Genomic DNA, 57,671 nt, shown 5'->3' with positions numbered 1-57,671 from the left:
GAGATACTCAACAAAGAACTAGATGAGGCGGTAATGACTGCTTTTGATATCGCTTGCGGTGATGCCAGAACCTTTCAAGGTAAAGAGCGCGATATCATGTTTTTGTCATTGGTAGTGGCACCTGGAGCTGCCCATGCACAAACGAGAGATACTTTCGCTCAGCGTATGAATGTCGCGGCCTCAAGAGCGCGCGATAGAATGTATTTAGTACGTAGTATTGAGCTAGATGAGCTTAGCCAAGCTGACCATTATCGCGCTGAACTCATCAAACATTTTCAAGCGCCATTTATGCAAAATGAAGAGCAAGTAGCTGACTTGCGTGATAAATGTGAGTCACCCTTTGAAACGGAAGTCTTTGATCTTCTGGTGGAGAGAGGCTATCGAGTGGTTCCACAGGTTAAAGCAGGTGCATACCGAATCGATATGGTTGTCGAAGGTGAAAACGACAACAGCCTAGCCATTGAATGTGATGGCGATAGATATCATGGGCCTGACAAATGGGACAGCGATATGCAACGTCAGCGTATTTTGGAGCGTGCTGGCTGGAAATTCTGGCGCTGCTTTGCCTCTACTTTTGTCACTCGTAAAAAAGAAGTCATCCAAGATTTATTAGCAGAGTTGGAACGTTTAGAGATTTATCCAATCACTACCGACACGGCATATAGCAGCTCGTATGTTGAATCTAGAATCGTCACGACTGTTGATGCACCACAGATCGATATTGAAACGGAGACTGATGCTTAAATATATAAGAGTCAGTCAATACCAGTGCGGTGGTAATATACTCACAATATCACCACCACACTGGATCATCATTTTCCAGACTAGGATGTTTAGCTATATCTACAGTCACTTCATCAGCAGACAGCTCAGCGATAAACCGCGATGGCTTGTCAAAATACCCTGAATAACTGGCAAAGTAATCAGGTGCCGTTAGATACAGTCTGCTCTTGGCGCGACTACAAGCAACGTAGAATAATTTTCGTTCTTCTTCTAGCTCCTCAAAATCATCCAAAGAGCGATAGTGCGGCGTGATACCATCGACCAATGAGTTAACAAACACCACTGGCCACTCCAGCCCTTTGGCACTGTGAATGGTCGAAATAGTCACTTTATCTGTGTCATTATCCTCTGGTTTATCCATGGCTGCGACCGAATCATTAGGCGGATCGAGTGCCAAATTTTCTAAGAAGTTATCAAGGCTACTGTGTTCTATTGCCAAATTTTTGAGCACACGAAAGTCCTCGTTGCGCTCTCGCCAATTTTCCTCAATTGTTTTTAAGACAGGAATATAGAACTCTAAAATATGCTCAATGACCCTCTCGACGGATTCAGCCTGATTTGCCTTAGTCAGCGTATTATATAAAGGCTCAAGCTGTGCGCTTTTTTTAGCAAACTTTGGCGTGAGTAGTGGCTCAAAGGAGTTGTTATCGGCATTAATCGCTTGGGTCAAACGCGTCGCGGTGACTGTCCCCACGCCTTGAAACAAGGTCAAAATACGGTGCCAAGCAATCGTATCATTCGGGTTGTAGAGGACTTTAACAAAGGCCAAAACGTCTTTGATATGTCGCCTTTCAATAAATTTGATACCGCCCACCACAATGAATGGAATATGACGCTCCATAAACTCTAATTGGACATAGTTAGATTGAAAGGATGTGCGACACAGTACCGCAAAATCATCGTAGTCATGATTCGATTTTAGCTCAATGATTTTATCGGCGATATATTTTGCTTCTTTTGTCTCATTGCTTAGGCGACTAAACACTGGCTTATGTCCACTTATCGATACGCCAGAGTACAATTTTTTTTGATAGCCTAGTGTGATTTGCGCTGACAGAGCATTGATATAATCCAAAACAGCAGGCGTACTGCGATAGTTTTGCTCGAGCTTAATCAGCTTGGCATCGGGATAGGTCTCACCGAATAACAGAATATTTTCGTAATTGGCACCGCGAAAAGCATAAATACTCTGGTTGTCATCACCAACGACCATCAGCGATACCGACTCAGGTTTACTAATCAAATCTATCAGCTGCTTTTGCGGAATATTGGTGTCTTGATACTCATCAACCATAATGTAGCGATATTGGTTTTGTAATATTTGGCGAAAGGTATCATTCGTCTTCAAATGACGCACGACCTGACTGATAATATCGTCAAAGTCGTAGAGATGATTGGCACGCTTATACTCATGAAAATCGACTGCCAATTGCTCGATAATCGGAATGTGCACAGCGATATCAGGATAACTGCTTTCGATTAAATCGCGGATATGAATGCGTCTATTCCGAGAGCTAGAAATGATATTTTGCAGTGTCTTCTTACGCGGAAAGGCTTGGCTTTTGGTTTGAGCAGGATACTTCTTTTCTTTATGAATTAAGTCGATGGCATCTTCGCTATCGCCCGTGTCTAAAATCGTAAATCGCGGATTAATGCCCAATAAACCTGAATATTGACGCAGCAGCATATTGCAGAATGAGTGAAAAGTACCACTGGTGATATCGTTGAGCCGCTTATCGGTTGGCAGTTTATCCTTGGCCCAATCTTCATTAGACTGTTTATCAAATAAGGTGTTTGCAAGTAAGGTTTTGGCGCGGCTTTTTATTTCATTGGCGGCTTTACGCGTAAAGGTCAGTAGCAAGATGCTTTTGGGCGTGACCCCGCTCTCTAACAAATAACTGGTCCGGTACGTAAGCGTTTTAGTCTTGCCGGAGCCCGCACCTGCAATCACTAGCACTTTGCCTTCGATAGTTGTGGCTGCTAATAATTGGTCAGGATTTAGTTCACGGGCGTAGTCTACTTTGAATCCTAATTCACCATTCAGCCTTTCATTTAACAGCTCAATATTTGCAGCATTATTAGCATCGATTAAATTTGCCTCTAGCTTTTTAATCGCCTGCTCAAGTCGTGCCAGCTTGGGCTTGATTTCCATGAAATTCTGGGGATAATTGTAGTGGCGCGTGTCAAAAATCGTGTTGGTCATTATAGGATTTTGCCTTTCATTTTATTTTAGCGGCCTATATCGATATGGCGTATTTATACATAGTGGTTTGCAGATTTGACTGAGAGCGCTTGGTGCTCATAATGAGGATTGCTCGTACAGTGTACCGAGTCACAGATGCTTACCTTTTATACGCCGACAAGCCAAAATATCGTTTTATAGCACAGCTTACCATAATCGATAAAACAGCAAAATTACCAGTCATGACCAAACGCAAAATCTCAGTATACAATACAACAACCTCACCCCTATTCCGGTAAATTTGCTACAATATGCCCAATTTTGATTTATCATTTAACCAATCTTTATACCAACTGATTTTATTACTATATTGAGAGAATGTTATGGGTTTTAATTGCGGCATCGTCGGCCTACCAAACGTGGGTAAATCCACCTTGTTTAATGCGTTGACCAAAGCGGGAATCGCCGCTGAAAACTTTCCATTTTGTACCAAAGATCCCAACACAGGTATCGTACCAGTACCTGACCCACGCCTAAAGAAACTGGCTGATATCGTTAAGCCTGAGCGCGTATTGCCAACGACGATGGAGTTTGTGGATATCGCAGGTCTAGTCGCTGGCGCGTCAAAAGGCGAAGGCATGGGCAACCAGTTCCTAGCCAATATCCGTGAGACTGATGCGATTGCGCACGTCGTACGCTGTTTTGATGATGACAACGTCGTCCACGTTGATGGTCGCGTCAGCCCGATTGATGATATCGAAACCATCAATACCGAATTGGCATTGGCAGATTTAGAGGCCGTTGAGCGTGCCATTCACAACCAAACCAAGAAGGCTAAAGGTGGCGACAAAGACGCGCAAGCATTACTTGATATCTTCAAAAAAGTTGAGCCTTTATTAGCCGAAGGTAAAGCGGCACGCGCAGCGAACCTAGATGCTGATGAGAAAAAACTTATCAGAAGTTATGGTTTAATCACCCTAAAACCAACCATGTATATCGCCAACGTCAGTGAAGATGGCTTTGAAAACAACCCTTACCTTGATGCGGTACGCAACTATGCGACTGGCGAAGATTCTATCGTTATCGCTCTATGCAACCAAATCGAATCTGAAATCGCTCAGCTTGATGAAGACGACAAAAAAGACTTCCTAGCTGAGATGGATATGGAAGAAGCTGGTCTTGATCAAGTGATTCGCGGTGGTTATGACTTGCTAGATATGCAGACTTACTTTACTGCTGGTGTTAAAGAAGTGCGTGCTTGGACGGTTGCAGTGGGCGCAACGGCTCCGCAAGCTGCTGGCGTGATTCATACCGATTTTGAGCGCGGCTTCATTCGTGCTGAGGTCATTGCGTATGACGACTTTATCGAATACAACGGTGAAAAAGGCGCAGCTGCCGCTGGCAAATCACGCTTAGAAGGCAAAACCTATATCGTACAAGATGGCGATATCATGCACTTTAGATTTAACGTGTAACGTTAAGCGGTGCATCCTGACTGATAGTTAATAAGCCGATGTTGGAAATTCTCCATCATCGGCTTTATTTTATCTTAACATTGTTATATTATAACATATCTTTATTTTACTATTTGAGGACTTATACTGTGACTGACTATTTCTCTTTTTCTAGATTTGCCAGTGTTGCGCTTGTAGGAAGTATCATGACAGGCTCTCTATTGGGCTGTCAGCCTAATGCAGAAAGTGATACGGTAGTATCTGAAGAAATAACACCCGTAGACGATCACGCTGAACATGCTCATGAAGAGCACGAAGGGCACGATGCTATGGAACAAGGTCATGAAGGACATAGTCATGAAAGTCATAGCCACGAGGAAAGCGCGCATGCAGGACACGATCATGCAGAACATGCCAGCAACAGCACACCATTCTCTTGTGAGCCTACGGCTACTATCGGCGTGTCCTACCATGATGATACTACACCACAGACAGTGCACCTACTGATCGATGGTATCGAATACGATTTGACCGCTACCTCTGATAGCGACGCCAGTACTGAAAAAACCATCTATACTAGTGATATCGGATTAGATAACACCCATGGCATTATATGGCAAGTAAATAGTGACAAGGCAACGTTGCGAAATAAAACATTGGGCAGCAATGTAGCTATCGAAGAGGAAGAAGTGCTTTTTAACTGCCAGAAATCTTAGTAGCTGTACCAAGGGCGCTATTTTGCTATGCTAGAGGCTTCCTTGGTTTCGGATGTTTCAATATGCTAACTACTCCAACCTCTTTGCCGTCTCCTACCACACAATGGTCTCATCTCCTCAACTCGCAGCGTCTTGGTGCTGCCAAAAAGTTTAACACCAATACGAGTACTCGCTCTCAGTTTCACAAAGACTACGACAGACTGGTATTTTCTCACTCCTTTCGGCAGTTGAATCAAAAAACCCAAGTCCATCCATTAACCAATCAGCTCGGTATCCATACACGTCTGACTCATTCGCTTGAGGTCTCCTCTATTGGACGCTCTCTAGCAATGATGGCAGCAGAAAAGCTCCATGATAAATTGGCCAGCGGTCTACCAGCAGGCGTATCGCCAGCCGATGTCGGTGTCATTGTACAAGCAGCGTGCCTCGCTCACGATATTGGCAACCCGCCTTTTGGTCATGCGGGAGAGTATGCCATTCGAGATTGGTTTAGGCAGCCTGACCCTCAAGCGATATTACAAAAGTTAAGTAGCAACGAGCGCTTGGACTTGCTGGCCTACGAAGGTAATGCACAAGGGTTTCGACTGTTGGCGCGTAATGAGCACCATCCCGATAAAGGTGGTATGCGTCTCACTTGTGCGACCTTAGGCGCTTTTATGAAGTATCCGTGGCTTGCCTCTCACAGCAACGATGACAATGATAAATACCATCAAAATGTACAAAAATTTGGCTGTTTTTATAGCGAGTCAGCACAATTAGAAGAGTTGGCAGCCTGTTTGCATTTACCGCGCTCAACACAGCACGATGGTTTTGCACGTCATCCGCTGGCTTATTTACTAGAAGCGGCAGATGATATTTGCTATGCCTTGATCGATTTAGAAGATGGTATCAATCTCAATATGCTGACCTATAGTGAGGTTGCCGCCATATTTTATGAGCTGATTGGTAAGCGCCCTAACAGTATCAATCTGCCCGTACACATGTCTGTCAGGCAGAGCTTAGCGTCATTGCGAGCCCGTGCGATGATGCGCTTGGTCAATACCGTGACCGATGCTTTTGTCGCCAACAGTGATGCATTGCTGGCTGGTACACTACAAGGCAGTTTATTTACCCATTGTGATGCAAATGTGCAAAATGGCATCTTGCAGGCCAAGCAATTGGCACGCGAAAAAATATTCAATCACCCAAGTAAAGTACGTATGGAATTGATGGCCAATCAATGCTTGCACCGATTATTAGACGCCTTTATACCACTGGCTTGGGCAAACGCAAAAGCTACCCCCACCTCCTTTGAGCAGCAGCGCCTACTAATGTTGTTACAGCCACATCTGGATGAGCATCGGCGGGTATTATCAGATAATGTCTATCATAATATCTTAAATATATTGGACTTTATCACTGGGATGAATGATCATGAGGCGTATCGATTGGCACAAGAGTTACAAGGCCATTGGGGTACAATGGTTTAAAAGACCCGTGCAGGTCTAGTAAATTAACACAAGTTGCGTATTTCAGTCGTATTTTTACGCTGAAATGAGTATGATAAACCCTTATTGGACAATTTTGAAATATTATGAGCAGTCGCGAACAAAAGAAACTTCAAACTCGGCACGCCTTTTTTAATGCCGTGCTTGATTTATGTATGACAGGGCAGTCTTTTAGCTCTATCAGCCTCCGGCAAGTAACGCGTGAGGTTGGCGTGGTGCCGACCGCATTTTATCGGCATTTCGATGACATGGAATCGCTTGGTCGAGCATTGGTGGTAGAAGAGCTAGGCGGTACGCTGGCGATCCTAAGCGATAGCTTGCAAATTGGGCGTAAACGTAGCTTTGATCGCCAAATTGCTAAGAGCATTCAGCTGTTCTTGTATATGGTTAGTGATCAGCCTTATTACTGGCAATTTTTAGTCAGTGAGCGCTACGGTGGCTCAGAAGCTGTACGCAAAGCTATTAATGAACTTGTCAAAAAACATGCTCAAAGCTTGGCTGATGATTTAGCGCTACAGCCTGCTTTTACTCATATCAATGCCTATGACCGTCGCCTACTGGCTGAAGCTGGGGTAAATATGTTCTTTTCTTGGATTATCGATTGGTTGGAGCTGACTTATACTGAAGACCATGATGATGAAATCGATCTGAACGAGATTGAAGAAAATAAACAGCTGATGCTCCATAATTGCACTCGCCAAGCACAGATGTTGTTTTATGGTGCTTATAACTGGAAATCTACGGAAGAGACGCACTTAGGAGATTAGGTGGCGTCAGATATACTACCTCGGCACTGATTGAGACTCTTTTTAGGTGACTCAACGTTAGAAACTGGGTCTAAATGCCCATAAACGCTGTGTCACCACTTTAATTTCTTTGGCTTTTTTATTATTGCCATTCTCATTATTATTGTTAGGCGTGCTGTTATTCGCATTACTCCCTACTGCCGCGCCAGTATCAGTCGCAATTTTACTAATCAATACGGTTGCAAACCGTTGTCTTTGTTGACCAAGACTTGCACTATCCGTTGCGGTAATAAGCGCCATAAAGGCTTGGCTATCGACTGCGAGCAGTGGTTTTAATGCCTTTCGCTGATCATCATTTAAGCTGCTCAACATCGGCAATTTCCACACATCATCGATAGAGGCTAACGCCTGCTTTGCCCGCATATCGACCAATCCCTGCATCTGTTGGCTGGTTGCGCCATCTATCAGTGCAGCCAGCAAAACTGGACTGGCCGTATTGACATTAATAGGCACATAATATGGAACCGCCGTAATATAAGGACGTAGTGCCGCTAATACTTCAGCATTTACCCCTCGAATCTCTTGCAATTGATCGACACTGACCAATGCTTGATTGGGCAAAGTCTTACTCGCTGAGCCACTTGATTGCTGAGAATAAACCACACTCTCATCACCACCATCTTGATAAACGTCGCTATCCGTATCTTGATAATCAAGAACAGCAATAGCAATATCAGGTTCCAGATTTAATTGTGTCAACAGTCTTTGAAATATGGCTAAGGCGGCACTATCAACCGCGCCATTCTGATATAAGTTATTAATATTAAAACGACTGGCTTCATCGCGCAATTCGATACTGATGCTATGATTGGCTAAAGAATAAGGCGGCAATGGCTGCGCCCAAATGTCTTGCTCGCTATCTGTGTCATTCAGCTTATCGTCAGCACGAATCATCGTGATGGCTAATTGCTGACCAGCATTGATATCTTGTGACAGCTGATTTTGATCAAACAATAAGCCGCTGCGCCTAATAGCAATCTTTTGACTGGCAAGCATCGCTCCCGCTACCACGGTAATACTGACCACCAATAGTAAGATAGTGAGCAGCGCTACTCCGCGCTGAGAGTGCGCTATCATTGACTTAAGCCGCCTTTATTATTGACCCAGTGGTACATTTTAAATATTACTTCCTGCATTGTTATTTACATTGCTATTCGGGTCGTCATTATTAGTCTTATCACTACTATCGTTATTGCTACCATTGCCATTATTAGCAGCATTGTTATTGCTTTTGTTGGTATTGTTAATTGGCATTGGTTGAGGAGCAAGCGCCCACTGCCAAGTGATGGGCATATCCTGATAAGTAAAATTGACAGCAATGCCTTTGGGCAATAAAACCACTGCTGGCTTGGCGCTTACAGCATTGGTCGTCTGCCCAGAGGTTTGATTTGTACTGCTATTGCCGTTATTACTGCTGTCTTTATTGGGAAATTTGGTGCTCAGTTCAGGTAAATATGCTTGCCAACGCCCTGCGGTGACGCCTTCGAGTAATACACTGTCTAGGCTGATGCTATCGCGCCCACCATCGATGCTGGTATATTGACGGCGAATTAAACGCTCATCGGCAAAAATGTATTCGATATGTTGGACACTCATGCTACTTTGATAACGTGGATCAGGGTCGGCAAAACGAACAAAGCTGACATGCTCACCATCCAAGCTCACAAAAGGCTCAGGCACTGTTTCATTGGCTTGGGCGCTATTGTTTGTGCTATCACTGGCGTTTGTACTGTTATTTGTCACACTGATATTTTGAGTATTTGGTATTTGATAAGGGATAATTTGACCCATGTCTTGCTGTAGCTGCAAATAGGCATATTGCAAAACAGCTAAGTTATCAGCATGAAATTGTGCACGTTCGCGAGCGCGGTTGACGCTATCAAACACTTGCCAGCCAGCCACCGCCAGCATCGCAAATATTGCCATGGCAACCATCAATTCAAGTAGCGTAAATCCACGCTGCGACTTCACGGATTGCCTCCAGACTGCCCTGCAATATCAGCACCCAAACTGCTTAAGTCCAAACTGCCAACGTCTTGCTCCACATTGCTCAATATTACGTTGATATCAGTCACGGCGGTACGCGTCTGTCCATCTATAATGGGTGCGACAGCGATATTCACCTCTTTTAAAGCGGGCGTAATGGCATCACTAACCGTCATCACTACTTGCCAATCACGCCCTTGAGCATGGATTGTTTGTGTGCGATTGGCCGTCAGCCATGTCTCTTGGATACGCAAATCAGCGGCCGCATTCTGTGCGACAAAATGTGCCAATGTACGTGTGCGTAAGACATCCACTGAGCTGAGATAAGCACTACTGGCACGGCTAGCAGCCACAGCAACAACTGCTAAAATCGCTAACGCCACCATTACCTCAATCAGAGTAAAGCCGCTTTCATGCTTTGATAGCATTGGCTTTTTGTTTATATCAGCAGATATAATGCCATCCTTATCTATCATCAGCTACAGTCCTTGTCCGATCGTCATACTACCATCAGGCATAATGGTAATGACCTCGCCCACCAGACGCGAATTATGCAGCACCTCAATGGTGACAGGCGTTGCTTGCCCTGTACCAAACCATAATATCTGTGGGACTGCTTGATCGGCAAACCAAGGCTGCAATGTTTGCCCCTGTTCAGGCATTGATAGATTGCCAGCCTCCAAGCTTTGCACCCTTAAACTAACCCCAGCAGGTAACTCTGGCAAACTGACTTCTGGCTCAATCTCCCAGCTAGGCACTGGCTGTTGCTTTCCCATCGCCCCCGACCTACTTGTCAGGTCAGCAGACAATTCCATCGAATTTTTAGGCGTGCTGTCCATGCTATTTGACGGGGTATCATTGGTCTGATAGGCAATATAAGGATTTGATAAAGTCACAATCACAGGAGCTACTTGACCTTGTTTATCTGCTTGTAAACTTAAACCCATCGGCTGCATACGCTCAGCAGACAACAACCGTACATAGCTCAGTGAATCCGTTAAATGCTCATAAAACGCACGGTTTTTACGCGATTCACTACTGCCCACCGACAAGCTCATCATGCCGGCAAAGATAGATAGAATAACGACCACCACTACAATTTCGACAAGGGTGAAACCCTGTTGTGCCTGAGCAAGGCTTGAGGATTTATAAGGGGAAACGTAAGCGTTGTGTACTGGAAAGGATTTATGCTGATAAACCAGAGGTAAGAGATATCTATCCGTGTTTTTATACTGCAAATATTGATGACTTAAGTGTGAATAGCAAGTGACCGCTGAGCTGGACGGAATCTTGGCAGTGACCGGCATATTGCACCTATAAACCTATGAGTAGGTTGTGGCATGAAGAATAAAACTATAATTGGGCGCTAAAGCTGGTAAGCATATATCTATTTTTAGCATGGATGCACCGTGCTGCGATAATGAATATAGCAACACGAATTTAAAAAACTTGCGTTAAAAGACCATAAGTTGAATAAAGATATTAATAACTGGTATTACGGTGCTCTTCTGACTCAGTATCGATTTGCTCGACCAACTCCTGCATATCTTCATCCATCACCTCATCGTCAGCCGCAGGATAATGGCTCGGCAACTCAAGCATTTGCTGAACGAAGGCATAACGTAGGGTATCACGGCGACCCAAATACCGCTGGTAAAAGCTTGAATTTAATAGTCCAGCACCGCCCTGACCCATCGCCCAAATCGAGGACAAATAGTCGCGCGTGCTCAAACTACTGTGCTGCTCTTGTAAATACGCGCTGATAATGTCAATCAAGCGTTTCATACGCTGACGGCGAATATCATATAGCTCACCAAACAAGCGATTGAGACCCGTCACTGATGCCGCCAAACGCTCTTCGATTTGATTGAGCAACATGGCTTTTTGTGGGTTAAACAACTGCTGAAAGATCATACGAGCAACGCCTGCTGATGGACAATCATCAATACGATTAATCTCGAACAGTTGTTCTTCATAGCGGATAATAATACGCAAATAGAGTTCATCTTTACTGGAGAAATGCTTATACAGTGTACCTTTAGCCAGATCCAGCTGGTCTGCCAAACTGTCTAAAGTAATATCACCATCGCCCGACTCAAGTAGCAATTGCTCTGCCATCGCTAAGATATTCTCTTCTCGTGCCTTGAACTGATGCTGACGACTCATAATCTCTCCTAAAACCTGACAAGATTAAGCATATGACCATCGTGTGGATGAATGCATCGGCGACAAGCGTATAACGTCATACAAAGTCTGCTCGAAAACCACCAAAGGAAATATGCTTATGTTTGCTAAATAGTCATTGATAATCATAGGCTTACGCTCCACATCATAAGTACAAATAACGTAAAGCAACAGGACTGTATCATAAATGACTGAGTGGTCATAGCATAACCATTTTAGTGATACTGTGCCAGTAAATTCTCAAAGTTTTTTGCAGTTAATACCCCAACATCATCGCTACTACAGCCATACATCTCTGCCAGACAACTGGCGACATACGGTACGTAGGCAGGCTCATTCGGTCTACCACGCTTGGGCACCGGTGCTAGATAAGGACTGTCAGTTTCGATAAGCAGTCTGTCTCTAGGCATGTTTTTTGCTGCATCTTGAATCATTTGAGCATTTTTAAAACTAACAATGCCCGAAAATGAGATATAAAACCCTAAGTCAAGTGCACGCTTGGCCGTCTCCCAATCTTCGGTAAAACAATGAATAATACCGTGTTCAGCGCCTTCTGATTTTAGGATATCAATCGTATCTTCTTTGGCATCACGCATATGAATGACGAGTGGTTTCTTCAGGCTTTGACTGGCATGAATATGGCGAGCAAGACTGGCTTGCTGCTCTTTTTTGTTTTCCGTTGACCAGTAATAATCTAATCCTGTCTCCCCAATCGCCCATACATGGTCAGCATCAGCCGTTTCGATCAAACGCTCAACTGTCGCTGATTGCAAGACACTAATATCTTCACAAGGATGAATACCGACGCTCATGCCAAGATTTAGCGCCTCATCACCGTAGGTGCTGACAATATGAGCAATCTCATCATATTCAGCAAAATCACACATAATTGCCATTGCCCGAGTGACATTAGCAGTTTTCATCGCGTCAATCGCGCCAGATAATTGACCATCATACTTGGTTAAATCTAAGCGATTAAGATGGCAATGGCTATCAGTAAACATAAATAATCTCGTTATTAAAAAATAAATAAAATTTGTTAGAACAATAACTTACAACATAAAATTAGTAGTCGTAAGAGCATTAATTGCTCTGATAAGTGCGCTTTTCAAGTCATGATTAGCAAACTTATTTTTAGTACAAAGGCAGCTTTTAATGAAGCGGCACCACTCGCATTACTTCTTCTATGGTCGTCAGCCCTTCACTAATACGCTTTGCACCCGATAAGCGCAATGGCTGCACACCTTCGCGGTACGCTTGCTGCTTAAGCACATCTAAATTGGCATCGGCGGCGACCAGTTTTTTTAGCTCATTTGACAACGGCATGATCTCGTACAGACCAACGCGACCTTGATAGCCCGTATGGCGACAATGCTCACAGCCTTGCGCCGTATAAATTTGCGCTGGAGCGGGCGCACGCCAAGGCTGAACCAGTTCCTGCCACTGAACAGCAATTTCACTGTCTGGGACTACGTCTAGGGCTTTTTTGCAATGCGGACATAACGTGCGTAGCAAACGCTGCGCCATGACGCCTAATATCGTCGCTGAGGTTAAAAACGGCTGAATGCCCAAATCATGCAAGCGAGTAAGTGAGCTTGGTGCATCATTGGTATGCAACGTCGAGAGTACCAAATGTCCAGTGAGTGATGCTTGTACTGCCATATTGGCGGTTTCGGCATCGCGAATCTCACCAACCATAATGATATCTGGGTCTTGGCGCATCAAAGAGCGAATACCATCGGCAAAGTGCAAATCAACCCCTGGATTGACCTGCATTTGGTTGAAAGCAGGCTCAATCATCTCGATGGGATCTTCAATCGTACAGACGTTAACTTGCTCGGTGGCGAGCTGCTTAAGCGTACTGTACAACGTCGTAGTCTTACCTGAACCAGTCGGACCCGTAACCAAGATAATGCCATTTGGATGCGCGGTCAGCTCATGCCAAGTATCGAGCTGCTTACCTGACAAACCAAGCTGAGCAAACGAGCGCACCAGCACTTCAGGATCAAATACCCGCATCACCAGCTTTTCGCCAAAGGCAGTCGGCATCGTCGATAGGCGCAGCTCAGTTTCCAGACCCTTTGGCGTACGGGTTTTCAACCTGCCATCTTGTGGTTTGCGTTTTTCTGCCACATTCAGTCGTCCTAATATTTTAATCCGCGCCGTCACCGCGACAATGATTGCCAAAGGCATCTCATAGACGGTATGCAACACGCCATCAATACGAAAACGGACTTTACCCGTCTCACGGCGAGGCTCTAAATGGATATCACTGGCTCGCTGCTCAAAAGCATATTGCAACAACCAATCGACAACTCTGACAATATGTTGATCGTTGGCATCGGGGTTGGTATTGTCGCCCAGTTGCAGTAATGCCTCAACATTGGTGACATCAGCCGCCGCCCGCTTATGTACACTATTTGCTCCTGCAATCGCTTGGGTGACTTGGTAAAACTCTTGACGGTAGCGATTGATTTGCTCAGGATTGATATAAACCGTACGATAGCTTTTAGACTTGATTAATTTTTCGATACTTGTCTGCCACTCAGTACAAAACGGCTGGTCTGTACCGATGACGACTTCATCATTCGTCACTTCAATGGGCAAAATATGCTGTGAGCGGGCATATTCAAAGGACATCAGTTGGGTCACGGCTGGGACATCGACTTTTAATGGATCAATACGGACAAGTGCCATGCCTGCTTTGGCAGCCAACCATTGATTCAACCATACCAAAGTCAATTTATGCTCAACATTTTTATCCAGTGCATGACCGTTTGGCAGACCAAATTCACTGATGGTCAGGAGTGGATGCTGCGCTTTATCACGGCGGCTCGTCATCACTAAATTGTAACCACGCTGATCAATCACCTTATCTGCCAATAGTTCATCTAAGCACCAACGTAAATCAATCACGATTGAGTATTTCTGAGCAGACATATTTTTTTCTTCTTTTATTATTGAGGAGTGATTTATGGATAATTCATGCGGCAGTAATGGCGTCACTGGACATTATAAGCTCACTTTGACAACAGCCATTATCTGCAATTGCCCTGATTCTATCAACTGGAAGCTCACATCGACAGACTTATAACGCATGACAAACGGCGTATTTATCTCCGCGCGACGATAAGCTGGACGCGGGTCTTGTGCAATTAACGCTTTAATAGTCTCGATATCGGAAATAAGCAATTGCTCTTGCATTTGTTGAATAAGCGTCGCTACACTATTATTTTTTGCATGAATAGCTTTCTTATTATTTTTATTCTCAGTCTCAGTCCCATTGTCATTGTCATTGTCATTTTTATCGCATCGTCCAGCATCAACCAACGTCATAAATTGCTCGTAAGCAGACTCCGTGATAATTATCTCTAATAAATCTGGCGCAGTTGGCGCAAACCCGCTTTTTGCATTGCTGAGCGCATCGCTATAAGCGACATAGGGCTTAATATCGATAATCGGCGTACCATCTATCATATCTGCACCGCTAATAATAAGTAACACGCGCCCTTCTACAACCTCGATACTTTCAAGCTTGACGACAGATAACCCAAGCGCTGAAGGTCGATACATACTGCGACTGGCAAACACCCCTATTTTTTGATTGCCACCGAGCCTTGGTGGGCGGACTTGCGCACGAAAGCCAGTGCCGCTTTTGCCAATGTGAGTGTCTTTATTGGTATAGTTATGATGAAACTGCCAACTGATCCAGATATGGCTGAACGCGTCTAAACCGGCAAATGCTGCTGGCGAGTCATAAGGCGCTATCATCTCAATGATACTGGTGAGCGCAACCAAATTCGGCTGGCGTGGCGCACCAAATTTCTGTGACAACGGGGCACGATGGTAGCCAATCATTGGCGCATGGTGGTAACCCGCCAAAGAGATATTATCATCGGACATCATGTTTCTCCAAAAAACCGTTCAATAGTAAGCATCTGCTTTTATGAGAGCGTTTAGCGCATATTATCCAGTGATACAAAATTACTCACTAACGATATTCCATTTTATCATGCCGCATCGTCGCTGCCAGACGGATTTTTATTTTAAATTTTGGTATTATGAGCCATAAATTCGATGAGAGCCTTTATTTTTCAACCCTTATAAGCCATCTACAGCAACAGCCATTGCCGTGGTTTTACAGGAGACAGATTAAATCATATCTATCCTTAGACTTTATCAGTCCCTCTCCTGATTTTAAATGCTTAATAAGGTGTTAGAATATCGCCCCATGACGTTGGTTAAAACATCGGCTATGCTACTTACTTTGCGTGACAGAGGTTTTAAACGATTAGCTGTTCCAATAGTGATTGAAAATTTACTACTCTTCTATACCTTTTTTCATTGAAAATTTTAATTTAACACTCATTTAAACTTAATAAAACCGATAGCAACTTATTAACGAGGACTTTATGTCAAAACTTCGCACCGAAACGGTCACAGAGGTTCATCACTGGAATGACGCTTTATTTAGCATCAAGACAACTCGCGACGATGGCCTGCGCTTTCGTAATGGCGAATTTGCGATGATCGGAATCGTTGTCGATGGCAGACCGCTATTGCGCGCTTATTCGATTGCTAGCCCGAACTACGAAGATCACTTGGAATTCTTTTCTATCAAGGTTCAAGATGGCCCATTAACCTCGCGCTTGCAGCATATCAAAGTCGGTGACGAGCTGTTGGTCAGCAAAAAACCAACGGGCACTTTGGTACTAGATGATTTACTGCCTGGCAAAAACCTTTATATGCTCTCTACAGGCACTGGACTGGCGCCATTTTTATCGTTGGCACGTGATCCTGAAGTCTATGAACGCTTTGAAAAAATCATCTTGGTACATGGTGTGCGCCATATCGATGATTTGGCGTATCGTGATATGTTTGAAAACGAATTACCTAACGACGAGATCTTTGGTGAATGGTACCGTGAAAAATTCATCTACTACCCAACAGTGACTCGTGAGGATTTCAAAAATCAAGGTCGCGTGACTGACTTAATGACCTCAGGAAAACTCTTTGAAGACATTGGCTTACCACCGATGAATAAAGAAGACGACCGTGTCATGATCTGCGGTAGCATGCCATTTAATGCTGAAGTTTCAGCGATTTTGGACGATTTTGGTTTGACCGTTTCACCACGTATGGGTGTCCAAGCAGATTACGCCGTTGAACGTGCTTTTGTAGGCTAAACCATTTTTTTTGATTTAATTGAAAATTATATCAAATAATTCTTGACGGATAAAAATAGGCTGCTATAATATGCAGCCTATACAGAGTTAACCCTGTAGCCCAATTCGATAATCTCTATCTAATAGACCTTATCTTCTAACATGCCAGTGTGATGGAATTGGTAGACATGACGGATTCAAAATCCGTTGCCTAATAAGCGTGTCGGTTCGAGTCCGACCACTGGTACCAATATTAATAACAAATCAGCCTCCTCATTAGGAGGTTTTTTTGTGCCGGTAATATTATTGCTATACTTACTTCTCTATTTCAGATTGCAGCACCGCAATTATCTTAATGGGCACGGCAAACTCCCACGGCATGCCAGCATTGCAATAAAAATGTCCGTCACGAAATGACACGATATAAGCCGTAAAATCATTACCACAATGATCCATCATTGCTTGCTCATCACTATCATCACAAACCGCACACCATACTTTTTTATCGCCGCGTGCTAGCATCGCCCTTGTTAAATTGCTCCCTTTTAGTTCATTATTCATCATCAGCTCCTTAGTCATTCTAAACTCTCTAACATCAAGCTCTTAAAGAGTTAATTTTACCAAAACTCCATTTTCGATCTTGGCATGAGCGATAAGCAATGTCTTTTTTAAATGGTCATAGAGGCGCACAAGGCATTACTTATTGTTTTACAGTCATCCATTAGCGCGGATACTATATTGTAAAACACCAGAATCAAAACTGTAACATCTAAATATGAGATTTATGACAAACGGTGAGGTGGATACGACAGATGGTGCAAGAGTACAAATGAGTTTGATTTACAGTAGACCTAGATCATTCAAGAGCAAAAATATGTTTGCTAAATACGATTTTTTTGAATTAACATCACTGTTTATCATTAACTAACTCTATGATATATAAGATTTATGACATATAAAATTATTCATATATCATTGCTAGCATCCTGCTAACCTAGCAAAGCTGTCTATCGATAAATCCAAATTTTGATACTCAATCAAAGCGCTTGAATCAGGTAAAATAGTGAGTATGACAACTTCTATAAATGCTAGCCCTCGTAAAATCATTCATATAGACATGGATGCTTTTTATGCCAGTGTGGAGCAGCGTGACTTTCCTGAACTGCGCGGTAAGCCATTGGTGGTTGGTGGCGATCCAAGTGGTCGCGGTGTGGTCGCGGCAGCCAGCTATGAGGTACGTAAATTTGGTGTACGCTCTGCCATGTCTTGTTATGAGGCGCGTAAACGTTGCCCAGAAGTCATTTTTGTAAGGCCACGTTTTGAGGTTTATCGCGCAGTTAGTAGCGATATTCGTCAGATTATGTACCGCTTAACGCCACACGTTGAACCATTGTCTTTAGATGAGGCGTATCTCGATGTTACAGGGCTCCAAGTCCATAAAGGCTCAGCGACCTTGATGGCGAACTGGCTAAGGGCACAAATACTAGCGCATACTGGATTAACGGCCTCAGCAGGTGTGTCGTTTAACAAGATGCTGGCTAAAATTGCTTCTGATATCAATAAGCCCAATGGTACGGCCATTATCACGCCGGCGGACGCTGATGTTTTTATCAGTACGCTACCTATCGAGCGCTTTCATGGTATTGGTAAAGCCACTGCCAAGCGCTTACATGCAATGGGTATAAGTACTGGCGCGGATCTCAAGCGAATGCAAGCGGCTGTATTGGTGCAAGAGTTCGGCAAGCGTGGGCAGTTTTATCACGATATTGCCCATGGGCGTGATGAGCGTGCTGTCAAATCTGAGCGCGCGCATAAATCTGTGGGTTCTGAGACCACATTCAAAGACAATCTAAGTAATAACCATGAATTACGTATACAAATTTACGAACAAAATGCTGATGCCTTTCATCAACTGCAACAAAAACAGCTGGTCGCCTATACCATTACTCTAAAAGTTAAATACGCAGACTTCACTCAAATCACCCGCTCACACACGCTATCGACTGCCTTTAACAGTGCTGATTCTGCCCATTATTGGTTGGACAAACTGTTTTTAGACATTCCTCGTGAGCTACCTATCCGCTTAGTCGGTGTTACTTTCTCTTCATTAGCACCTGCCGCCCAATTGTTGCCGCAGTTAAATTTGTTTGAATAACATACTGACGCTCATCGCTTTTATTAATTATTTATTCTAACAATTAATGCTTAGGCTATTTAATATACAAACCCTTTTGTGCGCATAAGTCCTTACTAAACTGCCCTTTCATGACATGGTTTCTGCTACAATTACGCCAAAATTTACATTCATTTAAAGATTAATTATGAACGATTTTCACACTATAGACTCTACTACTGCCGCCTCAATTGATGCCGAAAAAAACAACAATGATTTGAATTATTTGAGCGTTGATGATTATGATTATGAGCTGCCAGACAGCCTGATTGCACGCTATCCTCTCTCACAGCGTTCTGCCTCAAAACTTTTGTATTTGCCCGCCAATAATCAAAAAGACTCTACGCTTGTAGAAGATCGCTTATTCACTGAGTTACCTGAGTTATTAAATGAAGGTGATTTGATTGTATTTAATGATACAAAAGTGATGAAAGCACGCCTCTTCGGACAAAAGGATACTGGCGGTAAGCTTGAAGTATTGATTGAACGTTTGGTTGATATCTCAGATTTAGAGACAGCGACTTTATATGTAGAGGCTGAAAAATCTGTAGAAGCTGCAAATGACAAACCCGTGAATCAAGAACATATTGCACTTTGCCATGTTAAAGCCAGTAAAGCGCTCAAACTTGGACAACACTTGCAGCTTGCTGACGGTCATATGAAGGCGGTGATGATTGGTCGTCAAGACAACTTATTTATTTTAGCGTTTGATGCGCCGATCTTGCCGCATTTAGAGCTTTATGGCGAACTACCTATTCCCCCCTACTTTGAACGCCATGCGGATGAGACAGACAATACTCGTTATCAAACGGTTTTTCATGATCCAACCAAGCTTGCGAGTGTGGCTGCACCGACTGCAAGCTTACACTTTGATGAATCGGTACTGAGCAAACTTGCGGCAAAAGGTATTCGTACGGCTTTTGTGACTTTACACGTTGGCGCTGGTACATTTGCGCCAGTAAAAACGGACAACCTGCTCAATCACACCATGCATAGTGAGTATGCACATTTACCACAAGCAACCGCTGAGCTCATCAATCAAACCCATGCGAATGGTAAACAAGTCATCGCTATTGGCACCACGGTCACACGCGTGCTCGAAACGGCGTATCAAAAAACAGCCGTTAACGGGCAGCCTCTCTCCAGCTGGTCTGGTGATACCGATATATTCATTTACCCAGGGTTTAAGTTTGGTGTAATAGATCGACTGTTGACCAATTTCCATTTACCCAAATCAACGTTGTTAATGCTGGTGTCGGCATTTTCGGATAAAGATGCCATTGAGCATGCTTATCAACATGCGATTAAAGAACACTATCGCTTCTTTAGTTATGGTGATGCAATGCTGCTCGATAGAAAGCGAGATTAAACAATACTCAAACATTTTTTGTATTGTCCACAACAGTTGTGAAATAAACTGGTAAACTAAATGGTATTTTGTTATAACAGCACAGATAACTTATATCTTAAAGGTCTGCACATGTCTTGTCATTTATCTCATCGGTTGACTACGGTACATCGCGCGGTCTCGATGGCACTACTTTGTTCCGTAGGCTATGCGGCTCTCGTATCGAGTGCACAAGCTGCAACGATTGGTAAGACTGTTGTCACCTCTGCCCAACATGAGCCGCTAGCTGCGAGCATTGTGGTCAGTGATATTCGAGCCGCTGACTTTTCAGCAAGTTTGGCAAACTCTACTATTTATCAGCAAATGGGCTTGGCCCAAACTGATTCGATGACCGTACGTTTTAAACCTACCTCAGCGACCAGCGGTGAAGTATTTATTACTACTTCACAACCTGTATCCACACCTTTTGCTGATGTGGTTTTAAACATAAATGATAAGGGTCAACGCAACGTCATTCCCAAGACATTGTTGATGCCGCTCAATAGCCGTCTGCCCATTGACACGCCTAAAAATATCGTTACTGGCGCAAAAAAACCGAATCTACCCAGTGTGTCCTCTAATACGGCTAAACCGTTGACCGTTAGAGAAGGTGCACCGCCGCCATTAACATTATCGCCCATGCTAGCGACTACTCACTCGTCAACGAGCGAGTTGGTGGCGTCTAAATTGCCAGCACCTAATATCCAAGCACCTACAAAGACTCCTACCTCGCAAGGCAACAATCTTGCTTATGCGCCTAGCCGGCTAGATAATGGTCGTTTAAACAACGTTAACAATACTCTTAACGCTAACGACAATGATCGTAATCCAACCAGTCGATTAGACAATGGTCGCTTGAGTGCAAATGGCAACGTTACCACAATAGGTAACAGCAATATCAACCTCAATTCTGCTAAGAATGTAGCGAATGATACAGCCCTAGTCAATAACAAGACCATGCCAATAGATAATAGTCTATCAGCGACAGCTGTCACTGATAAACAGCTCGCTATTTTGAATATCCAAGTCACTCGCCAGATACAGCCGAGTAGCAAATCAGAAGCTGGCATGATGGCCGCTTCTCCTATTATGCCAACGCCGAGTGAAAACAAAGCGAGTACACCAAATGCCAGTCTTGATACCAGCAATACAGCTGTCGCCACTGTCCCATCTAGTGTCACCAACAACGCCTCTATCAGTACGGCAGCCAGCACTACTACTGCGTCCCAATATCAAGTACAGCGCAACGACAGTCTATGGGTTATTGCACAGCAAATTGCGCAAGAAAATGACTTAGACATTCAAACAGTAATGAAGCAGATTCAGACACAAAACCCTGATGCCTTTATTAATAAAGACGCGGGTCAACTCAAAGCGGATGCCAAGCTTAGCTTACCCAGTTACGATGTTGTACCATCACAACAAAAACTAGAAGCGGCTATTAAAGCGCAAAGACAATATAGCCGCAGAGCAAACTCACCTGTGGTAAAAAAGGCTGCAAAAGCACCCTCTAAAAAACCGTCTGAAACAAATCAAGTCGCTAAACAGCGTAAAAAACCCATGATTACTAAAACACAAACGCTGCCAAAAGCACAATTTTCAGTGCTCGCACCTGGTCGTAATGGCAACGCAGATGGCACCCAAGCAACATCAGCAGCGGCAACAGGTAATGGTCTCAGCACAGATATATTAGCTACGCTCAAGGCCTCAAGACAAAGTACGGCAGCTCAAGCTCAGCAACTGTCAAAAACCAGCAATGCACTTGATAGCTATACAAGAAAAATTCAATTACAAAACCAAAAACTGGCTGAGCTCCAAGCTCGTCTCAAAAAACTACGCAATCAATAATTGCCTAACTGATCAACGCAGTGTGCTGTGATCATAGGCGTGGGAGTAACTATGGACAATATGCTATATATCATCGCCGGATTGGTACTTATTCTAATAGTAGCCGGTTTACTATTGTACAAAAAGAAAGCGCAAAAGCCCTCAGCGCAGCCGGGAATGAGTACCACTACGCCAGCTCCGATGCCAAAAACGGATCACAAAACTCCTGCCCAAAGCCACAAAGATGATGACAATAAATTTGATCATATTACGATTGCCCAGCGCTTCATGGATCAGCAGCGTTATGACAAAGCCATTGAAACCCTCAGTCGCGGCCTAAGCGAAAAACCGAATGATGGTCAATTGTCTGTTAAATTACTCAGTATATACGCGACTATTAATCAGCCAGAGAACTTTAACAAAGTTTATGATGCCATCAAGACGCAAAGCGAACCAAAAAGTCTTGCGCTAGCTGATGAGTTAAAAACTTTATTTTCAGAAGAGCAGAATCAAGTCGCAGCAAAAGAGGCACCCGTAGAAGATAATAGCCATTTTGAAAGCATAGATTTTGACTTACCGATTAATCAAATCGATAGTAAGAACGCGCTATCTGATCAGCCAGTAACCTCTGAAGACAACCGTAGTACGCTGATAGATGACAGCATGTCTAATTCGGCAGTAACAAACACATCTTATGAGTCCAGTCTTACTAGCGACAATGTAGAAGATAACTTTGATCTTACGCTGAGTGATTTAGAGAGTAATATTAGCGCATCTGAGGCGACTGATACGGCGCCAGTCACTTCATCATTAGAGATGACAGATGATGAAAGCCTGAACACTGCCAATATCGACAGAACTGATAATGATGTCGCGGTGTCCGCAGAAGATAATGATCTTAGTGATCTTAGTGATTTTGACTTCAGCTTTGATTCATCTGAAGAAACTGATGCGCAGGCAACGGATTCTGTCATTCCAGACCGCCCTGATAGTATCAACGATGAAATGACGCTAGAAGATGACGCGTTCATTTTAGACTTTGATGATCTAGCAACTGATGTCGATAAAGGTGTTGACGAAACTGCTGAAGCATTGTCTATCAACACTGTCCAGAATGACGAAGAAAATGATTTCACTTTGTCTTTAGACAGTCTCGATGCGCCAAACAACATAGAAACATTAACAGAAAGCGAAGCGCCTGTACTTGAAGAGAATAGTGATACTGATAACTTCATTATTGAAGAAGATCGTTTCGAAACTGAGAGCTTTGAGACTGAAAGCTTTGAAAATATTAATCTCGAAGCACAAGCGCTTGATAATAATGATTCAGAATATACTCTTGCTGAAGAATCTAGTGTAACACCGACAGCCCCGTTGCTATTCGATGATAACTCTTTATTAGACAATGAATTCGATACTCACTCTTCAACAGCACTCAGCCCAGTTGCTCCAATTGAGGACGAGTCTACCCTTACCGCCGAAGATGCTGCTGAAACAGCAGAAGACTTTTCCTCGCGCTTTGCAGCCGACTTTGACTTTGTCAAATCATTAGATAGCACCCAAGTTACGCTAGATTTGGCAGGCCAATATTTACAATTGGGTGAATACGACAGTGCCAAACGCTTATTGAATGAGGTATTAATTCAGGGCACTAGTGAGCAACAGAACCAAGCAAAAGTATTACTAGATCGTACTGCGTAAAAGCCCCATCGTTCTTTGGTCAGCAAGTATTCTATAACACTAAGAATACTTGCTGATTTTTTTTGCATTTAACCTTTATACTATTTATTATTACTGAGCGCTATTAGCATCCAACCTTAAACTCTCTTTTTTATCACATACTTCTTTATTACGGCTCATACTATGCCATTTTCTGCTATGACAAATACATTATCCAATCCTGTCAAAATCATTTATGCTGGCGGTACTTTTGGTAGCTATGGACGACCCTTAGCACCGTTATCAGCAGAAGCATTCTTACCGACTTTACAAAAGCTATTGACTGACCAAGATAACGCTAACCACTTGCCTCAAATCTCATGGCTGGATAACACCTTAATTAAAGACAGTAGCCAACTTACCCCTAACGACTTTGTACATTTTTATCAGCTTTTGCTAGCAGCCTATGCACAAGGCGACAGGCGTTTTGTGCTCATCACTGGTACAGATACTTTGAGTTATTTGGGTGCGTTTTTAGCAGAAGCGTTTGCTGGCAGTGATATTTGTATAGTCGTCACTGGTAGTATGCGCCCACTGTTAGACAGCGAGGTGATACATTCCTATGATATCGATGACCATAGCGACGCATGGGATAACCTCAGCGATTCACTAAAACTGGCTGCTGCTGGTGAGTCGGGTGTGAAGATTGCTTTTGGCGGTGAGTCTTGGCCTGCGCAAACGGTACAAAAAATTCATAGCCATGATTTGATGGCATTTGCGGGTCACTCCAGAGCCTCCTATCCTGCCAATAGTTATATCAAAAAATTACCGGATACCCGCCGCCAGCATTGGCTCGATGATCAGCAAGCAATGATTAACCATATCGAATCTCGAGCTGAGCAAGCACGCATTCATGCTTTATATTGCTTGCCAAACGACACTGAGGTAATGACTAGCCAGCTACAGGCGTTATTATCACAGCCGCCATGTGGCATTATTCTATTAGGATTTGGCGCAGGTAATGTTCCTTATTCACAAGCGCTAGCAGAGGCACTAGAGCTTGCTTATAAAAATGGCCACATGGTGATATGCGCTAGCCAGTCTCCATTTGGCGGTGTCAGTGACAGCTATGCGGCTGGTAGTTGGCAATATGAGTATCATGTGATTGCTGGCGGACGCTTAACGATTCCTGCTATCTATGCACGATTATTATGGCTATTGCTGCGTTATGACAATCCCACTCGGCGCAGACAGCGTTGGTTGAACAATGTCAATCAGGCGGGCACCACTATTAAGAAACGTTAGACTATCGTTAAATATATTTACTTTATAAGCGCCAATACGAAAATATTCAATACCAATCATGTCCGAGATTAACATGTCCGAGATTAACAGCAGCAACGCTGAAACGCCCACAACCTATACATTAGCCATTGCAATTGAGTTCTTGGGCACGCGCTATCATGGCTGGCAGCGACAACGAGAAGTATTAGGCGTACAAGAAGCGTTAGAAACCGCTATCGGTAAAGTCGCAAATGAGGCGGTAGAAGTCGTCGCGGCTGGTCGTACCGATGCAAGCGTCCATGCCAGTAATATGATTGCCCACTTTACGACACGTGCCTATCGTCCTACTCATAACTGGCTGCGCGGAGTAAACAGTCTATTGCCTGATGATATCGCCCTGCGCTGGATTCAACCAATGCCTGACGACTTTCATGCGCGTTTTGGTGCCATTGCCCGTCGCTATCGCTACATCACGCTGAATCAAGCACAGCGCCCTGCTATTTTGAATCACCAAGTCACTCACATCTATGAACCGCTCGATTTAGCAGCGATGCAACTGGCGGCGGCTGAGATCGTCGGTACTCACGATTTTAGTAGCTACCGCGCCGCTGCTTGCCAGTCTAATCAACCGGTACGCTCAGTCAGTCACGCAAGACTCTTTGCCCATGGTCAGTTTATCGTTTTTGATATTCAAGCAGATGGATTTTTGCATCATATGGTTCGTAACTTAATGGGCACCTTGTATGCCATCGGTCGCCACGAGTTGCAGCCGGAAGCCTTTTTAGATATTTTAGCCAAAAAAGATCGTACTATCGCACCGCCTACTGCCTCTGGTGATGGTCTATATTTTATCAATGCTTACTATCCTGAGCATTTTCAACAACGACTGCCAAATGCTCCTTTAACCCCCATTTGGCTAAATTTACCTGACTAAATAAATAGGAGTTGGCATACATAACGATTACAGGCTGTCAAGTAAAAACCTAGTGCTGTATTGCTTTAATCCGCTAACTTACGTATAATATGGGCTTATTTTTAATTGATTGATACCAACTATGGCAAAAGACGATATTATTGAATTTGAAGGCGAAGTCATTGACACCCTTCCGAATACCCTGTTTAGAGTTCGTTTAGAAAACGGACACGAAATCATTGCTCACATCTCAGGTAAGATGCGTAAGCATTATATCCGTATCTTGACAGGTGATAAAGTTAAGGTCGAAATGACACCTTATGACCTATCAAAAGGTCGTATTACTTATCGTGGCAAAAACTAATTTCTTATAAACTAAAATGGTTATAAAAGCATTTATATAAATACAGCTGGTTGCTAAATGGCTTCTTTTCGCTGATAGCTGATATAGACGCTTGGGTGGTTTAACTGATAATAATAATGAAAATGCTAACCTGCTCATTATTGCCTATCAATATTTTAGTGATTCAGTCTTAGTTATTTGTTTTTATCATAAAAAATACCGCTAAATTTCAGCGGTATTTTTTTGTCTAAATTTTATGAGTTGACTTACTTTCAAATTTTTAAATCATGATTAATAAGTAGCATGATTAAGAAATAGTGAGGCATTATTTAAACTCGACAGTCGCACCGTTTTGGATCACCCCTAGCAAAGCAAGTGCATCCCAATTTGTCAGGCGTATACAACCCGCTGAAGCTTGACGGCTGATACGATCAGGATCTGGTGAGCCATGAATACCATAAGAAGGCTTACTAAGCCCGATCCATACCGAGCCCACTGGATTATTAGGGCCAGGTGGAAGAATAGACTTGCTACCGTCTTTAGCAGTATAAGTATAATTAGGCTCATGTACCTTCACCTCTACCGTATGCGTCCCTGTTGGTGACGGTGTTGCCGTACTACCTACTGTGGTCGGATAGCTGGCAACTAAGTTGTCTTTATCATCATAGGCATATAGCGTTTCAGTGGCTTTATCAGCAACGACTCGACTGACAGGCTTGGTATTTGGATTGCCAGGATTATAAACTGTGATGGTTTCACCCGCCGTAAAGCTAGCCTTAGGGTTTAACGCTTTGAGATAGCTTTCACTAATATGGAATTTTTCTGCTAGCCCTTCCGTGATGCTCTCGTAATACAATCCCTCAAGTTTGGATTTGGCTTCAGCACCAGCTGGTATTTCTGTCATTTTAATATTAACATCCGCATCAGTTATCTGATAGCTGACCAACACTGGCTGCACCGTGAGTTTTTCATTCTTTGTCAGCGCTTGCCATGTTTCGTTGTTTAGCGTGTCAGTGACTGCCAAACCATTTGCTTGTTGAAACGCTTGCATGGCCTTGCGAGTATTTTTGCCCCAATAACCATCAACAGGGCCTACACCATTGTGATGCCAATTTAATAAGGCTTGCAATTTAGTACCGATGACACGGTCGATACTCATCCCCTCTTTCCAAGTGGCCTTATTCACCTTTTGCGCAGCAACTGATAAATTGTCTGTCGTATACTTAATAGTAGGTAAAAATTTGTTCGAAGCATTTGCGGTTTTGCTATCACGTGCTAGCTTTTGGCTAACGCCATTGGTCACAGGGCTGACCTCTTCAGCAGCATTCGCCTTATTAGCATTATTTTTGCTAATACTGGCTTCATCGTTATTGGTCGGTGCTTGGTTGTCAGAGTTATTGGTCGTTGCTTGATTGTTAGCATTTACACTATCCAGTGGTGCTGCAACGCTTTGCCCCATGAAAACTGCCGTAGAAAAACCAATCATCGCTACTGCCGTGCTGATTTTTTTTAATTGATACACCTCATGCTCCTAATTTTTTATAAAAATAATAAGTTTTATTTTGTTATGTTGTCATCAAGGCTTGTTATTTTGAGTTTTAACGCCTTACTACCCAACTTTACTCAAACACTTTTTCATCAGCTCTCTTCTAACGTGAAAGTCTGATAACGTGAAAGTCTAAGATTCTAGTGGTTTGTAAGCTGTTAATAGTGCCATATTACCTTGTGAGCATATAACAGCTTTATGTTAATAAAGCCCTTGTCCTGCGGTGTCTCTGTTAAAACAAGTACTTTTTTACAACTATCTGGTTTAGTGTGTTACCGCTAGAAAGCGATCAATAATGAACATAAAAAAAACCCATAATTTGCTGAGCAAACTATGGGTTTAGAACGACGATAAATGATAAAGGTTAGAATTTTTCCCTATCGAAATAAAACAGGGGAAAATTTAATCTATATCACTATAGTGGGACTAGAGTAATTTAGCCAATACTGCTTGACCCATCTCTTGGCACCCTACTTGCTTCAATCCAGCTTCACTACTGTCCAAGATATCCAGCGTACGCAAACCGTCATCAAGCACATCACTCACTGCTTGCTCAATCGCTTGTGCCGCTGCTTCTTGCTTAAAGGTATAACGCAGCATCATCGCAACCGATAAAATAGTCGCCAATGGGTTGGCTTTGTCCTGCCCAGCAATATCAGGTGCTGAACCATGACACGGCTCATACATGCCTTTGCCTGCTTCATCAAGACTGGCTGATGGCAACATACCGATAGATCCAGTGAGCATAGCAGCTTCATCAGACAAGATATCACCGAACATATTGCCTGTCACCATGACATCAAACTGCTTAGGATTCTTGATCAATTGCATACAAGCATTGTCAGCATACATGTGCGATAACGCCACGTCGCTATAATCTGCTTGCTGCATTTGGGTCATCGTTTGCTTCCACAGCTCGGTGACTTCTAATACGTTTGCTTTGTCCACTGAGCAGACTTTCGCTGCTGTGCCTGCTGCTTGCGCACGCGTTTTTGCCAATTCAAAAGCAACTTTGCCGATACGCTGAATCTCGCTTGTGCTATAGACCATGGTGTTGTAGCCTTGCTGTTCACCATTCTCTAGTGTGCGGATTCCACGTGGCTCACCAAAATAGATACCACCCGTTAACTCACGAACGATAAGCAAATCCAAGCCTGAAATAATTTCAGGTTTGATACTAGACGCATTGACCAACTGCGGGTAAAGCTTTGCCACACGTAGATTAGCGAACAAACCAAGCTCACCACGTATTTTAAGTAAACCACGTTCAGGGCGCTTGCTGCGTTCAATACCATCCCATTTAGGACCACCGACCGCTCCTAACAATACCGCATCTGCTGCACGGGCACGGTCTAGCGTCTCATCTGGCAAGGGCTCGCCCGTTGCGTCAATGGCCACACCGCCAATCAATCCAGATTCAAGTGTCAAATCTAACGCAAATTTCTTATTGACCGCATTCAGTACGTCAATAGCTTGAGTCATGATTTCGGGACCGATACCATCGCCCGCTAATGTTAAAATCGTTGCCATGCTAATCCTTGTGGGTAGGTAGTTTTTTATTTATGTTAGGGCATGCCCTCATTTTAAAAATGGTGATAAAAATGAGATAAATTACCGTCAAACAAGGAAAGTAGCGCAAATAATATCGAGATATTGATAAGCTATTTAACGATGTTTGGCAAAATTTAGCCATTTTCAACTCATTTAGAGGATAATCAATTGAATTGAGGACTCGCCCTAATACTACAAATTTACGATATTTTCCTAAAAACGATTTTTAGTGCCTTCAATAGCACAAAAAACCGTGGTCTAGTTGCTATTTTCGAAAATCAAATAGGCTTTAAGCTTTGGCTTTTACTTTCGATGATGCAGGCAATGCTTTCACGATACGAGTTTCTACAAACTCTCCTTGGTGCTCAGCAGACAGCTCTTTACAAAAGCGGCGCTGTACAGTGTTGCCTTGATACAGATCAACACATAGCGGCTGTGGTGAAGCGGTGTCTAATAAACTGCCAGAATTATCGTTAGACTTTTTCTGATAAGCCCGTAATTGATAAGTATCAGCGTCAATAAAATCGTGAATTAAAGTAAAACGCTCAACATAGCCCAGATTGTTTTCTGGATAGAAATTCACCTGTACTTCGCGTTTTGCAGGTTTTACTCGCGCATAATAATTGGTTAGACCCGGCATGCCTGAAGCAGACAATGGTACAATTTTAATCTCATTTTTATGAGCGAGTGGTGTCATATCTAAGTTTGCGTGCATTGATGTTTGTGCATGCTTATTGCTGGTATGACTGCTGGTATGACTTCTGCCATTTGCACTCATATCTTTCATCGCGACCAGCATGGCAGGATTGATAGGCTCATGCGTATCAGCCCCTATCACTCGTGTCTTATCTATCCGTGCAATTTCACAATGATAGGTTCCTATACAGGCAATATTGACTTCACCCGCAATCGGTTGAATCTTACCTGCCCATGCTTTAGCGTTTTCTGCCTCATCTATTTTCTGATACCCAGTCAATAGCTGACAGCCTGACAACAATAAGCTTGCGGCAACAACCGTACTTGTCCATAAAGCATAACGTTTTTTATTCATAATGGCGGCTACTATTTATGAGAGAAATAATAAAATATCGTAAAAAAACTACCCTTCATTTTAGCCAGTTCACCGCCATAACTCAACGCTACATTATTACTGTTCAGCAGTTTTATAAGTAATGGCTTGCAGATTCATGATTTATGCTCGTACATCATTAAATATCCATGGTGTTTTTTGCATCATCTTATGCTCATAATCTTTAATGGCATCGCTTTGCTGCAAGGTTAAACCAATATCATCAAGGCCATTTAACAAGCAATGTTTACGAAAAGCATCTACGTCAAATGCATATTCTTCACCTGTCGAAGTGACGACGACTTGGCGTTCAAGATCTGCAGTTAGCTCATAGCCTTCATTGGCAAGCGTTGCTTTCATCAAGGTATCAACAATGGCTTCATCCAAGACGATTGGCAGCATGCCATTTTTAAAGCAGTTGTTATAAAAAATATCTGCAAAGCTTGGCGCGATCACCGTACGAAAACCATATTCAGACAACGCCCAAGGCGCATGCTCACGACTAGAACCACAACCAAAGTTGCGGCGTGCCAGCAAAATAGTCGCGCCTTGATAACGCGGCTTATTTAGCACAAAATCTGGATTGATAACGCGGGTGCTATTGTCTTGACCCGGATAGCCTTCGTCGAGATAACGCCAATCATCAAACAAATTGACGCCAAAGCCCGTGCGTTTAATGGATTTTAAAAACTGCTTGGCAATAATTTGATCGGTATCGACGTTTGCGCGATCTAATGGGCAAACGATACCCGTTTGAGTGTTATAAGCTTGCATGGTTTTTCCTTAAAATATCGATTACTAACGTAAATTTTTTTGACGGTCTAATGAATCTCAAAAGAGCGTGCCATTTGTTTAACAATACTTGTCATTTTAGTTTTTTCACTTTCAGGATAATTCAGATGTAATACTGCTTCCTGACCATCCTTAACTTTAATAACATGATAAAAAACTTGACCGTCTTTTCTATAGCCGCTTGCTGTATAGGTTTTATCTTTTAACAGCTCGTAAGTAACTGTCATGCCTGTTTTATATCGATGCTGCTTCTCTTTTATATAATCACTATCTGTATAAAAGAAAACAGTTGGTGTATTACTCCCAAAGACCAAAATAGTGGCATTAGAATTGGGTAGCTTAAAATGACGACCATCACCATTATCTGCCTCAGGCAACCATATCAATTGATTTGGCACATCGACACAATAGGCAAATCTTCCATTACAGTAATCACGAGCCATCGCTAGCTGAGAGCTACCCAATAAGCAAAATAAAACAAACAGCATTTTCATTTTTATGCTCTATAGAAATGCAAAGTTAAAACGTTCTTACATCGACAAAGTGACCTGCCAATGCGGCGGCGGCGGCCATCGCTGGACTGACCAAATGGGTACGACCACCATTGCCCTGACGGCCTTCAAAGTTACGGTTAGACGTTGAAGCGCAATGCTCTTGTGGCTCAAGCTTATCCGCATTCATGGCAAGACACATCGAACAACCCGGCTCACGCCACTCAAATCCAGCCTCAGTAAACAAGGCATCCAAGCCTTCTGCTTCAGCCTGCAACTTCACTTGCCCAGAACCTGCCACAACGATGGCTTCTTTGATATTGTCAGCGACTTTACGACCTTTAATGACTGCGGCGGCATCACGCAAATCTTCAATACGCGAATTGGTACATGAACCAATAAAAATACGATCAAGCTGGATATCGGTAATCTTTTGCCCAGCGTCTAAACCCATATAGGTATAAGCACGTAACCAGCCTTCTTCTTGTGCTTCATCAGTGGCTTGATCAGGTGTTGGTACCGATTGAGTGATATCGACAACCATTTCAGGAGAGGTGCCCCAAGAGACTTGTGGTGCTATTTGGCTACCATCCAACTCAACAACAGTATCAAATACCGCGTCATCATCTGAATATAAGGTACGCCAGTAAGATTCCGCTTGCGCCCATTGCTCAGAGGTTGGCGCATAAGGACGACCTTTGACGTACTCGATGGTCGTGTCATCGACTGCAACCATACCCACGCGAGCACCTGCTTCGATCGCCATGTTACAAACGGTCATGCGACCTTCCATACTCATCTCTTCAAATACTTGCCCAGCAAATTCGATAGCATGCCCTGTCCCGCCAGCCGTGCCAATTTTGGCAATGATAGCAAGTACCACGTCTTTTGATGTCACGCCAGCACCAAGCTTACCAGTGACGCGAATTTGCATGTTTTTTGATTTTTTCTGAATCAAGCACTGCGTTGCCAATACATGCTCAACCTCTGATGTGCCGATACCGTGCGCTAAGCAGCCAAGCGCGCCATGAGTAGCAGTATGCGAATCACCACAAACAACCGTCATACCCGGTAACACCAAACCTTGCTCAGGGCCAACGACGTGTAAAATGCCTTGACGAGCATCATTAATCGTAAACTCAGCGATATCAAATTTGGCGCAATTTTCATCCAATGTCACTACCTGCAAGCGTGATACCTTGTCCTTGATACCAGGCACGCCTTCTAAACGCTCTTTAGTGACTGTGGGTACGTTATGGTCAGGACTGGCGATATTAGCCGACAGGCGCCACGGTGCTCTATTGGCTAACTCCAAGCCTTCAAATGCTTGCGGACTGGTCACTTCATGCAACAGATGGCGGTCGATATAAATCAGGCTCGAACCATCGTCACGCTTGGTGACTTCGTGAGCATTCCAAAGTTTGTCATATAACGTTTGACCTGCCATGTTGCTATCCTTTATTGGTTGCTAATTACTGGTTTTTTTACTTGCTTATAGTCATTCCACTATAAAATTATTACAGCGTTAACCTCGCTTGAAGTATTTAATATACATCTACACTCGGTTGCCTTGTACTACTTTTAAATTGACTCGACTATAGCCTATGGTAAAAATTTTATACGTCGCGATACTTTATCATCAGCGGCATCGTCAGCAGCGCTTGTATCAAAATCGATATTTTTATATTGGCGATTTTACATTGATGACCATTATCAGCACTTAAAACGTGCGATGAGCTGCAAATAGTCAATTTAATAGAATAAATATGTCACAATACGCCTTGATGTCTTGTGATTATAGCAGGCTAATCCTATAATAATAATTGATGATTTTTGCCCAGACGCAAACTTTTATTTCTAATACATTGTGATTGGGTCAGCCAACTTTTATTTATAGCTCGCAAAGTAGCTAAGGACATCCGTTTGAACACCACAAACTTGACGACATTCGTTACCGTTATGCACACTGGCAGCATCTCAGGTGCCGCAGAAAAACTGTTTATCACACAGCCTGCCGTCAGTAAACGCATCAAAAATTTGGAAGATGAATTCAACATTACTTTGTTTGATACGGTGGGACGCGGCATTGTACCGACCCAAGCAGCCAATGAAATGCTGCCGCACGCCAAGCGTTGGCTAGAAGATTATGAGAATTTTAAGATTAATCTGCAACACTCTCAGCATATCGTATCTGGCAAATTAGTGATCGGTACCAGTCATCATATTGGCTTGCACCATTTAGCGCCTGTACTTAAGCATTTTATCCAAGCTTATCCTGCCGTACAACTAGAAGTACATTTTGTTGATTCAGAAAAAGCGCACAAAGCCGTACTCGATGGCGATTTATCATTAGCATTTTTAACACTGCCGCCCGTTTATGATAAGCGCTTGACCTATCATACGCTATGGTCAGACCCTCTTTACTTTATGACAGGTACGCTATCGCCTTTAGCGACCAAATCTAATGTGACACTAGAGCAATTGGCGCGCTACCCTGCTATCTTGCCCTCTGCCAATACTTTTACCAGTCAAATTACCTTGGCTGAATTCGCCAAGCACAATCTGAAACCCTATGCCACGATGAGCACCAATCCTCTTGAGTCTATTCGCATGCTGGTTTCTGTTGGTCTGGGATGGTCTGTATTACCGCAAACCATGATTAGTCAAGATTTAGAACGTATCGATATGGCAGACAATATAGAGTTACAGCGCTATTTGGGTGTGGTTATCAATCCGAAATTGACGCAATCTAGCAGCGTTACAGCTTTGTTAGACTTGTTAGCACCTATTGAATAAGACTCTCGCTAAATGAGGATTAGAGCGTGCTATGGGATATAAAAAGCACGCTATTCGCATTTACGACCCTCATGCGTTATAATACGCTTGACGTTGTTTTTATAACAAAAATTTACTATAAGAACACTGATAGTCATATATTGAACACTTCGAGTAATATATGATGGTTAACAGTAGGTTTAATGGTTTTAAATGATTGGTTATATAGGTGGCCGATACTGATAAATGAGTCGCAAATGCGAGCAATCGATATGATGTAATATGACATTCTTATTGATCTCTAAGCACTGCGAATTCGTATTAGCCCTAGAACAGCATCAATCATATAAAACTAACAGCAGATATTGAATAAAAGCCATTATGTCCTACTTAATGGCTTTTTTCGTCTTTAGATATTGTTTGGGACATCGTCTTATAACACTTAATCTTTATAGTTAAAATAATTACCGCCAACCATGTTGGTTAAGGACAATTTATATGAACGGAGTTTCTAGTGGCGTGCTGGTATCACTTGGCGCCTATTTTTTAGTGATGATTGGTATTGGCATTTACGCTTACTTTAAGCAAGCCAATGATACTGAAGGCTATATGTTAGGAGGACGCAGTTTAGGTCCAGCAGTCACTGCACTATCGGCAGGTGCATCAGATATGTCAGGTTGGTTACTACTTGGCTTGCCCGGCTATATGTATGCTGACGGTGTCGTGAGTATATGGATCGCACTTGGTTTGACACTTGGTGCATTTTTAAACTACCTTATCGTGGCACCGCGCCTTCGCGTTTATACCGAAGTGGCTGACAATGCCATCACTCTACCCGATTATTTCGCCAACCGCTTTGAAGATAAGTCGCATATGCTGCGTGTTATCTCAGCCGTGGTTATCATTTTATTCTTCACGGTTTATACTGCTGCAAGCCTAGTAGGCGGTGGTAAACTCTTCGAAAGCTCGCTCAATCTTTCTTATAGCACTGGTCTATGGGTCACCGCTGGCGTTGTCGTTGCTTATACGTTATTCGGTGGTTTCTTAGCTGTTTCGATGACTGACTTTGTACAGGGTATCATCATGCTGTTTGCGATGGTCATTGTTCCTGTCGTCGCTTTCACTGATCTGGGTGGTATTTCAGCCACTACTCAAGCGGTTAGAAATATCGATCCAAGCTTGCTTAACATTACTAATGGTATGAGTATCCTTGGTATTGTGTCATTAATGGCATGGGGTTTAGGCTATTTTGGTCAGCCACACATCATTGTACGTTTTATGGCCATTCGCTCAGTCAAAGATGTCCCTACTGCCCGTAATATCGGTATGAGCTGGATGATTGTCAGCCTTATCGGGGCACTGATGACAGGTTTTGCTGGTCGTGCGTATGTGCAAAAGACAGCGATGACTTTAGATGATCCTGAAACCATCTTTTTAGTATTTACGCAGTTTTTATTCCATCCATTGGTTTCAGGCTTCTTATTAGCTGCAATTTTAGCTGCGATTATGAGTACCATCTCATCACAGCTATTGGTGGTATCAAGCTCATTGACTAAAGATGTCTATAAGTTGTTTTTTGATCAAGATGCACCTGAGGCGCGTCAAGTATTGGTCGGCCGCATTTCCGTAATCATTGTCGCCGTTGTTGCCATTTTACTGGCTTCTAATCCAGAAAGCTCAGTATTGAATTTGGTTTCTAACGCTTGGGCAGGGTTTGGTGCCGCATTTGGACCGTTGGTTATTTTCAGCCTAATCTGGCGCGGTATGAACCGTAACGGTGCAGTTGCTGGTATGGTCGTCGGTGCATTGACGGTTATCCTATGGATTTACGGTCCTTTCCAGATGAATGGCATGGCACTCAATAGCTGGTTATATGCTATCGTTCCGGGCTTTATCTTAAGTACAATCGCCATTTTTGCGGTAAGTATCATGACAGGCGGTCCAAAAGCCTCTGTTACTGCGAAATTTAAAGAAATGGAACTCAATTTAAATAAATAAGCTTATCGATATAATTATCACTATAAAAAAACCTCGCCATCATTGGCGAGGTTTTTTATTGATGACTATTAAATATAATACCTAGGACATTTGTACATAAGTAAGCTATGGTTATTTCTATTAGAGATCTCATACTTAACTAATAGCGCTATAACATTTCATAATTCAGGTGTTAACTTTTCACTCAATCATCACGCTTGTAGCCACTTATGCTATGTCATTAATCATCTAACTTGTTAGTGTAAGATATACTACTGAATAAATTTATAATTCACCTCAAATATCAAAGATAAATGGATAAGCAGAACTACCTCAGCGAGGCTAAAGAGTTAGAGATATGGCGGTTATGATATCCATTAGCGCTGGCACAATACCGAGCACCATAGAGTCATCAGGATATAAGATCATCTATAAGAAGACATACTATTAGCGCTGAGAGGTCAATGAGTCTTGGATTTAAGTGTGTTTCAAGAAGCGTATATTTCAGCTGAAATATACTTATGATCGTAATAACTCAATGATGTTGTGATTTATGTTTGAAGCAAATATCGTTTAATTGCGGGCAAGAAACCAATCACTGCCGTCTTAGACATCATCTAAAAAAACTGTCAAATAAATTTATTATTTTGCTAAAAACCTTTATGCACACTTTAAAGTCGTTGATTTAATGTTCTTTTATATCAACTTCTATTTCGAACACCGATAAAAAAGCGACCCATCATGGATCGCTTTTTTTTATGTATTGATACTGCTAAATATGCGTATTATTTAGTGTCTTGGTAAGACAACTTCACACCGAAGATATATCCATCATTGTCTTGGAAATCACCAACTATCTGCTTAGTCGGTAACTGACCTTTTGCATCACCAAACCATAAGTATTTGCCGCCCGCTGATACTGCCCAGTTTTCTGTCACGTTATACTTTGCACCCAAACCAGCGCTGTAATAGCCTTCGATAGGACCTAACGAAGTGACAGGGTTGCCAGCACCACTATCCCAACCAACGGTACCGCTAATTGCAAGTGCTGGCGCAACACGCTTGGCAAGACCAAGCTCTACTTGCCATTGATCATCATCATATTCTACGAGTGCTAATCCATCAGGACCATAGGTAGGGTTGTTTTTACTTACTTGATTATATAACGGCGGTACAATAGAAAAGTCGCTCCATGGTACCCAGCGTACTTTGGCAGTGGCTAAGGTTGTTGGGTTAATACCCGTTTGAAAATCAAAGTTTACTGACTGCGGTGTAGTGATTTCCATGGCCGTAGTTTGGCTGGCTTCTGCTGGGTTACCCGCTAATAAACCTGCTAACGGATACGTTTCAGCGATCTTCATACTATGATCAATCTCTGAACGATAGGTCAACGCCGCCTTTAAAGCAATTTCAGGTTTGCTATATGATGCACCTACTATATAACCATAGTCTTGATCTGGACTAATATGTGAGGTATAACCAGTGGCAGGTCCATATGCACTGCCACGCAATTTGACATCAGCTTGAATCCGCTGAGCAACGGGGCCGCCATAAACTTGGAACTCTTTATTAGCACCAAATTTGGCACCTAAAATAGCCGTGATACTTTCAGAACGTACTTCAACGTTCGTGCCTTCATTATTAGCAAGCTGACCAGCAGCATAACCATTTAACCCTTCTAAAGGAGCTAGCTGTGCTTCACCGGCTGCAACTTGTGCTTTACCGGCATCAATCTGTGGACGTAAAACTGGTTCAAGAGCCGGGTTTCCTGCAATGGCTGCTTCAGCTTGTCTAACTTGCTCTCTACCCGTCTCTAATTGTTGTTGAACCCCTGTAACGTATGTATCGAGACCTTCAGCGCTAGTAATTGTTTGCCCAGGAACTTTTCCGTTTAGTTGTGAGGCGATAAGCCCATCTATTGCTGCAGTTGGAGCACCTGTAAAGTTACTATCTCCAGTGTAAGCTGCTGCTGCACCAAATGGCTCATCATATAAAATACCGACACTAAACGTATCGTTGACATCCGCTTTTACGCCATAACGGAAGAAATCGTAATACTCAGCGATATCGCCAGTCTTATTGCCTTGAACATAACCTGCATCATCGGTAGCGACACGGCCATTATCATAACCACTAACATCAGCATCGATATAGGTGTAAACAGCTTCAGCATAGGTGCCATCTTGGAGGAAGGCTGTGACATCCTGACCTGAACGGTCAAGACCAGCAGCATTGGTTACGCTAGCTACAGAAAAAGCGGCAATTGCTACTGCAAGGGTTTTTAAATGAAAAGTATTGCGCATTGTGTATCTCCAAACGTCCTTGTTGTTTTACTACTTAAATAATCAATATTTAGCATTGCTGCGCATAACTTTATGATTATAAAAGTCGTGTCCTGAGATGAATACTAATGCCTTTTTGACACTAAAACAACAATTAAAGTGCTTTATTTCCCGAATATGACTGGACAGTACAAATAAGATACACGTACAAAACTAATATCTAGTTTTTCATTCTGATATTTTTTAAATTGCTCTCAGTATTTTTTAGAGATAGCAGGCAGATACTTATCTGTTATAATTTAATAATTCTAAAACACTCTAATCCTTTATTAAACTTAAACACGCTGGCATAAAAAAGCGACCCAATCAGGATCGCTTTTTATTATCTAGGCTATAGATTTATAATTTAGCAAATTACATTAGTTTGCTTGGTAAGAAAGCTTCATGCCGAGTGCAAAACCATCGTTGTCTTCAAAATCACTCACAATATTTTTGTTCGGTATTTGTCCTTCAGCATCACCGAACCATAAGTATTTACCACCAGCTGATACTGCCCAGTTTTCTGTCACATTATACTTGGCACCCAAACCAGCGCTGTAATAGCCTTCAATAGGACCTAGTGAGGTTACAGGATTACCAGCACCACTATCCCAACCAACAGTACCTGTCACTGCTAATGCTGGCGTCATGCGCTTAGCGAGACCTAGTTCAACTTGCCATTGATCTTCATCATAGCTTACTAGTGATAGGTTACTCGCTTCATTATAAAGAGGCGGAACAATAGCAAAATCACTCCATGGTACCCAACGGACTTTAGCAGTCGCAAGCATCGTCGGATTGATACCCGTTTGGAAATCAAAGTTTACAGATTCAGGTGTAGTAATATCAATTTTACCAGCTCTATTTGGATTTTTTTGTTGGAAAGCCAGTGCTGGGAAGCTTTCTGAAATAGGTAAAGTATGGTCAATTTCTGAACGATACGTCAGCGCAGCTTGTAAAGCAATTTCAGGCTTGCTGTAAGCAACACCGGCTAACCAACCATAATCTTGGTCAGCACTAATATGCGTAGTGTAACCGTCTGCTAAACCGTAAGCTTTGCCACGCAACTTTACATCTGCTTTTACACGTTGGGCTACTGGACCACCGTACACTTGAAACTCTTTATTCATACCAAGCTTTGCACCCAGGATACCAGTAATGCTCTCAGTACGTACTTCTACGTTAGTTTCTTCACCGTTTGGTTGTATGAGCCCACCAAAATTAGGATTCGGTTCATGAGATACAAAGTCATTTTTACCGCTATAATCCGCAGCCGCGCCAAATGGCTCGTCATATAAGATACCAATACTAAAGGTTTCATTGATATCTGCTTTTACACCATAACGGAAAAAGTCATAGTCTTCTGCGATGTCATCAATTTTGTTGCCTGATTCGTCTTCACCAGTCACATCAGCATCGATATACGTATAAACAGCTTCAGCATAAGTACCATCTTGTAAGAATGCAGTGATATCTTGACCTGAACGATCAAGACCAGCAGCACTAGCAACGCTAGCAATAGAAAGAGCAGCGACAGCTACTGTGAGAGTTTTCAAATGAAAATTTGCGCGCATTATGTATCTCCAAACGTCCGCATTGTTTTACTACTTTACTTAATTTTAATAAGCAAGCAGCATCCGAGGTGGAGGATAGTAATGATTTTCGAACATTAAAACAACTGCAAAAACACATTATTTCCTGATTATGACTGAACAGTATCCGTATTTCACAATGCGAATATAATAGTCATAAATTTTCAACCATTCAGTTTTTGCAGATATTAATTTTGCAGATATTAATAATGAGGGGGTCTTTCTGCCATTACATCAAAAGGTGCAATGCCGCCTTCAGGATCCTGACTTTCCACTTGTTTATAAATCAGCTGCAACTGTCGTTGTAATGTCTGAATATCTTTATCTTGCCGCGCAACTACCTCATCGAGTCGCTCTACTGTCATTTCTAGATGCGCCATACTCATCTGTAAATCAATGACTTGTTGCGTTTGTAGGTCCGTGTGCACAGATAAAGCCTCGTTCTGAGCTTTATCTTTAGGATTAAATTGATTCATATTTTTCTCTGAATTATCATAAACATAAGACTGGTAGGATTCATTAATAAAATGGCTCGATGACCGATAAAAAGTAGCAATTAGACGACGATGCTCTTTATAAAATAGCAGCCTTGAACAAAAGTCATAAATAGTGCGGATAAAATCATTTACGCTCACTACAGTCACGTGATGGCATGTTATACTGCTCGCAATTTTGCAGCAACCCCTACCTCACTATTATATAAGCTTAAGATATTCTATGGCTCTGATACATTTAAAAGATATCCACCTTGCTTTTGGCGTCGCTCCTGTTCTTGATGGCATTGATTTTGCTATTGAAGCAGGTGAACGTGTCTGTTTAATTGGCCGTAATGGCGAAGGCAAATCCACCTTATTTAAGCTAATTAACGGTACCTTGCAACCTGATAGCGGCGAAGTCATTATCAATAGCAGCGTGCGCGTTGCGATGCTAGAACAAGACGTTCCCGAGACAAGCGGACGTATCCTAGACATCGTTATGGGTGGTAGCAGCCGCACGGCTGAGCTGCTTATCAACTACAATGCCCAAACAGATTTATGTGCCAATGGCGACATGGATGCCTGCGAGCGTATGGCCGATTTGCAGCATGATATCGATGCGGTACACGGTTGGGATTTAGAACGAGAAGCCACCCGCCTGATCAAAACCATGGGGCTGGATCCAGATGATGATTTGTCTTCATTATCAGGTGGTCGTAAGCGCCGTGTACTACTAGCACGCTCATTGGTCACCAAACCTGATGTACTGCTGCTCGATGAGCCTACCAACCATTTAGACGTTGATAGTATTGAATGGCTAGAGCGCTTTTTATTGGATTGGCAAGGTCTAACATTGTTGTTTGTCACCCATGATAGAGCATTCGTCAACAAACTATCGACGCGCATCATTGAGCTAGATCGTGGTCAATTAACCAGCTATGACGTCACTCAAGGCGAAGGTGGCTATGCACGCTATCAAGAGCTAAAAGAGCTACAGTTACTCGCTGAAGAAAAAAATAACGCCAACTTTGATAAAAAACTGGCGCAAGAAGAAGTTTGGATTCGCCAAGGTATCAAAGCCCGCCGTACTCGTAATGAAGGCCGTGTCCGTGAGCTAAAAGCACTGCGTGAAGAGCGTAGCGATCGCCGTGAGCAAGTCGGTAACGTTAATATCACCATGGGTCAAGGCGAGAAAAGCGGTAAGCTGGTCTGTAAAGTCAAAAACTTACATCTTGAGTATAATGGCAACGTATTGGTTGATAACTTTACGACGACTATCATGCGCGGTGATAAAATCGGTATTGTTGGACCCAACGGTGCGGGAAAAACCACACTAATTAAAGCCCTACTCGATATGTCTGATGATGAAGTCACCAAGACTGGTAGTGTTGAGTTAGGTACCAACCTTAAAATCGCTTTCTTCGACCAGTTGCGCGATCAGTTAGACCTTGAAGCCAGTGTGGCGCAAAACGTCTCAGAAGGCTCAGACTTCGTCGAAGTGGGCGGTCGTAAGACACACATCATGAGCTATCTACAAGATTTCTTATTTGCCCCAGAGCGTGCGCGTACCCCTGTCAAAGCACTATCAGGTGGTGAGCGTAACCGCGTGCTACTTGCCAAGCAGCTATTAAAGCCTGCCAACATTCTGGTACTCGATGAGCCAACCAATGACTTGGATATGGCGACACTTGAGCTACTAGAAGAGTCAGTCGCCAGCTTTGGCGGTACAATTTTGCTAATCAGCCATGACCGCTCATTTATGGACAATGTCGTTACCTCTACTTGGGTATTTGACCAAGATGAAGACGGCAAAGGTATCGTCAAAGAGTATGTCGGTGGTTATCAAGAATACTTGGTACAGAAAAACCGTGAGCAAGCCGCACACGCGGCTAGAGCACCAGCCAATAATGCAAATACTGCCAGTAAAGTTACCAATAAGACAACCGCAGCAAAACCTAACAAATCTGCCAAAAAGCTCAATTTCAATGAACAGCGTGAACTGGATAATTTGCCAAAAGAAATCGCTGCATTAGAAGCTGAACAAGCGCAATTGCAAGAGAAACTAGCAGATGGCTCATGGTTCACCACTGACGTTAATGCAGCGACTGCCGCAAGTGAGCGCCTACTGACGATTGAAGATGAGATGATGAATAAGCTTGAGCGTTGGAGTGCGCTTGAGAGCTAACGTTAGCGACTGAAGCGATGTTTTATAAAACTTCGAGTTTTATAAGATATGAAAAATAATGAAATAATCACCGTTTTGTTTTTATAAAGCGGTGATTATTGGTTTACGACTACTTACATAGTAGTTAGGTACTGAAAGTTAGTGAACATTACCTTAATTTCGAGTATCATTCGCTATTGCAAAATATCCTTATTAATTATAAGGTCATCACGCTTATAATCCTTGCCAAAAAATCTATGTGAGACATTGATAATGCAGCTATTTTGCATCAATTCTCCTATTCAACCTTAGAGTATGTTCTATCAAGGTTGCTTTATTTTTAACGCAATAATTTATTTTATCACCGAAATAGCTTAGAATAGCAACAATTAGCAAAATTAGGCACAGCCAAAGTGGCTTGATATTGTACATTTTCTAAGCCACAAACCCAGTGTGGGATAATCCCATTTCATTCACCTGGAGGAAGTATTAATGAGCCAAGCCGAAGGCGTTAACGTACAACGCCGTAGAGTTCTTATTGCCTCGACTGCCGCGATTGGTGCAGCTGGGGTAGCTGCTGTGGCAACACCTTTTGTCCGTTCTTGGTACCCAAGCGCTAAAGCTGAGGCTGCAGGGGCTGCAGTGACCCAAGACATTGGTTCTATCGAAGCAGGACAGATGATCGTTGTCAAATATCGCGGTAAACCCATTTTTGTGGTCAAACGCACAGAAGACATGCTAGCGACTTTAGCGTCAGTAAAACCTTTACTGTCTGACCCTGAATCTGATGCATCATTACAACCTGAATACTGTAAAAATCCAGAACGCTCTATCTCGCCAGAAGTCTTGGTAGTAGAAGGCGTCTGTACACATTTAGGTTGTGCACCAAACTACCGTCCTGATGTTGGCGCGGCTGACTTGGGTGGTAATGATTGGTATGGCGGATTTTTCTGCCCATGCCACGGGTCTAAATATGACTTGGCGGGTCGCGTTTATAGTGGCGTTCCTGCACCGCTTAACTTACCTGTCCCAGATTACAACATGGATGGTACCATCTTGACGATTGGGGAGGCTTAATATGAGCATGGGTAAAAAGTTAATGCATTGGGTGGACGCACGCTTTCCAGCGACCGAAACCTATGAATACCATATGTCAAAGTACTATGCACCAAAAAACTTTAACTTTTGGTACTTTTTTGGCGTGTTATCAATGGTGGTATTGGTTAACCAATTGGTAACAGGTATTTGGCTGACCATGATGTACAACCCAAGTGCCGAAGGGGCATTTGCGTCTGTTGAATACATCATGCGCGATGTCAAAGGTGGTTGGCTCATCCGTTATATGCACTCAACTGGCGCATCTGCGTTCTTTGTGGTCGTATATCTGCATATGTTTAGAGCACTGCTATATGGTTCATACCAGAAACCACGTGAGCTTATTTGGCTCATCGGTATGGGTATTTACTTAGCATTGATGGCAGAAGGTTTCTTCGGTTACCTACTTCCTTGGGGCAATATGTCATTTTGGGGTGCACAGGTTATCTTGAACCTTCCTGCTGCTCTACCTGTGATTGGTGATGGGCTTGCAGAATGGGTACGTGGTGATTATATTATCTCAGGTATCACCCTAAACCGCTTCTTTGCTCTACATGTGGTTGCTATCCCGCTTGTACTTGTGGGCTTAGTATTCATGCATATTGTAGCGCTACACCATGTGGGTTCGAACAACCCTGATGGTATTGATATCAAGAAGCTAAAAGATAAAAATGGTGTGCCCTTAGATGGTATTGAATTCCATCCGTACTACACAGTGCATGATATGATTGGTATCGTGGTCTTCTTTATCTTGTTCTTTGCAGTGGTATTCTTCTTCCCAGAAGGTGGCGGATTCTTCCTTGAGCCACCAAACTTTGAGACAGCGAATTCATTGAAAACGCCAGCACACATTGCACCAGTATGGTATTACACGCCATTCTATGCCATTTTACGTGCGGTTCCTGACAAGTTAGGTGGTGTGATTGCGATGGGTGGTGCGATTGCCGTACTATTCTTGATACCATGGCTAGACAGATCGCCTGTACGCTCTATACGTTATAAAGGCATTTTATCTAAAATTGCTTTAACCGTGTTTGCGATTAGTTTCTTAGTTTTAGGTTACTTAGGCGCGACGCCAACGACACCAACAGCAACATTGATGGCTCGTATCTTCACTGTCTTGTATTTCTTGTTTTTCTTACTGATGCCAATTTATACCTCTATTGAGAAGTGTAAACAGCCACCAGAACGCGTTACCGGAGGTCACTAATGAACACGCTAATTAAATCCCTAGCGGGTCTAGGCTTAGGCGCGGCATTAACCTTGACGGCTGGTACTGCACTGGCAGCTGGTGGCGGTGGATGTGGTACATTCACCAATGCTGAGGGTGTTGAAGAACACTTAGCTTGTAGTACTGCTCCTATTGATTTTACCAATAAGGGCTCGCTACAAAACGGTGCGAAAATCTTTATGAACTACTGTGCTGGTTGTCACTCTGCACAGTATGTTCGTCACTCGCGCATTGCTAAAGATTTAGAGATACCACCTGAGTTGGTCGAAAAGTATTTGATGGTCACCACCGATCAAATCGGTGATCATATCAATGCTGAAATTGATCCTGAAGTACAAGCATCATGGTTTGGCGCAGCACCACCAGACTTATCACTTGAAACCAGACTACGTGGCGATGACTGGGTATATACTTACCTGTTATCGTTTTATGAAGACCCAAGCCGTCCTTGGGGTGCCAATAACTTAGTACTTGCCAATGCGGCGATGCCTCATGTCTTGCATAATATGCAAGAAGAGCTGAGTGCTGAAGAGTTTGAATCTGAAGTGGGTGATTTGGTTAACTTTATGGCGTGGATGGCAGAGCCTAACCGTCATGACCGTCAAGTGATTGGCTTCTTTGTGATTTTATTCTTATTAGTATTACTCATTCCAGTTTACTTATTGAACAAAGAATTCTGGAAAGATGTAAAATAATTAAGTATTAAAAAATATATTTTTATCGAAAAAAAAGGCACTACTCTGGTAGTGCCTTTTTTTGTCTCTTAAAAGACCATAAAACACTGAACCATTATTTAAAACAAGGCTCACCCGCAATGTTTACGTACCTTGCCTTGATAATCAGGGCAACTTTGTTTACGATGATAGGCTTTACTATTAACATTAGGCTTTCATGATTGATGCGAACGACATTCCAAGTAGTCAGCTGATTTTATACGCTGATGACGGCTACGACAGTCATGTAGTGCGCCTATTGCTTGAGGAAAAAAAGCTTGCCTATTATCTATCACGCTTGCACTCTGAACGGCCTGAAGATTTAACCGAGCTGAATCCCTATCACACCTTACCTGTTCTGCAACAACGTGAAATCGCACTGTATGAGATCAATGTTATCTTTGAGTATCTTGAAGAGCGTTACCATACAAACAAGCTACTGCCAGATACCCCGCAAGAGCGTGCCCAATTTCGCCAGCTGGCTTGGCGTATTCAGCATGATTGGCTGGTACTCGGTAAGCGTCTACTCGTGCACCCTAATAGCTTTAATAAAGCACAAGCTGCTATTGCGAAAAAACAGTTAAGCGATTCTTTGATTACTTTGTCACCACTGTTTGCTCATAAGCCTTACTTTATGGCAGACGATTTTGGCTGGTGTGATGTATTGTTAGCACCTTTGTTATGGCGACTTGAAGAAATGGGAATTGAGCTGCCACGCGCAATTAGTCGCCCCTTATTTGATTATCAACAGCGGGTCTTTGAACGTACTAGCTTTCAAAAAAGTGTGCGTTAATTAGGGTGTATTCTCAATCTGAGCATTAAACCTTAAATGGGATAAAAATGACTAAATCTTTGTCAAACTGTGTCAAATAACTCGCTTATATTTCGATATTATCAGTACTATTTTTCTTGTTTGGCTGCAATTTTTATCACCATTTGCAAGAGTAGGACACACCCTAGACAATGCTTAACCGCTGTCTTAAAATAGAAAACAAAAAAATACCTTTAAGTTATTATATTCAAATTATCAGTATAGGAAACCCTTAGATGAGCGAAACCACCTCTATTACCCCAACACGTCCCTATATGGTGCGCGCGCTTTATCAGTGGATAGAAGACAATCAACTAACGCCTTACCTGATGGTTGATGCCACTGCCGAAAACGTACAGATTCCAAGGGAACACGTGCAAGATGGTCGTATCGTATTGAATATCGCCAGCCGTGCGACTGGTAATATGAGTATGGAAAATGATTATATTCATTTTAGTGCGCGTTTTGGCGGCGTGTCACAAGAGATTTGGGTACCAATGACATCGGTATTAGGTATTTATGCGAAAGAAAACTCGCAAGGGATGTTTTTTGACCCCAATGAATATGACAACTATCAACCTGAAGATGATGCGATAGTAAGCTCACAGAAGAGCCCTACTGCGACACCTAAAGCCAAACGTGATAATAAAGCTGGTTTAAAAGTGTTGAAATAGTCAATTTTTCGGTATAAAAAAGGCTGGTCGTATTATATACGGTCAGCCTTTTTGTGATTAATCTAAAAGATTTATCATTGTGCACTTTCAGTTAGCATATAAGATTACTAGGTTCTTGGCAATGTCACGCCGCGTTGACCTTGATACTTACCGCCGCGATCTTTATAGCTGGTTTCACATACGTCATCAGCATCACTTTGGAAAAACAGCATTTGTGCCACTCCTTCGCCTGCGTAAATACGCGCTGGTAGATTGGTGGTGTTACTAAATTCCAAAGTCACATGCCCTTCCCACTCAGGCTCCAGCGGCGTCACGTTGACGATAATTCCGCAACGGGCATACGTCGACTTACCAAGACAGATCGTCAACACATCACGTGGAATACGGAAATATTCCATGGTGCGTGCTAGCGCAAACGAGTTTGGCGGAATAATGCACTCGTCACCGATGACATCAATAAAGCTTTTCTCATCAAAGTTTTTTGGATCTACAATCACTGAATGAACATTGGTAAAAACTTTAAATTCAGGCGCGCAGCGTACATCATAACCATAGCTTGACGTACCGTAGCTAACCAAACGCTCGCCTGCATCATTAAAACGTACTTGACCCGCTTCAAACGGCTCAATCATGCCGTGTTCTTCAGCCATTTTACGAATCCAGCGGTCAGACTTGATAGACATTTTTGTTCCTTAGCAGCTATAAAATAAAATTTACGATATGAAGTGTATTTTGATAGCGACGATTATACGGAATTGAGCGCTCAATTTATAGGCTTGCCTGCGTTTAATATAAATCTACAATCAATACGACAACCGCCTACCATTTTGCGAAATGATCTTCTGCTAAGCCCATTATCTTATCGATTTTAATCACGTCATCTTTTAGACGAATCTCACCACTATAAAAGCCAAGCCATTGCTCAAATATACTGGCAAGCACACCAAAGTTATCCGTCTTTTTATAAACGGTTATCGGCGTGAAGGTTAAGTCAATATCAACATTGCTCCAGCCTAGGTTTTGATGATAGATGCGCCAAGGCTGTCGCGTATTATCTATGGTTTTAGCAGTATCATCTTGCTCATTAGCTGGCAAATTTAAACCATCACGAACAAACATCACAGGCGGTAAATAATAAATCTGCCCATCCAGCCAGCACGCATTTTCGCTAACACCGGTCTCATTGACGCCCATCGCTAGATTTAGGACAAAATGACGACCGTCTGGCAAATAACTATTGATACAACTCCAAAACCAATTGGTCTTGTGACGCATATAACCAAGCGTCCAATCGAGATTGGCGATAGTCGTTTTGGAAAAGTGAATTTGTTTGGCTTGAGCATCAGTGTTAAATTTTGAATGGGATTTAATAAGTAAACAACCAGATATACCCGTCAACGGTTCTTTTTGGGTGAAGGTCCAGCCGCGCCTGCCCGTTGGTGTGCAGACTGCTAATGGCACTGCTTGCCGCTGTAGCGTCGCATCAAGCGTAATGTGTTTACTGTCCAATGCTACTGCGATTTGTGAAGGCGTAAAGTCCAATGTTAATGTGAGACTACTATGGATGAATGCCATTTGCCCTTGATAGCACTCGCCTTCTAACTGTGTTTGCCGCGTTAACGGCTGCAATGCTTCACAAACCTCTAGCTGCTCAGTCTCATCGTTATAAAGATAAACAAAGGCACTCGTTGCCAACTTAATCGTTGCCAATGCCAGACAAACCCGATAAGGCGGCTGGATAATTTGAATAAAGCAAAATTGATTGGCTTTTAACTCTTTGCGCCAGTTTGGCAGCGCCTTTTGCGAAATAAGATGACTGTAATAGTCCAAATAATTGATATTTTTAACGTGAGCAAAAACACCAAAAATAGGCTGACCATTTTTAATCAGCTCATCGAGCACAACTGGCTTAATGCTGGTAGATAAGTGTTGTTGGTTTTGGTCATTGCGATTTTGATTCATGATTAAGGCATCCTAGCCAAATTTTTCTAAAGGTACTATTTTTCCTTGATAACTCACGGCAGTATGTACAGTTTTTCTTTTTGCCTTCGCAGAACCCACAAAAAACGCTTCCGTTATCAGCTTAACTTCAATACTGGTCAATCCATCTGCCAGTGTTTCTGTCACATCGGTAGCGGCTATCGCGCTCATCCATAAGAAATGTCTCGGAAACTTAAGTAAGAGGTCAGTTAATGCCTGTGAGAATTTGTTAAAGTCAGCAATCACCATGCGGCGATTGCTAAAGTCGGCGTTGACCTGATGGCGTTTACTACTCCCATCTTTATAGTAGCAAACGGCAATCACTTGATTGTTTGAGAGCTCAATCACATATATCGGCGAACGGAATAATTTCAGTCACCTATACTTTTTGGGAATACTATCTAAATGACCTTGATAAATCGATAAGCTCACAATATTCCCTTTTTAAAGATAAAAGCACTTTAAATACTATCCACTTAAGCTATTTCATTCTTATTAAAAACCACTATTAAAAAATACGTTTATCATCGACAGGCTTGGCGAATTTATTAATATTGGCTTCGATATTTTTAGCAATGCTAAGATAGTACGGCGCAAACTCATCATCGGCTAATACGCTCGGCTCACCTTTATCCACTTGTGCACGAATACCGCTGGCCAATGGCAACTGACCTAACAGCGGCACCTGATATTGCTCAGCAATTTTTTCGCCGCCACCTGTGCCAAAGATAGCTTCGGTATGATTACAGTTGCTACAGGTATGCAGTGCCATGTTTTCGACCACGCCGAGTACTGGGATATTGGTTTTGTTAAACATCTCAATGCCTTTTTGCGCATCAAGTAAGGCAATATGCTGCGGCGTCGTGACAATCACGGCACCCGTTACGGGAATACGCTGCGCTAGTGTCAACTGAATATCGCCTGTACCTGGCGGCATATCAATCACTAAGTAATCCAGCTGCGGCCAGTTGGTTTGGTTATACAGCTGCATCAGCGCACCAGTGGCTTTTGGTCCGCGCCACGCGACAGGCGTATTGTCACCATCGAGCAAGCTACCAATCGATAACATTGCCATGCCGTGTGCATTGATAGGAACAAACTGCTCGTTTTCCAGCTCAGGTTTGACATTATCGACGCCCAGCATCGTTGGCATACTAGGACCATAAATATCGGCATCAAGTACGCCAACACGGTTGCCTAGCTTTTGTAATGCCAAAGCAATGTTGACCGTGGTAGTGGATTTACCAACACCGCCTTTACCCGATGCCACGACGATAATATGACGAATACGCGGATGCGCGGCGAGTGACGCTTGTGTCGGTGCGGCTTTGGTAATTGGTGGTTCAACAGTAGTATTGCTATCAGCATTTGCCGCTGGTTTATGTTGATTGTCCATGGCATTAGTGGTTTTTGGCATTGCTTTTGGCAGACTTGACCCCGAGCCTTTCGTCGGTGCGGGCAGACGAACATTCATATGAATAGTCTTGATCCCGTGCGGATGTAACAGTTGCCCAAGTTCTTGTTGGATAATTTCAGGATTACTATTTACGGGTAGACGCAAGTCTAAGGTGAGCTGGTCACCATCACGTTCGAGCCCCGTTACCATGGTGGCAATACTGACAGTACCTACCTCATAACCAAGCAGCACCTTGTCCACGGCACTATCGCGCTCTGCCCGCTGCTCTGGTGTTTCTGATTTTTTGGTGGAGGTTTTCTTCATAAAGTTAAACATAGCGACTATTACTGCCTATACAAGTGAGTGGGCATGACAAAAACTCAGTGAATACTGTCGTGAACAATACCGCTCGTGAGCGTTTTAGCCAGACCTTTTATAGTGACAGTGTAGCTGAATTACCACTATAAAAAAACCACAACGCTAGTGGGACTAGGCTTTATAGCAGCGTTAACCGATAGACAAAAACTGTGAAGCAATAAACAAATAAATAAGTACACCCGAGGCATCACAGACAGAGGTAATCAAAGGCGCACTGGCAGTGGCAGGGTCAAAACCCAATTTATTAAGCACAAAAGGTAAGCTCATACCAATCACACAACCAATCATCACCACCGACATCATACTCAGTGCCAGCACTAACGACACCACTGCATCACCACGTACATAACCGATGATTGAGATAGCCACCGCCATCGTCGCCCCAAGCATCAACGCAACCACTGCCTCTCGACCCAATAATGAAAACCAGTCACGCATGACCACATCGCCAGTCGCCAAAGCTCGCACCATCAAGGTCGCTGACTGCGAGCCAGCGTTACCGCCACTGTCGACCAATAAAGGTAAAAAGAACACCAATACCAAATTGGCGGCAATCACATCTTCAAATTTTGCAATACTAAAGCCTGAGAGCAAGTTACCAAATACTAAGAACACTAACCAAAAGACCCGCTTACGGTATAACACCCGAACGCTGACGTCTTTTAATTTGCCAACCATGGTCGAGACACCTCCCGACTTATGGAAATCATCGGTTGCCTCATCACTCACCACATCCATCGCATCATCGTGGGTAACAATACCGACCAAAGCACCACTATCATCGGTAATAGGCAGCGCAATTAAATCATAGCGAGCCACGACTTTCGCAACGTCTTCTTGATCATCATTGACATTACAAGACACTACTGTACTCATCATAATGTCATTAATCAGCTGTTCAGGAGCCGCTAAAATAAGTACTCGTAAAGAGACAACGCCTAATAATTTACGCTCATCATCAATCACATAAGCATGATAAATAGTTTCGGCATCAGGTGCTTCTAGGCGCAGTGCTGCCAATGCTTCAGAGACAGTCATATGAGCAGCTAAAGTCGCATAATCAGACGTCATCAACGCACCAGCAGTGCGCTCCTCATAGGCAGATAACTTACGAATATCTTCACGTTGTGCCTGTGCCAATGCGGGCAACAAGGCATCACGTTGATCTTGACTGAGGCGCTTATATAAATCTGCGCGCTCATCCGCAGGCATCTCGCCTATTATCTTTGCTAATATAGCCCGAGGAAATACATAGGCAAGTGCAACCTGAATATCCGTTTCTAAATAGGAGAACACGGTAGAACGATTGGGCAGATGCTCAAGTAGCTGCCACGCAAGATTTGGCTCCATGAGTGCCAGAACATCGGCAATATCAATCGGGCGCAAATTTTGAAGTTGATTGATTGATTGCTCAAACTGCTGTTGCTCGATAGCACGGCTTAATTTTGCTGCAAGCGTTTTTGCAAAATCCTTATCATTCATTATACTTACTCCGTGCGACCCGAAACGGTATTCAAGCGCTCATAAAAAAGAGCCAATCTAATTGGCTCAAATTAATATAAAACTAGATGCTAATGGATTGGTCTTTTATTAGCAAGCCAATGATTCTTAAACCAATCAAACAACCCGCGAACCCATTAATTCACCACGCTGTTAATTCATAAACCAACCGTGACTGGCAACGATAGACTGACCTGTAAATACATTGCTTGGGAAGGCTGCTAAAAACAATGCCAATTGGGCAATATCGTCAACCGTCGTGAATTCTTTATCTACCGTATTAACCAGCATAATATCATTGACTACAGATTCTTCACTGATGCCTTTTTCAGCCGCTTGTTGCGGAATTTGCTTTTCGACCAATGGTGTTTTGACAAACCCTGGGCAAATCACATGCGCGCGTACATTATGCTCAGCGCCTTCTTTGGCCAATACACGGCACAGCCCAAGTAACCCATGTTTCGCTGTGACGTAAGGCGCCTTAAACATGGATGCTTCATGCGAATGGACTGACCCCATATAAATGACCGTACCGCCTTTGTCATCTTTATACATATGCTGTATCGCCGCTTTGGTGGTCAAAAATGCCCCATCTAAATGGATAGCAAGCATTTTTTTCCAATCCTCAAACGCCATTTTATGGATTGGATCGATAATCTGAATACCAGCATTGGAGACAAGAATATCAATACCACCAAAGGTATCGACAAGCTGCTGCACACCAGCGTTTACCGCCTCCTCTGAAGTCACATCCATGGCAATGGCAAATGCGCGTCCGCCTGCCGCTTCAATAGCATCAACGGTTTTCTGAGCGGCTTCAAGATTAATATCAGCAATACCAACCGCTGCGCCTGCTTTGGCATAAGTTTCAGCGATATCACGTCCGATACCGCTGGCAGCGCCTGTCACCAATGCCACTTTGCCCGACAAATCCTGTTGTAATTGGGTCGCCATATTTTATAGTCCATTATCAAATAGGTTTTTTAGAGGTCTGTGCCAAATATATCTAACAAGCTTATTGAGCAATGCTCACTGGCGTCTTTTCTTGTAGCTCATCAAAGCTAACACCTTCTGCCAGCTCAACTAGCTTTAGACCGTTGTCAGTGACGTCTAGTACAGCAAGTTCGGTAATAATTCGATCAACCACCCCTTTGCCTGTCAATGGTAGCTCGCAATTGGCAAGAATTTTTGGCTCGCCGTGTTTATTGACTTGTTCCATCAAGACAATCACGCGCTGCACGCCAGCGACTAGATCCATCGCACCGCCCATGCCTTTGACCATCTTTTTGGGAATCATCCAGTTGGCCAAATCACCTTTTTCTGATACTTCCATCGCACCCAATATCGCAAGATTGACATGACCACCGCGAATCATCGCAAACGACTCTGAGCTACTAAAATAACTGGCACCCGCTTCGGCAGTGACGGTTTGTTTACCCGCATTAATCAAATCTGCATCGACATTTTCTGCCGTCGGAAACTCGCCAATACCTAATAGACCATTTTCAGACTGTAGCCAAACATCGACATCTTTGGGGATATAATTGGCGACTAGGGTTGGTAGTCCAATGCCTAAGTTGACATAATAGCCGTCTTGTAGCTCTTGTGCGGCACGCTGTGCCATCTGCTCTCTTGTCCATGCCATGATAACTTCCTTATTTTTATAACGACCCCAAAAAATATGATGAGCGGTGTGAAACTCGCTTAGTCTACTAAATGTAGCACTTTCACTCGTTTTCCTTGCCACTCAAATTTTTAGGAATAGTCTTACAATATTCTATTATTAATTTAACACTTTAAAAAAATCTATAAAGCCTTTAACTAAGCGCCTTCAACGGCCTTAATCGTGGTTTTTTCAATACGCTTTTCAGGATTGCTATTCAAGACGATACGCTGCACAAAGATACCCGGCAGATGCACATAATCAGGATCAAAGGTGCCCGTCTCTACGATTTCTTCGACTTCGACAATAGTAATTTTGCCTGCCATGGCGCAATCTGGATTGAAGTTACGCGCCGTCTTGTTAAAAATTAAATTGCCCGCTTTGTCCGCTTTTTGCGCTTTGATTAATGACACATCAGCGCGCAATGAGTGCTCAAGTATATAAGTACGACCGTCAAAATCACGGGTTTCTTTGCCTTCAGCGACCAGTGTGCCGACGCCAGTGGCGGTGTAAAACGCAGGAATACCAGCACCGCCCGAACGTAGTTTTTCCGCTAAAGTCCCTTGCGGCGTTAATTCAACTTCTAACTCGCCTGCCAAGTATTGACGCTCAAATTCTTTATTTTCACCGACATAGGATGAAATCATTTTTTTAATCTGGCGCGTTTGCAATAGCAATCCTAAGCCAAAATCATCGACCCCAGCGTTATTACTGATGCAAGTTAACCCTTTAACACCACTATCACGCAATGCGGCGATTAACGCTTCAGGAATACCGCACAGACCAAAACCACCGATAGCGAGCGTTTGTCCATCGCTGACGATACCTTTTAGCGCTTCTTCGGCACTGCTATATACTTTTGATTGACTCATGCTTATCTCCTTGCAAGTCTATTTTTTGTTATTAACTTCTATCATCAATGATTATGAGTGACTGACATCACTCAATATTTCCATATTTATACTAATACAATTTCTATCGATATATCATAATTAAAAATCTTGTGCTAACTTACCATATTATTCTCGTAGCGAGAAGAGAATAACCATAGGAATATACAAGCCAGCGCAGTAGCGGTATATATGATGGGTCAATATCTTATTAAGACAGGATTTATGTTTAATAAAATATCAAATATTGGCTATTTTAAGTAATTTTATTGACCAATATCACTATGCTCTGCATACTCGCTGATTGAACTTTGCCAAGGAGGGCGGTCATGTTTAGTACCTTTGCTATTGTCATTACTTTATTATTACTGATGTTTTTTGCTTATCGCGGTTATTCCGTGCTGATATTAGCACCGATTATGGCGACATTAGCCGTACTATTATCAGGTGATTTTTTAAGCACTATTCCTGCCTATACCGATGTGTTTATGGGCGCATTGAGTGGATTTTTACTTAAGTTTTTCCCTATATTCTTGCTGGGTGCATTATTTGGGCGTTTGATGGCAGACTCTGGTGCGGCGACTGCGATTGCCAAAACTGTGGTCGAAAAGCTTGGTGCCAGCAAAGCCATCTTAGCGGTTATCTTAGTTTGTGCCATTTTAACCTATGGTGGCGTCTCTTTATTTGTCGTGGCATTTGCTATTTACCCCATTGCCAAAGACTTGTTTAAAGCCGCTGATATTCCTAAGCGCTTGATTCCGGCAGCGATTGCCTTAGGTTCATTTACCTTTACGATGACGGCATTGCCAGGTACGCCTGCCATTCAAAACGCCATTCCGATTCCTTACTATAATACCAACGTTTTTGCCGCGCCTATCTTGGGTATTATCGGCGGCACCATCATGTTTATTTGTGGTTGGTTATGGCTACAATCACGCGCCAGAAAAGCCAATGCAGCAGGCGAAGGCTATGGTCAGCATGACGAAGAGGATGTGGGCGGCGTTGGCGCAGCCAAAAAAGAAACTGAGGTATTAAATACGCATCACACCTCATTTACTATTGCTATGATTCCACTGGTGTTGGTCATTGGCTTGAATGCTCTATTAACTTACACTGTCTTTCCATCAGTGGATTTTAGCGGCTTACAAGCTCAGTTTCCTGATCTAAATATCGCAGGCTCACTGGGTTTATGGTCAATAATCATCTCGTTAGTCGTGGCCTGTGCGGTGTTAATTTTGCTACGTATCGGTCATTGGAATAATCTGCAAAAAACCATCAACCGTGGTACTTATGATTCGATGCTGCCGATTTTTAATACTGCCTCAGAAGTTGGCTACGGCGCGGTTATCGCCTCGCTAGCAGGCTTCCTCATCATTCGTGATAGTATTTTAAATCTAACACCTGACAATCCTTTAATCTCAGAAGCGGTGGCGATGACTACGCTGGCTGGTATTACTGGCTCATCGTCTGGTGGTTTGAGTATCGCGTTATCGACGTTGGGTGAAGACTATTTAAGAATGGCGGTCGCAGCGGGTATTGACCCAGAATTGATGCACCGTGTTGCTGTGATGGCAGCAGGTGGTTTGGATACGCTACCGCATAGTGGTGCGGTCATCACCTTACTTGCGATTTGTGGTTTGACCCATAAGCAGTCCTATCTAAACGTCGCCATGGTAACGATGGTGATTCCACTTATTGCTGTGGTCGCCGTTATCATTTTAGGGACGATATTTGGCTCGTTCTAATATCCTAGAATGAGGCATTTATTAAACCTTAAAGATAATTAAATTTAACGATTATTGCTTGATACCAAAGAGCCCACTGAGCGATTGCTTGGTGGGTTTTTTATGCATGCTTTCTCATTACTACCTCTAAATACAACCGACTATTTATCTCTCATAATTGATTGACACTCTATATACCGTATAGAGTTAATCGCTTTATTAGCGACTATATTAATTACTCAGGTAATGTCACAAATTTGGCCGAATTACGGTATCATAGGCACACTTTTTTAAATTTTTATTTGCTTAATACGTTTTAGCATTGATAGTTTGATATTAATAGTATCGCGTCTAATAGCTCAAAACCGCTTAAGACGTTTGATAACCAACCCGTTTATATAAAAATATAGGTGATAAAAGTGCGTGAGATTCTAGTAACCAGTGCGCTGCCCTACGCCAATGGCCATATCCATTTGGGGCATCTTGTAGAATATATTCAGACCGACATTTGGG

At 43.0% G+C, this 57,671-nt stretch carries 50 protein-coding genes and 1 tRNA gene (2 of these 51 cut by a window edge); 24 read left to right on the top strand and 27 right to left on the bottom strand.

What is annotated here, in order from left to right:
- Nucleotides 1-744 carry the final stretch of an AAA domain-containing protein gene (locus JMX95_RS00460; RefSeq protein WP_201559763.1) on the top strand. 3,900 nt of this gene lie to the left of the window's left edge, so the window shows 744 of its 4,644 coding nt (coding positions 3,901-4,644); its start codon lies off the left edge, out of view; it ends in the stop codon at nucleotides 742-744.
- Between the two features lie 49 nt (nucleotides 745-793).
- Here JMX95_RS00460 and JMX95_RS00455 read toward each other — a convergent pair whose 3' ends face one another.
- Complete coding sequence (locus JMX95_RS00455; protein ID WP_201559762.1) at nucleotides 794-2,986, bottom strand: ATP-dependent helicase; 2,193 nt, start codon at nucleotides 2,984-2,986, stop codon at nucleotides 794-796.
- Nucleotides 2,987-3,348: 362 nt separating this feature from the next.
- Between JMX95_RS00455 and ychF the strand changes: the two genes are divergently transcribed.
- The 4 genes from ychF to JMX95_RS00435 all read left to right on the top strand — a co-directional run bounded on the left by ychF (nucleotide 3,349) and on the right by JMX95_RS00435 (nucleotide 7,389).
- Nucleotides 3,349-4,440 (top strand): redox-regulated ATPase YchF, encoded by a 1,092-nt coding sequence (gene ychF, locus JMX95_RS00450; RefSeq protein ID WP_201501482.1) that lies wholly within the window; start codon nucleotides 3,349-3,351, stop codon nucleotides 4,438-4,440.
- Nucleotides 4,441-4,625: 185 nt separating this feature from the next.
- Nucleotides 4,626-5,135: a hypothetical protein gene (locus tag JMX95_RS13730; protein WP_201559761.1), complete on the top strand. Its 510-nt coding sequence runs from the start codon at nucleotides 4,626-4,628 to the stop codon at nucleotides 5,133-5,135.
- A gap of 62 nt (nucleotides 5,136-5,197) precedes the next feature.
- A complete protein-coding gene (locus JMX95_RS00440) occupies nucleotides 5,198-6,604 on the top strand; it encodes a deoxyguanosinetriphosphate triphosphohydrolase (protein ID WP_198329709.1) in 1,407 nt (468 codons plus the stop codon).
- 104 nt (nucleotides 6,605-6,708) lie between these two features.
- Nucleotides 6,709-7,389, top strand: coding sequence for a TetR family transcriptional regulator (locus JMX95_RS00435; protein WP_045446867.1), 681 nt, complete (start codon nucleotides 6,709-6,711; stop codon nucleotides 7,387-7,389).
- Between the two features lie 57 nt (nucleotides 7,390-7,446).
- Here the strand turns inward: JMX95_RS00435 and gspK are convergent, their stop codons facing one another.
- From gspK to tsaA, 8 genes are all read right to left on the bottom strand, one after another.
- Nucleotides 7,447-8,505 (bottom strand): type II secretion system minor pseudopilin GspK, encoded by a 1,059-nt coding sequence (gene gspK / locus JMX95_RS00430; RefSeq protein WP_198329710.1) that lies wholly within the window; start codon nucleotides 8,503-8,505, stop codon nucleotides 7,447-7,449.
- 39 nt (nucleotides 8,506-8,544) lie between these two features.
- Nucleotides 8,545-9,399 carry a type II secretion system minor pseudopilin GspJ gene (gene gspJ, locus JMX95_RS00425; RefSeq protein ID WP_198329711.1) on the bottom strand — a complete coding sequence of 285 codons (855 nt, stop codon included), beginning with the start codon at nucleotides 9,397-9,399 and terminating at the stop codon, nucleotides 8,545-8,547.
- Nucleotides 9,396-9,890, bottom strand: coding sequence for a type II secretion system minor pseudopilin GspI (gene gspI, locus JMX95_RS00420; protein WP_198329712.1), 495 nt, complete (start codon nucleotides 9,888-9,890; stop codon nucleotides 9,396-9,398). The genes gspJ and gspI overlap by 4 nt, the downstream gene beginning before the upstream one ends.
- A 3-nt stretch (nucleotides 9,891-9,893) precedes the next feature.
- Entirely contained in the window at nucleotides 9,894-10,721 is an 828-nt protein-coding gene (locus tag JMX95_RS00415; RefSeq protein ID WP_227675913.1) for a prepilin-type N-terminal cleavage/methylation domain-containing protein, read from the bottom strand.
- Nucleotides 10,722-10,896: 175 nt separating this feature from the next.
- The gene (locus JMX95_RS00410) at nucleotides 10,897-11,580 is read right to left on the bottom strand and encodes a TetR/AcrR family transcriptional regulator (RefSeq protein WP_045446854.1); all 684 of its coding nucleotides are present in this window, start codon (nucleotides 11,578-11,580) and stop codon (nucleotides 10,897-10,899) included.
- A 233-nt stretch (nucleotides 11,581-11,813) separates the two neighbouring features.
- On the bottom strand, nucleotides 11,814-12,602 hold the full coding sequence (locus JMX95_RS00405) for a TatD family hydrolase (protein WP_198329713.1): 789 nt from the start codon (nucleotides 12,600-12,602) through the stop codon (nucleotides 11,814-11,816).
- Nucleotides 12,603-12,750: 148 nt separating this feature from the next.
- On the bottom strand, nucleotides 12,751-14,538 hold the full coding sequence (locus JMX95_RS00400; RefSeq protein WP_198329714.1) for a GspE/PulE family protein: 1,788 nt from the start codon (nucleotides 14,536-14,538) through the stop codon (nucleotides 12,751-12,753).
- A gap of 72 nt (nucleotides 14,539-14,610) precedes the next feature.
- The gene (tsaA, locus tag JMX95_RS00395; RefSeq protein ID WP_413786804.1) at nucleotides 14,611-15,501 is read right to left on the bottom strand and encodes a tRNA (N6-threonylcarbamoyladenosine(37)-N6)-methyltransferase TrmO; all 891 of its coding nucleotides are present in this window, start codon (nucleotides 15,499-15,501) and stop codon (nucleotides 14,611-14,613) included.
- 509 nt (nucleotides 15,502-16,010) lie between these two features.
- Here tsaA and JMX95_RS00390 point away from each other — a divergent pair.
- Nucleotides 16,011-16,784 carry a ferredoxin--NADP reductase gene (locus JMX95_RS00390; protein ID WP_055124273.1) on the top strand — a complete coding sequence of 258 codons (774 nt, stop codon included), beginning with the start codon at nucleotides 16,011-16,013 and terminating at the stop codon, nucleotides 16,782-16,784.
- 143 nt (nucleotides 16,785-16,927) lie between these two features.
- Nucleotides 16,928-17,013: transfer RNA gene (locus JMX95_RS00385), tRNA-Leu, on the top strand.
- Nucleotides 17,014-17,078: 65 nt separating this feature from the next.
- Here the strand turns inward: JMX95_RS00385 and JMX95_RS00380 are convergent.
- On the bottom strand, nucleotides 17,079-17,324 hold the full coding sequence (locus JMX95_RS00380; protein WP_193836968.1) for a hypothetical protein: 246 nt from the start codon (nucleotides 17,322-17,324) through the stop codon (nucleotides 17,079-17,081).
- A gap of 508 nt (nucleotides 17,325-17,832) precedes the next feature.
- On the opposite strand from JMX95_RS00380, the gene dinB reads away from it, so the two are divergent.
- The 7 genes from dinB (at nucleotide 17,833) to infA (ending at nucleotide 26,370) form a co-directional block, all read left to right on the top strand.
- Nucleotides 17,833-18,918: a DNA polymerase IV gene (dinB, locus tag JMX95_RS00375; RefSeq protein WP_193836969.1), complete on the top strand. Its 1,086-nt coding sequence runs from the start codon at nucleotides 17,833-17,835 to the stop codon at nucleotides 18,916-18,918.
- Between the two features lie 166 nt (nucleotides 18,919-19,084).
- A complete protein-coding gene (queA, locus tag JMX95_RS00370) occupies nucleotides 19,085-20,305 on the top strand; it encodes a tRNA preQ1(34) S-adenosylmethionine ribosyltransferase-isomerase QueA (protein WP_198329716.1) in 1,221 nt (406 codons plus the stop codon).
- A gap of 111 nt (nucleotides 20,306-20,416) precedes the next feature.
- A complete protein-coding gene (locus JMX95_RS00365) occupies nucleotides 20,417-22,171 on the top strand; it encodes a FimV family protein (RefSeq protein ID WP_201559760.1) in 1,755 nt (584 codons plus the stop codon).
- 51 nt (nucleotides 22,172-22,222) lie between these two features.
- Nucleotides 22,223-23,851: a FimV/HubP family polar landmark protein gene (locus tag JMX95_RS00360; protein ID WP_198329718.1), complete on the top strand. Its 1,629-nt coding sequence runs from the start codon at nucleotides 22,223-22,225 to the stop codon at nucleotides 23,849-23,851.
- Nucleotides 23,852-24,028: 177 nt separating this feature from the next.
- Complete coding sequence (locus JMX95_RS00355; RefSeq protein WP_198329822.1) at nucleotides 24,029-25,114, top strand: asparaginase; 1,086 nt, start codon at nucleotides 24,029-24,031, stop codon at nucleotides 25,112-25,114.
- Between the two features lie 73 nt (nucleotides 25,115-25,187).
- Nucleotides 25,188-26,027, top strand: coding sequence for a tRNA pseudouridine(38-40) synthase TruA (gene truA / locus JMX95_RS00350; protein ID WP_198329719.1), 840 nt, complete (start codon nucleotides 25,188-25,190; stop codon nucleotides 26,025-26,027).
- A 121-nt stretch (nucleotides 26,028-26,148) separates the two neighbouring features.
- Nucleotides 26,149-26,370, top strand: a complete 222-nt coding sequence (gene infA, locus JMX95_RS00345) for a translation initiation factor IF-1 (protein ID WP_045446828.1) — start codon at nucleotides 26,149-26,151, stop codon at nucleotides 26,368-26,370.
- A gap of 304 nt (nucleotides 26,371-26,674) precedes the next feature.
- Here infA and JMX95_RS00340 read toward each other — a convergent pair whose 3' ends face one another.
- The 6 genes from JMX95_RS00340 to leuC form a co-directional block, all read right to left on the bottom strand.
- The gene (locus tag JMX95_RS00340; protein ID WP_198329720.1) at nucleotides 26,675-27,871 is read right to left on the bottom strand and encodes a L,D-transpeptidase family protein; all 1,197 of its coding nucleotides are present in this window, start codon (nucleotides 27,869-27,871) and stop codon (nucleotides 26,675-26,677) included.
- Between the two features lie 450 nt (nucleotides 27,872-28,321).
- Nucleotides 28,322-29,425, bottom strand: a complete 1,104-nt coding sequence (gene leuB, locus JMX95_RS00335) for a 3-isopropylmalate dehydrogenase (RefSeq protein ID WP_055124339.1) — start codon at nucleotides 29,423-29,425, stop codon at nucleotides 28,322-28,324.
- 310 nt (nucleotides 29,426-29,735) lie between these two features.
- Entirely contained in the window at nucleotides 29,736-30,497 is a 762-nt protein-coding gene (locus JMX95_RS00330; RefSeq protein ID WP_198329721.1) for a hypothetical protein, read from the bottom strand.
- Nucleotides 30,498-30,638: 141 nt separating this feature from the next.
- Complete coding sequence (gene leuD / locus JMX95_RS00325; RefSeq protein WP_201559759.1) at nucleotides 30,639-31,289, bottom strand: 3-isopropylmalate dehydratase small subunit; 651 nt, start codon at nucleotides 31,287-31,289, stop codon at nucleotides 30,639-30,641.
- A 47-nt stretch (nucleotides 31,290-31,336) separates the two neighbouring features.
- On the bottom strand, nucleotides 31,337-31,801 hold the full coding sequence (locus JMX95_RS00320) for a hypothetical protein (RefSeq protein WP_201559758.1): 465 nt from the start codon (nucleotides 31,799-31,801) through the stop codon (nucleotides 31,337-31,339).
- A gap of 25 nt (nucleotides 31,802-31,826) precedes the next feature.
- On the bottom strand, nucleotides 31,827-33,245 hold the full coding sequence (gene leuC / locus JMX95_RS00315; RefSeq protein ID WP_201559757.1) for a 3-isopropylmalate dehydratase large subunit: 1,419 nt from the start codon (nucleotides 33,243-33,245) through the stop codon (nucleotides 31,827-31,829).
- 476 nt (nucleotides 33,246-33,721) lie between these two features.
- Here leuC and JMX95_RS00310 point away from each other — a divergent pair, with 476 nt between their 5' ends.
- Both JMX95_RS00310 and putP read left to right on the top strand, forming a co-directional pair.
- Nucleotides 33,722-34,594, top strand: a complete 873-nt coding sequence (locus JMX95_RS00310) for a LysR family transcriptional regulator (RefSeq protein ID WP_045446822.1) — start codon at nucleotides 33,722-33,724, stop codon at nucleotides 34,592-34,594.
- Between the two features lie 477 nt (nucleotides 34,595-35,071).
- Nucleotides 35,072-36,571: a sodium/proline symporter PutP gene (gene putP / locus JMX95_RS00305; RefSeq protein WP_045446819.1), complete on the top strand. Its 1,500-nt coding sequence runs from the start codon at nucleotides 35,072-35,074 to the stop codon at nucleotides 36,569-36,571.
- Nucleotides 36,572-37,335: 764 nt separating this feature from the next.
- On the opposite strand, the gene JMX95_RS00300 is transcribed toward putP, so the two are convergent.
- The 3 genes from JMX95_RS00300 to JMX95_RS00290 form a co-directional block, all read right to left on the bottom strand.
- Nucleotides 37,336-38,853 carry an outer membrane protein transport protein gene (locus tag JMX95_RS00300; RefSeq protein ID WP_201559756.1) on the bottom strand — a complete coding sequence of 506 codons (1,518 nt, stop codon included), beginning with the start codon at nucleotides 38,851-38,853 and terminating at the stop codon, nucleotides 37,336-37,338.
- Between the two features lie 398 nt (nucleotides 38,854-39,251).
- Entirely contained in the window at nucleotides 39,252-40,445 is a 1,194-nt protein-coding gene (locus JMX95_RS00295) for an OmpP1/FadL family transporter (protein ID WP_198329723.1), read from the bottom strand.
- A 221-nt stretch (nucleotides 40,446-40,666) separates the two neighbouring features.
- Nucleotides 40,667-40,891: a SlyX family protein gene (locus tag JMX95_RS00290; protein WP_413786803.1), complete on the bottom strand. Its 225-nt coding sequence runs from the start codon at nucleotides 40,889-40,891 to the stop codon at nucleotides 40,667-40,669.
- A gap of 289 nt (nucleotides 40,892-41,180) precedes the next feature.
- Between JMX95_RS00290 and JMX95_RS00285 the strand changes: the two genes are divergently transcribed.
- The 6 genes from JMX95_RS00285 to JMX95_RS00260 all read left to right on the top strand — a co-directional run bounded on the left by JMX95_RS00285 (nucleotide 41,181) and on the right by JMX95_RS00260 (nucleotide 47,627).
- Nucleotides 41,181-43,124, top strand: a complete 1,944-nt coding sequence (locus tag JMX95_RS00285) for an ATP-binding cassette domain-containing protein (protein WP_201559751.1) — start codon at nucleotides 41,181-41,183, stop codon at nucleotides 43,122-43,124.
- Nucleotides 43,125-43,595: 471 nt separating this feature from the next.
- Nucleotides 43,596-44,180 carry a ubiquinol-cytochrome c reductase iron-sulfur subunit gene (gene petA / locus JMX95_RS00280; RefSeq protein WP_045446807.1) on the top strand — a complete coding sequence of 195 codons (585 nt, stop codon included), beginning with the start codon at nucleotides 43,596-43,598 and terminating at the stop codon, nucleotides 44,178-44,180.
- A gap of 7 nt (nucleotides 44,181-44,187) precedes the next feature.
- Nucleotides 44,188-45,408 (top strand): cytochrome b, encoded by a 1,221-nt coding sequence (locus JMX95_RS00275; RefSeq protein ID WP_372815435.1) that lies wholly within the window; start codon nucleotides 44,188-44,190, stop codon nucleotides 45,406-45,408.
- Complete coding sequence (locus tag JMX95_RS00270) at nucleotides 45,408-46,124, top strand: cytochrome c1 (protein WP_045446804.1); 717 nt, start codon at nucleotides 45,408-45,410, stop codon at nucleotides 46,122-46,124. Before JMX95_RS00275 ends, JMX95_RS00270 begins: the two co-directional genes overlap by 1 nt.
- 196 nt (nucleotides 46,125-46,320) lie before the next feature.
- The gene (locus JMX95_RS00265; protein ID WP_201559748.1) at nucleotides 46,321-46,935 is read left to right on the top strand and encodes a glutathione S-transferase N-terminal domain-containing protein; all 615 of its coding nucleotides are present in this window, start codon (nucleotides 46,321-46,323) and stop codon (nucleotides 46,933-46,935) included.
- A gap of 254 nt (nucleotides 46,936-47,189) precedes the next feature.
- A complete protein-coding gene (locus JMX95_RS00260; RefSeq protein ID WP_045446801.1) occupies nucleotides 47,190-47,627 on the top strand; it encodes a ClpXP protease specificity-enhancing factor in 438 nt (145 codons plus the stop codon).
- A 107-nt stretch (nucleotides 47,628-47,734) separates the two neighbouring features.
- Here JMX95_RS00260 and dcd read toward each other — a convergent pair whose 3' ends face one another.
- The 8 genes from dcd to JMX95_RS00220 all read right to left on the bottom strand — a co-directional run bounded on the left by dcd (nucleotide 47,735) and on the right by JMX95_RS00220 (nucleotide 55,416).
- Nucleotides 47,735-48,310, bottom strand: coding sequence for a dCTP deaminase (dcd, locus tag JMX95_RS00255; RefSeq protein ID WP_011513914.1), 576 nt, complete (start codon nucleotides 48,308-48,310; stop codon nucleotides 47,735-47,737).
- Between the two features lie 136 nt (nucleotides 48,311-48,446).
- Entirely contained in the window at nucleotides 48,447-49,589 is a 1,143-nt protein-coding gene (locus tag JMX95_RS00250) for a DUF2804 domain-containing protein (RefSeq protein ID WP_055124350.1), read from the bottom strand.
- 12 nt (nucleotides 49,590-49,601) lie between these two features.
- Nucleotides 49,602-49,955, bottom strand: coding sequence for a hypothetical protein (locus JMX95_RS00245; RefSeq protein WP_201559746.1), 354 nt, complete (start codon nucleotides 49,953-49,955; stop codon nucleotides 49,602-49,604).
- Between the two features lie 160 nt (nucleotides 49,956-50,115).
- The gene (apbC, locus tag JMX95_RS00240; protein ID WP_201559744.1) at nucleotides 50,116-51,339 is read right to left on the bottom strand and encodes an iron-sulfur cluster carrier protein ApbC; all 1,224 of its coding nucleotides are present in this window, start codon (nucleotides 51,337-51,339) and stop codon (nucleotides 50,116-50,118) included.
- Nucleotides 51,340-51,510: 171 nt separating this feature from the next.
- Entirely contained in the window at nucleotides 51,511-52,863 is a 1,353-nt protein-coding gene (gene mgtE, locus JMX95_RS00235) for a magnesium transporter (RefSeq protein WP_198329729.1), read from the bottom strand.
- A 171-nt stretch (nucleotides 52,864-53,034) separates the two neighbouring features.
- Complete coding sequence (locus JMX95_RS00230) at nucleotides 53,035-53,835, bottom strand: 3-hydroxybutyrate dehydrogenase (RefSeq protein WP_087815038.1); 801 nt, start codon at nucleotides 53,833-53,835, stop codon at nucleotides 53,035-53,037.
- Between the two features lie 61 nt (nucleotides 53,836-53,896).
- Nucleotides 53,897-54,526, bottom strand: a complete 630-nt coding sequence (locus JMX95_RS00225; RefSeq protein WP_045455208.1) for a CoA transferase subunit B — start codon at nucleotides 54,524-54,526, stop codon at nucleotides 53,897-53,899.
- Nucleotides 54,527-54,702: 176 nt separating this feature from the next.
- Entirely contained in the window at nucleotides 54,703-55,416 is a 714-nt protein-coding gene (locus JMX95_RS00220; protein ID WP_198329730.1) for a CoA transferase subunit A, read from the bottom strand.
- Nucleotides 55,417-55,763: 347 nt separating this feature from the next.
- Between JMX95_RS00220 and JMX95_RS00215 the strand changes: the two genes are divergently transcribed.
- Both JMX95_RS00215 and metG read left to right on the top strand, forming a co-directional pair.
- Nucleotides 55,764-57,179, top strand: a complete 1,416-nt coding sequence (locus JMX95_RS00215) for a GntP family permease (protein WP_087815040.1) — start codon at nucleotides 55,764-55,766, stop codon at nucleotides 57,177-57,179.
- A gap of 398 nt (nucleotides 57,180-57,577) precedes the next feature.
- Nucleotides 57,578-57,671, top strand: the 5' portion of a protein-coding gene (metG, locus tag JMX95_RS00210; RefSeq protein WP_201553654.1) for a methionine--tRNA ligase. 2,018 nt of this gene lie beyond the right edge of the window; only the first 94 of its 2,112 coding nucleotides appear in the window; it begins with the start codon at nucleotides 57,578-57,580; the stop codon falls past the right edge of the window.

The sequence above is a fragment of the Psychrobacter sp. NC44 genome, from assembly GCF_904846655.1.
Taxonomy (GTDB): Bacteria; Pseudomonadota; Gammaproteobacteria; order Pseudomonadales; family Moraxellaceae; genus Psychrobacter.
Note: the sequence above shows the minus strand (reverse complement) of the source record. Positions and strands in the feature narration are given on the sequence as shown.

Bases quoted from the DNA above. Each gene is read 5' to 3' on its own strand.
- JMX95_RS00455 (WP_201559762.1), bottom strand. From the start codon at position 2,986: ATGACCAACACGATTTTTGACACGCGCCACTACAATTATCCCCAGAAT.
- ychF (WP_201501482.1), top strand. From the start codon at position 3,349: ATGGGTTTTAATTGCGGCATCGTCGGCCTACCAAACGTGGGTAAATCC.
- JMX95_RS13730 (WP_201559761.1), top strand. From the start codon at position 4,626: ATGACAGGCTCTCTATTGGGCTGTCAGCCTAATGCAGAAAGTGATACG.
- JMX95_RS00440 (WP_198329709.1), top strand. From the start codon at position 5,198: ATGCTAACTACTCCAACCTCTTTGCCGTCTCCTACCACACAATGGTCT.
- JMX95_RS00435 (WP_045446867.1), top strand. From the start codon at position 6,709: ATGAGCAGTCGCGAACAAAAGAAACTTCAAACTCGGCACGCCTTTTTT.
- gspK (WP_198329710.1), bottom strand. From the start codon at position 8,505: ATGATAGCGCACTCTCAGCGCGGAGTAGCGCTGCTCACTATCTTACTA.
- gspI (WP_198329712.1), bottom strand. From the start codon at position 9,890: ATGATAGATAAGGATGGCATTATATCTGCTGATATAAACAAAAAGCCA.
- JMX95_RS00415 (WP_227675913.1), bottom strand. From the start codon at position 10,721: ATGCCGGTCACTGCCAAGATTCCGTCCAGCTCAGCGGTCACTTGCTAT.
- JMX95_RS00410 (WP_045446854.1), bottom strand. From the start codon at position 11,580: ATGAGTCGTCAGCATCAGTTCAAGGCACGAGAAGAGAATATCTTAGCG.
- JMX95_RS00405 (WP_198329713.1), bottom strand. From the start codon at position 12,602: ATGTTTACTGATAGCCATTGCCATCTTAATCGCTTAGATTTAACCAAG.
- JMX95_RS00400 (WP_198329714.1), bottom strand. From the start codon at position 14,538: ATGTCTGCTCAGAAATACTCAATCGTGATTGATTTACGTTGGTGCTTA.
- tsaA (WP_413786804.1), bottom strand. From the start codon at position 15,501: ATGTCCGATGATAATATCTCTTTGGCGGGTTACCACCATGCGCCAATG.
- JMX95_RS00390 (WP_055124273.1), top strand. From the start codon at position 16,011: ATGTCAAAACTTCGCACCGAAACGGTCACAGAGGTTCATCACTGGAAT.
- JMX95_RS00380 (WP_193836968.1), bottom strand. From the start codon at position 17,324: ATGAATAATGAACTAAAAGGGAGCAATTTAACAAGGGCGATGCTAGCA.
- dinB (WP_193836969.1), top strand. From the start codon at position 17,833: ATGACAACTTCTATAAATGCTAGCCCTCGTAAAATCATTCATATAGAC.
- queA (WP_198329716.1), top strand. From the start codon at position 19,085: ATGAACGATTTTCACACTATAGACTCTACTACTGCCGCCTCAATTGAT.
- JMX95_RS00365 (WP_201559760.1), top strand. From the start codon at position 20,417: ATGTCTTGTCATTTATCTCATCGGTTGACTACGGTACATCGCGCGGTC.
- JMX95_RS00360 (WP_198329718.1), top strand. From the start codon at position 22,223: ATGGACAATATGCTATATATCATCGCCGGATTGGTACTTATTCTAATA.
- JMX95_RS00355 (WP_198329822.1), top strand. From the start codon at position 24,029: ATGACAAATACATTATCCAATCCTGTCAAAATCATTTATGCTGGCGGT.
- truA (WP_198329719.1), top strand. From the start codon at position 25,188: ATGTCCGAGATTAACAGCAGCAACGCTGAAACGCCCACAACCTATACA.
- infA (WP_045446828.1), top strand. From the start codon at position 26,149: ATGGCAAAAGACGATATTATTGAATTTGAAGGCGAAGTCATTGACACC.
- leuB (WP_055124339.1), bottom strand. From the start codon at position 29,425: ATGGCAACGATTTTAACATTAGCGGGCGATGGTATCGGTCCCGAAATC.
- JMX95_RS00330 (WP_198329721.1), bottom strand. From the start codon at position 30,497: ATGAATAAAAAACGTTATGCTTTATGGACAAGTACGGTTGTTGCCGCA.
- leuD (WP_201559759.1), bottom strand. From the start codon at position 31,289: ATGCAAGCTTATAACACTCAAACGGGTATCGTTTGCCCATTAGATCGC.
- JMX95_RS00320 (WP_201559758.1), bottom strand. From the start codon at position 31,801: ATGAAAATGCTGTTTGTTTTATTTTGCTTATTGGGTAGCTCTCAGCTA.
- leuC (WP_201559757.1), bottom strand. From the start codon at position 33,245: ATGGCAGGTCAAACGTTATATGACAAACTTTGGAATGCTCACGAAGTC.
- putP (WP_045446819.1), top strand. From the start codon at position 35,072: ATGAACGGAGTTTCTAGTGGCGTGCTGGTATCACTTGGCGCCTATTTT.
- JMX95_RS00300 (WP_201559756.1), bottom strand. From the start codon at position 38,853: ATGCGCAATACTTTTCATTTAAAAACCCTTGCAGTAGCAATTGCCGCT.
- JMX95_RS00295 (WP_198329723.1), bottom strand. From the start codon at position 40,445: ATGCGCGCAAATTTTCATTTGAAAACTCTCACAGTAGCTGTCGCTGCT.
- JMX95_RS00285 (WP_201559751.1), top strand. From the start codon at position 41,181: ATGGCTCTGATACATTTAAAAGATATCCACCTTGCTTTTGGCGTCGCT.
- petA (WP_045446807.1), top strand. From the start codon at position 43,596: ATGAGCCAAGCCGAAGGCGTTAACGTACAACGCCGTAGAGTTCTTATT.
- JMX95_RS00275 (WP_372815435.1), top strand. From the start codon at position 44,188: ATGGGTAAAAAGTTAATGCATTGGGTGGACGCACGCTTTCCAGCGACC.
- JMX95_RS00270 (WP_045446804.1), top strand. From the start codon at position 45,408: ATGAACACGCTAATTAAATCCCTAGCGGGTCTAGGCTTAGGCGCGGCA.
- JMX95_RS00265 (WP_201559748.1), top strand. From the start codon at position 46,321: ATGATTGATGCGAACGACATTCCAAGTAGTCAGCTGATTTTATACGCT.
- JMX95_RS00260 (WP_045446801.1), top strand. From the start codon at position 47,190: ATGAGCGAAACCACCTCTATTACCCCAACACGTCCCTATATGGTGCGC.
- dcd (WP_011513914.1), bottom strand. From the start codon at position 48,310: ATGTCTATCAAGTCTGACCGCTGGATTCGTAAAATGGCTGAAGAACAC.
- JMX95_RS00250 (WP_055124350.1), bottom strand. From the start codon at position 49,589: ATGAATCAAAATCGCAATGACCAAAACCAACAACACTTATCTACCAGC.
- apbC (WP_201559744.1), bottom strand. From the start codon at position 51,339: ATGTTTAACTTTATGAAGAAAACCTCCACCAAAAAATCAGAAACACCA.
- mgtE (WP_198329729.1), bottom strand. From the start codon at position 52,863: ATGAATGATAAGGATTTTGCAAAAACGCTTGCAGCAAAATTAAGCCGT.
- JMX95_RS00230 (WP_087815038.1), bottom strand. From the start codon at position 53,835: ATGGCGACCCAATTACAACAGGATTTGTCGGGCAAAGTGGCATTGGTG.
- JMX95_RS00225 (WP_045455208.1), bottom strand. From the start codon at position 54,526: ATGGCATGGACAAGAGAGCAGATGGCACAGCGTGCCGCACAAGAGCTA.
- JMX95_RS00220 (WP_198329730.1), bottom strand. From the start codon at position 55,416: ATGAGTCAATCAAAAGTATATAGCAGTGCCGAAGAAGCGCTAAAAGGT.
- JMX95_RS00215 (WP_087815040.1), top strand. From the start codon at position 55,764: ATGTTTAGTACCTTTGCTATTGTCATTACTTTATTATTACTGATGTTT.